Here is a 57,513-nt window from a genome sequence, read left to right as displayed (position 1 = left end):
GAAGGCGATGATGCGCTTGGCTTCGAGCAGTTCGAGGCCCGCCTCCACGGCGGCATGGCGGGCGCGCACGTAGCAACGCTGAGTCGTACCGAGCAGCGCGGCGTCGGACGCAATCAGTCGTTCGAGTCTTCGGCCGAGTGCCGCCGCATCAGGACGAGGCGCGAGCAGATCCTGATACACCTGCACGTAAGGCGAGAACCCGTCGGCTCGATCGGTCGTGGCCGCGTCGGCGCGGTGGTGGTACAGAGCCGGATCGATGAAGCCGTGAATGAACTCCTGCAGCTCGGCCGCCGGCGCGCAAAATCCCAGTTGTGTCAACAATGCGCCGAGGCTCGTCGAGGGATCGTCGATCAAGGCGGCATGGCTGGCGCAGAGGAAGGGTCTGTCCGCCAAGAAGCGGAGTGCGGCCTCCATGTAGCTCGCCCACAGCAGGACCCCTTCGGTGATGCTGCCTCCGACGAAGTGAAATCGCGGGTCGGCGACATGACGCCTGCGCTGCGACTCGGCGCACTCGACCGGATGGCGGATGACCAGCACGTACTGGCGTCGATAACCGGCCTCGTCCAGTACACCATCCCAGAACGGCGCGAGCAGGCACAGCCGTGGATCCTTGACGGCGATGTCCGAGTCCGGCCCGAACTGACTGCGGATCAATGTCGCGGCTTCATTTCTCCAATCCGGAGGCAGGTCCGCCAACCGTCCCGCGAGATCGGAATGCCCGAAGGAATCCCAGCACAGCCCGAGATGCTTGAGCAGGCGGTCGTTGAACTCGACGAGCCGGGCGTTCTCGAAGAAGCCCTTCGGATTGTCGGCATTGGCCGCCAGCACGTCCCGGCCCAGATCGATTCCGGCACAGACCAGTCCGCGCGTCAGCGCGCTGGTCCCGGAACGGTGCGGGCCGAGCACCAGCACGGCCGTGCGGCAGCGGGCCGTGTCATGCAGTGGGCCGGACGTGGCGTTCATCGCCCGAGGCGAGCCTTGAGCTCGTCGATCTGCTTCTGCAGCTGCAGGATGCGATGCTGTTGCAAGCTGAACAGCATCGCTGCCATGCGCGCAAAGCGGTCCAGCTCCAGCCCTGCATACGACCGGTCGGCGGCGGCGCTCGCTTCGCGGGGCTGCTCCCGGAACAGCACGCCGTCCGCGTGGCCGAGATATCTGCGCGCGACCTCGGCATTGGACTCCCGGAAGCGTTCCAGCACTGCCTGCCGGATCGCAGCCGGGATGATGGACTTCGCGTCGAACCTTCCGTTCGCGCCCATGTGCTCGGATAACATCAGCAGCGGATCGCGCAGCCGGTATTTCTGTGAGGCGACCGGTACCGGCAGCTCGTTGAGCATGACGATGAAGTCGAGGACGTCGCGGGCGGGGCTCGGATTGAGGCGGGTCCTGGGCTTCGACAGCGCCGCGACATCCGCGCCGATCAGCGCCGCAAAATCGTCGAGCATGCTGCCGCCGGCGAGCTGGCCGGTCTCGTACACGCGGACGAGGATGTTCTCGGTGCCGAACGCCGACGCCCAGCGGTCGAGGACCGCGGCGTAGTCGAGCCAGCGCAGGCGCTCCGGGTCGTCCACATAGTGTTCGACTGCTGGGCTGCCGCTGATCAGGCCGGACTTCAGCTCCTCGACATAACTCGAGGCGAGCACCTCGTCCTGGCGGCGCACGTAGCAGACGATCTTGGTGTCGTAGCGATCGCGCAGATGCGCTGCGGGCAGCGCCGGATCCACGAGGAAGAGATTCTCCGAGGAGGCGACGAGACGACGCAGGCCGGACCGCCGCGCCTCGGCGAGCATCGCGGCATAGATCGCCTCGGCGCTCGTACCGCGGACGGAGCGTGCATCGGGCAGCTCCGGCTGAAACACGAGTGCGAGTTTGTGCGATGCCTTCTGCAGCATCGGTGTCGCCGGGTAGAGGATGCCCTGTTGGGCGAGCCGCTCGCGGTTGTTCCACAGGAAGTGCTGGAGCGCCGTCGATCCGACCTTGGGCCGGCCGATGTGCAGGTACAGGGTTCTTTTCTTTCCCATGTGCGGACTTCAGGTCTCAGACCTGCGCGATCGCATCGAGCAGATTCGACAGTTCGGCGGCCTGCCTGTCGAGCGTCGTGACCGTCGCCTTGTGCGGGTTGCGGTACTCGGCCCAGTCGCTCCGCTTCAGGCAGTCGGCGATCGCTTCGGCCAGAGGGGCGTGACGGCCGTCGAGGGGCAGCAGGCTGGCGTTGTCGCCTGCAACCAGATCCTCCGACACGCCGCCGGCGTCGGTGGCGATCACCCAGACGTCGCGCAGCAGCGCCTCGCGCACGGTCAGGCCGAAGCTTTCTTTCCATTGCGAAGGAAAGAGCAGCACGTCGATCGAGGCGTAGAACGCGTCCATCGTCTCGCGCGTATAGGCGGGGATGTGTTCCACCGTGCACGGCACGTTCCAGTAGCCGTCGCGCTGCCAGCTCGTGCCGACGTTCTGTGCGGCATCGACGACCTTGAGATGGATGTCGTCGCGGCCGAGCAGCTGCAGGGCGCGGACGATGATGTCGCCACCCTTGATGTGGCCCGGACCGCCGATGAATCCGAACACGGGTGCGCCGCCGGCCTGGCGCCGCCGGTACCCGGACGACGGCGGGCGCACACCGTTCTTGTTGACGACGCAGCGCTCGGCGGCAAAGCCGTTGGCGATGTAGAGATCGCGCTGGAACGCGCTCGGGAAGATCAGCCGGTCGGCCTTGCTCAGTTGCTCGTGCAGGTATGCGGCGCGCCTGACGCTGGCCTGATGGTCGTCGACGCAGTAGCGGCAGCGGTCCGGCGAGATCTTCTCCTGGAAGCAGTAATGTCCAAGTGCGTCGATCATGAACTGGCGCTCGCACAGCCACCAGCAGTCGTGCAGCGTGACGGCGAACGGAATGTGGCGCGCGCGGATCTCGTCGATGAGGTCGGCGCCCAGGGTCTGCACGCAGTGCAGATGGACCACGTGCGGCGCGAAGGCATCCAGCATTTCGGCGAAGCGCGTGCGCACGCGCGGGCTCAGGTACTGCTCGGTGTACGTGAACACGCCCGGCAGGCTGACGGCGACGACGTCGGCGGCACGGGCGCGGTAGCGGCGGATCGAGAAGTCCGGCAGGTGACCGGCCTGCATCGAGGTGAAGGCACTGACCGACCAGCCGTGCTGGCCGGCGAGTCGTTCGGCCATTTCCTCGGCGACGATCGTCGCGCCGCCGAAGCTGGTCGGCGCGAAATAGACGTTGACGATCAGGACGCGCCTAGACATGCGCACGCCCCTTGATCGTGTCCAGCAGCGCCGGATCGAGAGTTTCCGCGATCGCGCGCGTGGTCTGCCGCGCCAGCACGTCGGTGCGTGCCGCCTGGCCGATGCGGCGGCGCCGGTCGGCGGATTCGATCAGATCGGCGAGGCAGAACGCCCAGTCCGCTTCGCCTTCCGCGAACAGGGCGGTTTCGCCGTGGCGCGCCACGTTGAGGAAGTCACCGACCGGGCTGATCACGCAGGGGACTTCCAGCAGCGCCGCCTCGAGGTAACGGATGGCGCTCTTGCAGGCATTGAAGGTGTCGGCGAGCAGCGGGATGACGACGATGTCCGTGTCGGCGACGGCGCCCAGGTAGCCGCGGTAGCTGGAGAACGGGCGGACGAAGATGCGTGCCTCGAAGGGTTTGAGTGCGTCTGGAATACCTGCGTGCCCGGCGATGGTCAGCGAGACGTGGGGGAAGCGTCGCAGCGTCGCCGCCAGCGCCCCGGCGATCAGTTCGAAGTCCAGATCGTGCGCCCGCGAGCCCGACATGTAGCCGATGCGCAGGCTGCCGTCGCGCCGTCCGGTCGGCGTGGCACGCAGGTCGGCGCCGATGGACAGCAGTTCCGCATCGATGGCATTGCGCCAGACGTGGACCGGCTTGCCTTCGAGGTAGGTTCGTGCCACGAGGGCGAGGCCGGGCGTGCTCAGGATTGCGGCGTCGCACTGCTGCATCGCCGCCAGGTACCTGCGGCTGTCGTCGAGCAGATGGGCGCGTTCGGCCGGTGCCAGCGTCTTCAGGTTGGCGTTGCTCTCGTAGATCGTGCGGCAGAACACCGGGTCGTCGATGTCGTAGAAGACCGGCAGTCCGAGGCGGCGCGCTTCCTCGACGTAGCCGCGGAACACGTCGCCGTCGGGGACGCGGTAGAAGATGACCGCGGTGGCCAGTTGCAGCACGTCGAACGAGCGCGGCACGTCGAAGTGGCTGGAGACGACGGTGCCGCAGCCATGCGCGGCCAGTTCCTCGATCTTCTGCATGACCCGGTACTTCTTGCACTGGGGGAGATCCAGCGCACCGATGATCGCCACCGACGGTCGCCCGAAGTGCCGCGCATCGGTGGCGACGTTGACGCCTCTTGCCTTGTCCAGCCACTGGTTGGCGGCGGCCACGCTGTCGAGGGCGGACTCGCGGACGAGGACGTCGAGGACGCGCAGCAGGGTCATGCGCAGGCCGTGGCGTTCGAGATAGGCGCGGGCCGCCGGCAGCCGGGCGTAGTAGCTCTTGGCTCGTGCCAGCAGTGGGATCGAGGGCATCGCTGCGGTCAGACCAGGCAAAAGGGGGTTCCGATCGTGTAATAATGGGCGCCGCCGGGAATCGCGCATTCTAGTGGCGCGCCGGTCTCCAGTCATGCACGCCTCCAGCACACCTTGCAAGCGCGGCTGCGCCGCCCGGGCTGCCGATGTCGAGTGAGCAGGCCGGGCAGCCGCCAGGACAACCGCTGATTCCGCCGTTGCCGCCGCGACGCGCCGGACGTTCCCACTGGGAAGTGTTCCTGACCTCCGTGCGCGCCTTTCTCCTGCGCGAGATGAAGGCCCAGTACGGCCGGGCCCGGCTCGGGTACTTCTGGGCACTCGCGGAACCCGCGGCGACGGTGGCGATCCTGACCGCGCTGCACACCTCGGTGACCGGCGGCGGTGGCGTGATCTACCAGGAAAGCCCGGTCGTGTTCTTCGTCTTCGGCGCGGTGCCGTACTTCCTGTTCTCGAACTCGCTGGCGCAGACGCAGGGCGTGTGCATGAACCAGAAGGGTTTGTTCAACTACCGGCAGATCAAGCCGATCGACATCATGCTGGCGCGCAGCGTCATCGACGCGCTGATGATGACCGGCGTGATGCTGGTGTTCCTGCTGGCGTGGTCGTGGCTGGGACTGAAGATGCCGCAGATCCGCTTGCTCGAACTGGCGATGGCCCTGTTCAGCCTGTTCGCGCTGGGGCTGAGCCTGGGGCTGGTGTTCGAGGTGTTCGGCACGGTGTTCCAGGATCTGCGCAAGATCTTCTCGATCGTCACGCGGCCGCTGTTCTTCGTGTCCGGCGCGTTCTTCACGATGGACATGCTGCCGTCCGGGCTGGGTACGGTGCTGTATCTCAATCCCGTGCTGCACGGCGTGGATCTGACACGCGACGCCGTACTGGCGAGCTACGATTCGCCGGCGAGCTGGGTCTATCTGTGGAGCTGCATCCTGGTCCTGCAGTTCATCGGGCTGGCGGCCTACCGGCGCTATCTGTACCAGCTGATCTGAACATGATCCGCATCGAGCAGGTGACGAAGTCCTACCCCTTGCAGGGATTCGCGCGTTACTACGTGTTTCGCGACCTGAGCCTCACGCTGCCGTCGCGCACGCACATCGGCATCGTCGGCCGCAACGGCGCCGGCAAGTCCACGCTGCTGCGCCTGATCGGCGGCATGGAGCTGCCCGAACAGGGGCGGATCACCGCCGACGGGGCGATCTCGCCGCCGCTGGGCCTGAGCGGCGGCTTCGCGGTGCGGCTGTCGGGCCGCGACAACGCGCGCTTCGTCTGCCGCGTCAACGGCGACGACGTGCAGACCATCGACGAGCGTGTCGCCTTCATCGAGCAGTTCGCGGAACTCGGCGAGTTCTTCGACCGTCCGATGGAGACCTATTCCTCGGGCATGCGCGCGCGCGTGGCCTTCGCCATCAGCATGGCCTTCGAGTACGACTACTACCTGATCGACGAGCTGACCGCGGTCGGCGACCAGAAATTCCGCGAGAAGGCGCAGGCGGCCTTCAACGAGAAGAAGGGGCGTGCGAGCGTCGTCATGGTCAGTCACAATCTCGACCAGCTCAAGCGCGACTGCCAGGTGGGGATCTACATGAAGAAGGATGGCCCGGTGTTCTACGACGACATCGGCAAGGCAGTCGCCGACTACCGAAAGGATCAGCAAGCAGCATGAACCTGCCGTTGCGGTTGCCGGAGTCCCGATCCGGCCGTTACGCGTTGCTCGTGTTGGTGCCCAGCCTGCTGGCCTGGCTGTACCTGCTGGTGTTCGCGGCGGACGGCTATGTCAGCCGTGCGCAGGTGATGGTGGAGAAGGAGTCCAGTCCATCGACTGCTGCGGCCGGCGCGGAACTGGCGCTCGGGCTGCTCAACGTTGGCGGCGGCAAGAGCCGGCAGGACGCGCTGCTGGTGCAGGATTTCATGCGTTCGCGCACGATGCTCGAATACCTCGACGCGGAACTGGGCCTGCGTGAGCACTACAGCGCGCCGAAGGTCGATTTCGTCGGCCGGCTCGCGGCGGATGCCGACCAGAAGGAGTTCCTGGAGTACTACCGCAAGAAGCTGACGATCACGATCGACGACGATTCGCTGATCCTCAACGTCGAGTTCGTGGCCTTCGATCCCGAGTACGCGCAGAAGGTCGCGCAGAAGCTCGTCGAGCGCAGCGAGGAGTTCGTCAACGAGGTGAGTCGCCAGGCGGCGCGGCAGCAGCTTTCCTTCGTGCAGGAGCAGGTCGATCAGGCCAACGAGCGTCTCAAGCAGGCGTCGCGCGAGATGATCGACCTGCAACGCCGCAATGCGGTGTTCAGCCCGGAGAAGGAAACCGAGGCGGTCGGGCAGATCCTGGCGGAGCTGGAAGCCGAGCTGGCCAAGCAGCGGACGCAGCTCAAGGCTCTGACCGGTTACCTGAATGAGACGGCGCCGGACGTGGTGGCGGCCAAGCAGCGGATCGCGGCGCTGGAATCGCAGGTCGAGCAGGAGCGCCGGCGCATGGTCGGCAGCAAGGGGGGCGGCCTCAATGACCTGATGATGGCCTACCAGGACGCGGACGTCGGCCTGCGTCTGGCGACCGAGGTGTACAAGACGGCGCTGGCGACGCTGGAGACCACGCGTCTGGACACCGTCCGCAAGGTCAAGTATCTGGTGCTGGTGGACAAGCCCAGCCTGCCCGATGCGGCCGAGCTGCCCCGGGTTCTGTACTGGACGCTGACGATATTCGTGTTTCTGAATCTGGCCTACTTCGTGATGAGCCTGATCATCGCGACGATCGAGGATCACCGGGAATGAGCTTCAAGCGCTTGCATGGCTGGCTGCTGGGCGCGCTGGTTTCGACCGTCGCGTTGGCGCAGGAGCCGGCCTTCCTGTTCCAGCAGACGCCCGACCGGCCGCTGTCGGGCATGAGCACCTCGCTCAGTCCTGCTTCGCCGGCTCCGGCACCCACGCCGCGCACGACCGAGCCGGCGGCGCCGGACCGCACGGTCGATGAATCCGTCTTCGGCGCATCGCTGTTCAAGGGGCGCTTCGCGCAGCAGTCGTTCCGCGGCTTCAATCCGGACTATCTGGTCAGCGCCGGCGACGTGATCGATCTCAAGCTGTGGGGTGCCTACGATCTGGTGCTGCGCCTGGAGGTGGATTCGCAGGGCAACATCTTCGTGCCCAAGGTCGGTCCGATCCACGTCAGCAATACGCGCAACGGCAGCCTCAATGCCGTCGTCACCGAGGCGGTCAAGAAGGTCTTTCGCGACAACGTCGGGGTGTATGCCTCGCTGGCGAATGCCGAGCCGGTCAAGGTGTTTGTCACCGGCAACGTCAATGCGCCGGGCCTGTACGGCGCCTGGGCGTCGGACTCTCTGCTGCATTTCCTCGACCGCGCCGGCGGCATCAACACCGACACCGGCAGCTTCCTCGACATCACCGTGCGGCGCAGTGGGCAGGAAGTGACGCGGGTCAACCTGTACGACTTCCTGGTGCGCGGCGAACTGCCGCTGATCCAGTTCCGCGACGGCGACACCATCGTCGTCGGTCCGCGCAAGGCCACGGCCCGCGTCGCCGGCGCGGTCAATCATCCGGCGCAGTTCGAGTTCGACGGGCGTATTGCACTCGGCGACCTGCTGGCGCTGGCCGGGGTGGATGGCACCGCGACCCATGTGCAGGTGGTCCGCAACCAGACGCCGGAACGGCAAGTCGAGTATCTGCCGCTGACCGCCGATCTGCGCGCGGTCGCGATCGTTTCGGGTGACGAGGTGAGCGTGTACGCGGACCGCCAGGTCGGCAGCATCATCACCAGCGTCGAGGGCGAGTTCCAGGGGGTCGGCCAGTATGTGTTCCCTTACGAATCCACGCTGGCCGATCTGCTCAAGCGCATCACGCCGACGCCGCGATCGGACCTCGGCAGTGTGCAGATCTATCGCCAGAGCATTGCCGAACGGCAGAAGCAGGCACTCGACGAGATGCTGCGCCGGCTGGAACAGTCGGTGCTGACGGCCCGTTCCGGCACGCGCGAGGAGGCCGAGCTGCGTGCGCGCGAGGCGGAGATCGTGCTCAAGTTCATCGACCGTGCACGCCAGATCGTGCCGCAGGGACGGCTGGTGCTGCACAAGGGCTTCGATCCGGCGTCGGTCGATCTGCAGGACCGCGACGTGATCCGCATCCCGCGCAAGACCAATACCGTTGCCGTGCAGGGCGAGGTGTTCTTCCCCAATGCCTTCGTGTACCGCGAGGGCAAGCCGGTCAGTTACTACATCGAGCAGGCCGGTGGCTTGACGCAGAACGGCAGCAAGGACCGGATCTTTCTCGTGCGCCCCAGCGGCGAGATGGTCGAGGCGCGCGACGGCTGGCTGCTCGCGTCCAGCGTACAGCCCGGCGACGAGATCATGGTGCTGCCCAAGGTGGATTCCAAGAATTTCCAGTTCTCCAAGGAACTGGTGCAGGTCATCTATCAGCTGGCGCTGTCCGCCGGCGTGGTCCTGCGGCTCTGAAGACCGTGGATCATCGCAGCGCGCCGCGCGTTCCGCGCGCGGCCCGGTAAGCCGGGGAACGCCACAGCCGCAGCAGGCTCTGCGAGTGCCAGAGGAAGTGGCGCGGACTCCGCAACGAGCCGCGCCTCGCGTCGTGGACGATGCGCAGGCTGCACAGCTGGTCCACCGTCAGGCCCAGCGCGCGTGCGCGCAGGCACAGATCGACATCTTCGCAGTACATGTGGTAACGCTCGTCGAAGCCGCCGAGGCGCTGGAAGGTTTCGGCGCGCAGCGCCAGGAACAGGCCGGCGAGCCAGACGACTTCGCGCTGCGGCGGCGGATCGCGGGGAATGTCGCGGTCGCGGCCGAACAGCCTGCGGCGCAGCAGTGCTGGCAGTGTCGGCAGATCCCGGCCATTGTCCTCGTCGTCTCCGAGCGAGGTCTGCGCCAGCGGCGCGACGATGCCGCACGCCGGGTTGCCGAGCGCGCGTTCGAGGTCCGGGAACACGGTGTCGGACAGCCGCAGGTCGGGATCCGCGACCAGCACGTACCGGGAGCGGCAGCCGCGCAGTGCGGCGTTGTGGTTGGCGGCGAATCCGCGCGGCCGCGCGTTGCGGATCAGATGTAGCCGCGCACGGATGGCGGGTGGCAGCCGGTCCACGAAGCCGGGGTCTTCACGCGCATTGAGGGTGAGTACGAAGCGGTGTTCGACGCCTTCGAGCTGGCCGTGGATGTCCGCCAGGCCGGCTGCGACGCGCTCGCCATGCCCGTGACTGACGACCGAGATGGTCCAGCGTACCGGAGTGCCGTTCATCGGCCGGACTGCCATTGCGGTGAAGGCTGGCTGCGCAAGCCGTCCCAGGTGCCCTTGCACATGCTCAGCAGCTTGCGCCAGCGGCCCTGCTCGAACACGGCGACCTTGACGATCAGCTTGGCTGCGCCGAGCAGCTCGTAGATCAGCCAGTTCGGGAAACGGCGGGCATGCCGCTTCGCCAGCAGGATGCGGTTGCGGCTGATGTAGTAGTGGCGCAGCGCGCTGTGGTGGGTGGGGAACACCGGGATCAGTCCCAGCAGCCGGTTCTTGCGTACTTCGCCGAGCCGGTGGTCGAGGACCGCATCGGGTGTGGCCAGGATCTCGAAGCCCTGGCTGCGCGCGCGCAGGCAGAAGTCGGTGTCCACCAGGTCGATGAACAGCCCCTCGTCGAAACCGCCGAGTTCGCGCCAGACGTCGATGGAGATCAGCATGCCGGAGCCGATGGCGAGATCGACCGGCGTCGGGCGGTCGAGTTGCGCGGCGACGGCGAAGCGGAAACGCAGCCACTGCCCGGCGTCCGACTGGGGCCAGCGACAGCGGATGTCGGGATGGGCGTAGGCGATCGTCGGGACCACTGCCGCGATCGACTGCGGATCGGCGTGACTGCTGCGTGCGGCGAGCAGCGCGCCGACCATGCCGGGCGTCGGGGTGCTGTCGTGGTCGAGAAGCAGCGACGTGGTCGCGCCCAGAGCGGCCGCGGCCTCGATGCCGCGATTCAGCGCCGCGGCGAGTCCCAGATTGCGGCCGAGTTTCAGCAGATGCACGCGCGTGCGCTCGGTGCCGTCGAGCGTATCGAGCGCCGGTTCGGTGCGCGAACCGTTGTCGACGATCACCACACGCGCGGTTTCACGCAGGACGGCGCGCACCCGCTCGGTCAGGCCGGCGGGTGGGTCATAGGTGACGATCACGCCCACGACGTGATCAGTTGCCGTCGAGCTTGTCCGGCGAAGATCCATCGGCGTTGCTTCAGTGCGTGGTGGCCGGAGCGTGTCTCGGCGCCAGATTCTGGTAGGCCCACAGGTAAATCGCCACGAACACCGTGATGCCGGCCAGCAGCAGTTCGGTGCGGTCGCCAACCGATGACGCAATGACGGCGGCGACGGCCACGCAGGCCAGGATCGGCAGCGACGAGTAGTCGCGGCCGGCGGCGCGCACACCGGAAATCCGGTGCCGCAGCCGGTGATGCAGGTGGTCGCGATCGGGCAGGTAGAACGGCCGCGATGCGTGCCAGCGCCGGGCCATCGAGAAGATCGTTTCCCAGATCGGATAGATCAGGACCAGGACCGCGAACCACGGCGATACCGTGCTCGACCCTTGCACGACCATCACGGCGATGGCCCCGGCGACGGCGCCGTTGAAGTAGGCGCCGCCGTCACCGAGGAAGATCCGGCCGAACGGGAAGTTGAACGCGAAAAAACCGAGGTTTGCGGCAGCCATGCCGTAGCTCAGGCTGGCGAGCGGGGCCTGTCCGGTGTGCGCGGCGGTCGTGCCCAGTGCGGTGAAGATCAGGATGCTGGTGCCCGAGCACAGGCCGTTCTGGCCGTCGATCAGATTGAATCCGTGGGAGACGCTGGCGACGGCGAACGCGAACAGACCGATGCGGATCGGCGTCAGGTTGAAAGCATGGTCGAACGGCGAGATGCCGATCGACGAGATGCCATACCCGTCATGGGCCACGCTGAACAGCAGGGCGGCGCCGATCGCGACGGCGTAGCGCAGCGCAGCGGGCACGGCGCGTGTCAGATCCTCCATCAGCCCGGCGACGAAGACGATGGTCAGGCAGCCCCACAGCATCCACAGGATCTTGGCGGTGAGGTCGGGCAGCGTCGGCGACAGCAGCGCCAGCCCGGTCAGGCCCGCTGAATAGACGGCGATACCGCCGACCCGGGGCACCGTCGCGGTGTGGACCTTGTGATGGGACTCGTCGGGCGCATCACCCGTGAGGCGGATGTGCCAGCGCCTGCCCAGGATCAGCGCCGCCGTGCATGCGGCGCTGACGAGAAGCACGATGGACAATTGACTGCCGGTCATGGGCGGTGGCACGATGCCTCGGAATCACGCAGGTGACAGCACTGCGTGGTGTGTGGACGGAACGCCATGATGGAGCGGCGTGCCCAAGAATTCTAACAAGGGATTGTCTGACACCTGCCCGTGCAGAAGGATGCGAACGGTCGGCTCGTGAGAAATGCTCCCCTGATTTCGATGTGTGGGTTCCGGCAAGTGAGCGTGTCGGTGTGCGCGCTCGGTATCGTGGTCGCCGCCTCGATGCAGAAGGTCGGCGCTGCGGACCGGACAGTGGATACGCTCGATGTGACGCAGGTCATTGTTGCTGGCACGGCCATTGCTGACTATAGGCCGGCGACGCCGGCAGAATACGCGGCCGCCGCCGATGCGATCCTGGACGCGGTGAGTGCGCCGACGGTGCGCAGGGGCTCGATCGTCGGGGCCGTGGCGGTGGATCTGCTGAACATGTTTGCGGGTGGAGCCGGCGCGCCGCAGGACGTGGTCAAGGCAAAACCGCTGGACAGCAGGACGGTGGCGCAGTGAACGGGTCGTGCGGTTCGTGTGGACGTGCAGAGTTGACGTGGTATGCTATGTACTCAAATTGGGGTACACAAATAGTGTTCGGGCGATGCGTGTGCTTGCTTGCCCGCGAACTTTAACGGGACTTTTACGGGGTTTTCAGTGAACAAAGCTATCGTGATGTCTTTGGCGGTTTGCCTCGCCGGCGGCCCGATCATTACCGCAGTGACGAGCGCGCCGGCGGTTGCGGCGCAGTCCACCGAGGCTGGCGTGCTGTCTCAGGCCGAGGCGGTTGCTTTCGCGAACAAGCTGGGAATGACGTTGCCCGAGGCGGTCAAGGCAGGCTACCTGAGCCCGGCCAAGGTTCCCGGAACCTACGTGATCACCGAACGCGGTGCGGGTGCCGTCGGTGTGCCGGTCGTCGGCAAGCTGACGCCGCTGCAGATCACCGCGCTGGTCGCCGGCGTGCTGGGCTTGACCTTCGTCGTGGTCGATTTCCTCGACGACAGCGACGGTCCGCGCGCGACGCCGACCGCGACGCCGACCGCGACGCCGACCCCGTCGCCGACGCTGCCGCCGGTGCCGACGCCGACGCCTTCCCCGACCCCGGCGCCGACCGGTGGCAACGGTGGCGGTGGCACGACGACCACCACCACCACCACGACGACGCCGTAAGCGCGGTCCCGGTTGCGCCTGGAAAGGCTAGCTCAAGCTAGCCTTTCTTTTTGGGCACGATCCGTCGCAACTCGGCGCCGGATGCGCGGGCCCTGGAGAATCACGCGTCGATGAGGTCAAGCACGCCCTTCCCGATCCCGGCGGTGGCCGCACGATGGGTCGTGCTGGCCTGTCTGCTCGGCGCGTCGAGCGTCCATGCCGCAGCCATGGCCGGAGATGCCGCACCGATCCGGTCTGGAACGCTGCGCCTGAGCGAGCCGGGCGAAGCCGTGACGATCGCGGTGGAAGTGCTCGGCGCGGTCGGGCAACCGGGCCGCGTGACGCTCTCCCCGCTCGCGGCGACGGTGGACGCCGTCGTGCAGGCCGCCGGTGGATTGCTGCCCGACGCGTATCGATTCGGCACGATCGTGCTGCGCGCCGGTGCGGATGCGGGCGCCGGCGTGGCGGCGTGCGTGTCAGCGGCGGATCTGCAGGCGAGTCTGCTGCTCGGCGACGATGCGGCGCTCGGTGGCCGCCGCGATCTGGTCGAGGCGCTCCGCTCCGGCCGGCTGCACAGGGTCGGCCAGCAGGCCGCAGTGCTCGGCGACGAGCCGCCGCCGCCGCTGTCGCTGCAACAGGGGGATGTCGTCGTGGTGCCGGCGCGCGCTGCGGCCGTTTACGTGCTCACGCCGGGTGCGCGCATCGTCAGGTTGCAGCATGAAGCCGCGCTGCGTGCCGAGGCGTACCTGCGCCGCGCAGATCCGGAAGCGGCTGCGCATCCCGGCCGCCAGGTCCTGCTTTTCCCGAACGGGCGCGAGGTCGAACTGAGCCTGAAGCCGTGGCGCTATGAGCCGACGATGGTGCCACCGGGATCGCTGATCGCTCCCGCGGTCGATTGCCTGCCCAGTGAGTGAACGACTGCGGTCGATGCCCGTCCTGCGGCGCGCGATGGTCGTCGTGTTGCTTGCCGCGGCGACGACAGGTGCGCAAGCAGCAGACGTGCGCTATGGCCCGTCCGGCTATCCGGCGCTGCTGACCAGTCCGACGGCGGCGATGCCGCCGAGCGGGACGCTCGGCGTGGGCCTGTCGCTGGCACCGCCCTACAACACGCTGTACCTGTCGGCGCAGCCGGCGTCCTGGCTGCATGCCGGCGCGCGCTACATCGAGATCACCAACCGCTACTACGACGACAGCCGCGACACCGGGCAGACGTTCAAGGACAAGTCCTTCGACGTTGCGGTGCGTCTGATCGAGGAGTCGGATGCGTGGCCGTCCTTGGTCGTCGGACTCAACGACTTTGGCGGCACCGGCCTGTTCGCCTCGGAGTACATCGTCGTGACGCGGCGCTGGTACGACTGGTCGTTCACCGCGGGTCTGGGCTTCGGCCGCTTCGGCACCTATGGTGACGTGCGCAATCCGTTCGCCGCGCTGTCGCTGCGCTCGAACGAGCGCGAGCTGCTCGCGCCGGCGCGCGCGCGCGGCGGCGTTCCGGACTGGGACAAGTGGTTCTCCGGCGCGCGGGCCAGCCTGATCGGTGGTGTCGAGTGGACCCCGCGCGAGCGGCCGTGGTCGGTGCAGGTCGAACTGGACGGTAACGACTACTCGGCCGATCCCTCGACCAAGCGGTTAGACGTGCGCTCGCGGATCAACGCCGGCCTGCGCTACCACCTCGGTGGCGGCTGGTACGCCGGGCTGGGTCTGATCCGCGGCGATACCCTGGTCGGCCAGATCGGTACCGCGATCCAGGCGGGCAGCGCGCGATCCAGGATCAAGCAGCAGGAGTTGCCCGCGGCCTTTCACCTGCGCCCGCCGGAGTACCGGTGGAACACGGCGACCGTGGACACGCCCGAAGGCATGCAGCAATGGATCGACGATCTGGCCGCGAGGCGCATCGTCGCCCACGCCGCGAACCTCGACGAGGAGACCGGCACGCTGACGCTGTGGCAGAGCAACGGTGTTTCCGACCGCAGCCTCGACGTCCTGCGCACCGCGGGACGCGCGAGCCTCGTGCATCTGCCCGACGACGTCGAGAGGCTGGAGGTCGTGGAAGTCTCCGGCGGCATGGACGCGCTCAGCCTCACGGCGCGGCGCGAGGATCTGGACGCGGAAGCGCGCGGACTGGCGACGACGGACGAGCTGCGCGTGACCACCGAGCTGCGGTCGCAGGCCTCGGTGCCGCGTGCGACCGCGGATTACCCGAACCTGCTGGAATATCCCACCTGGCTGTACGGCTATAGTCCGGCGATCCGCGCCAACATCGGCGGGCTCGAGGGCTTCTTCGTCGGCCAGCTGCTGGTGAAGCCCTTCATGACCCTGCAGCTGACGCCGGGGCTGAGTGTGTCGGCGGTCGGCGCGCTGAGCCTGTACAGCGACCTCGACAAGCTCAAGCAGCGCAACTCCAGTGAATTGCCGCACGTGCGCAGTGATCTGGAGAGCTACCAGTCCACGCACGACCAGTGGTGGCTGGACCGGCTGGAGGTCAATCAGCTGTTCCCGCTCGGGCGCGACTGGTTCGGTCGGCTGTCGGCCGGTATCTTCGAGGAGATGTACGGCGGGGTCGCCGCCGAAGTGCTGTACCGGCCGCTGACCTCACGGCTCGCCTACGGTCTGGACGTCAACTACGTCAAGAAGCGTGGCTACGACCAGCTGTTCACCTTCCTCGACTACCAGGTCGCCACCGGACATTTCACCGTGTACTACGACACGCCTTTCGAGGGGCTGGTGGTCAAGGCCAGTGCCGGGCGTTACCTGGCCCGCGACGTCGGCGTCACGCTGGATCTCTCGCGCCAGTTCCGCAACGGCGTCGTGTTCGGCGCGTTCGCGACCAAGACCAACGTGTCGGCCGCGGAGTTCGGCGAAGGCTCCTTCGACAAGGGCATCTACCTGAGCATCCCGCTGACGTTGTTCTACCCGTCGGCCAATCGCGGCGAGGTCAACTTCAATTACCGATTCCTCACGCGCGACGGTGGTCAGAAGGTGCGCGACGGCCGCGATCTGTGGGGTGTGGTCGGGCGCTACACCGCAGGGCAGGTCTATGAAGATTGAGCGACGCCCGCGGACCGGCGGCATCGCAGGCATCGCTTGCATCGCGGTGGCCGGCTTGCTGGCGGCTTGCAACACCGTGAACACGCTGGTCGAGGAGCGCGCCGGCGGTGAGCAGGCTGGCACGCCGATGACACGGGCCATCACCGGTCTGGCCGATCTGCCTTTTGCTTCCGCCTATGTCCGTTCCGGCGATCGTTTCGAGGGTCTGCTGATCCTCGGCAGCATCGACGCCGGCGGCGCGCAGACCTGGTACGGGCGCGATGGGCTGGTGTTGCAGCTCGACGGCGATCGCGTGACCTACAGTCGTGGCCTGCCGGTGGATGTGCTGGAAACGTATCCCGCCGACGTCGGTGGCGTCGAGCCGACTCAGGACTGCGGCGACGGCGTCAGCCACACCGAGCCGCCGTCCCTGTTCTATACACGTCTGCGCGGCGCGGTCGATTATCTCGCCGAGCAGCGCATCGACCTGCGCTGCCGGATCGAGGCCCTCGTCACGCCCGCCTACGGCGGCGCCGCGATTCGCATCGACGAGACCTATCGGGTGCTCCCTTACCGCCACACGCAGCGGCGCAGCCTGTGGTTGCACCCGCAGACCCGGCAACTGCTGCGTCTCGAATATGGGCCGCATCCGGCGGCGCCGGAACTCTCGATCGTCTGGATCAAGCCCCCGGCGCGGCGCTGAAGGCGAGTCCATCACGATATACCGATAGGGGTATCGGCGGAAGCGGTTGCCCGGCCTGCGCCAAACCCGGACAATACGCGCCCCTTTGTCTGCCGGTGAGCGTGATGCCGACGCGTTTCGAGCTGGCCAATGCCATTCGCGCGCTTGCGATGGATGCGGTCCAGAAGGCCAATTCGGGCCACCCGGGCATGCCGATGGGCATGGCCGACATCGCCGAGGTGCTCTGGAACGACTTCCTGTCGCACAACCCGGGCAATCCGCAGTGGCCGAACCGCGACCGTTTCGTGGTCTCCAACGGTCACGGGTCGATGCTGCTGTACGCGCTGCTGCACCTGACCGGTTATGACCTGCCGATCGAGGAGCTAAAGAACTTCCGTCAGCTGCACTCGAAGACGCCGGGCCATCCCGAACACGGCATCACGCCGGGTGTCGAGACGACGACCGGGCCGCTCGGGCAGGGGCTGGCGAACGCGGTCGGCATGGCGATCGCCGAGCGCGTGCTGGCGACCCAGTTCAACCGCGACGGTTTCCCCGTCGTCGATCACCACACCTACGTGTTCGTCGGCGACGGTTGCCTGATGGAAGGCATTTCGCACGAGGCCTGTTCACTGGCCGGCACGCTCGGCCTGAACAAGCTGATCGTCTTCTACGACGACAACAGCATCTCGATCGACGGTGAAGTGGAAGGCTGGTTCCGCGACGACACGCCGGCGCGCTTCGAAGCCTATGGCTGGCAGGTCGTGCGCAACGTCGATGGCCACAATGCCAACGAGATCCGCAAGGCGATCGAGACCGCGCGCGCGTCGGCCGACAAGCCGACACTGATCTGCTGCAAGACCATCATCGGGTTCGGCGCGCCGACGCTGCAGGGCAAGGAGAAGTGCCACGGCGCGCCGCTGGGCGAGGCCGAGATCCTGCTCGCGCGCGATCAGCTCGGCTGGTCGCACACGCATTTCGAGATTCCGGCCGAGGTGCGCGCGGGCTGGGATGCGCGCGCGGCCGGTCAGGCGCGCGAGCAGCGCTGGCAGGACCTGTTCGATGCCTACGCGGCTGCTTTCCCGCGGGAAGCGGCCGAGCTGCAGCGCCGCCTGCGTGGCGAGCTGCCGGCCGACTGGAAATCGGTGGTCGAGGCGCTGCTGGCCGAGACGCGCGCGGCCGACAAGCCGGTGGCGACGCGCAAGGCATCGAAGAACGTGCTCGACATCGTCGCAGTGAAGCTGCCCGAGCTGTTCGGCGGTTCGGCCGACCTGTCCGAATCCAACTGCACCGACTTCAAGGGGCACAAGCCGCTGCGTGCGGGCCGCTTCGCCGGCAATTACGTCAACTACGGCGTGCGCGAGTTCGGCATGTCGGCGATCATGAACGGCATCGCGCTGCATGGCGGCCTGATTCCGTTCGGCGGCACGTTCCTCGTGTTCTCCGACTACGCGCGCAACGCGCTGCGCATGGCGGCGCTGATGAAGCAGCGCAGCATCTTCGTGCTCACGCACGATTCGATCGGGCTGGGCGAGGACGGGCCGACCCACCAGGCGGTCGAGCACGTCGCCTCGCTGCGCCTGATTCCGGGGCTGCAGGTCTGGCGTCCGGCCGATGCCTTCGAGACGGCGGTGGCCTGGACCTGTGCGATCGAGCGCCACGACGGACCGTCGGCGCTGGCACTGTCGCGCCAGAACCTCAGCCCGCAGGTGCATCCGGACGCGCACCTGTCCGACGCCCGTCGCGGCGGCTATGTGCTGTGGGAGCCGGCGGGTGAGCCCGAGCTGTTGATCATCGCGACCGGGTCCGAGGTGCAGCTCGCCGTCGAAGCCGCGAGGAAGCTGGCCGAGAAGGGCCGGCGCGCGCGGGTCGTGTCGATGCCTTGTGCGGAGCGCTTCATGGCGCAGGACGCCGGTTACCGCGATGCGGTGCTGCCGCCGGCGCTGCGCCGGCGCCTGGCGATCGAGGCCGGCGTGTCGCTGTACTGGCGCGCCTTCGTCGGCTTCGATGGCGACGTCATCGGTGTCGATCGCTTCGGCGAGTCGGCGCCGGCCGCCGCGGTGTTCAAGCTGTTCGGATTCACCGTGGACAACGTCGTCGCCAGGGCCGAACGGCTGTTGGCGTAAAATGTTGCGTCGTCGTTCCCGCGCATGCGGGAATCCAGGCGGCGCGCAGCGCCGTTCGGGTGTGGCGTCACTGGATGCCCGCTTGCGCGGGCATGACGAGGTGAGGACGCCCGACATTCCATGCATCGAGAGGACAGTGAAATGGCAGTCAAGGTAGGCATCAATGGCTTCGGCCGCATCGGCCGCAACGTGCTGCGCGCGGCAGTGCAGAATTTCGGCGACATCGAGATCGTCGGCATCAACGATCTGCTCGAGCCGGACTACCTCGCCTACATGCTGCGCTACGATTCCGTGCACGGCCGCTTCAAGGGCGACGTCGCCGTCGAGGGCCACACGCTGCTCGTCAACGGCCGGAAGATCCGCCTGACCCAGGAGCGCGACCCGGCCAACCTCAAGTGGAACGAAGTCGGCGCGGACATCGTGCTCGAGTCCACCGGCCTGTTCCTCGACAAGGCTTCCGCCGAGAAGCATCTCGCCGCCGGTGCGAAGAAGGTGATCATGTCGGCGCCGTCGAAGGACGACACGCCGATGTTCGTCTTCGGCGTGAACCACCAGACCTACGCCGGCCAGGCCATCGTCTCGAATGCCTCGTGCACCACCAACTGCCTGGCGCCGCTGGCCAAGGTGCTGCACGACAAGTGGGGCATCAAGCGCGGCCTGATGACCACGGTGCATGCCGCCACCGCGACGCAGAAGACCGTCGATGGCCCATCGAACAAGGACTGGCGCGGCGGGCGCGGCATCCTGGAGAACATCATCCCGTCGTCCACCGGCGCGGCCAAGGCCGTCGGTGTCGTCATTCCGGCGCTGAACAAGAAGCTGACCGGCATGTCCTTCCGCGTGCCGACCTCGGACGTCTCGGTGGTCGATCTGACCGCGGAGCTGGAGAAGCCGGCGACCTACGCCGAGATCTGCGCCGAGATGAAGGCGCAGAGCCAGGGCGCGCTCAAGGGGATTCTCGGCTACACCGAGGACAAGGTCGTCGCCACCGACTTCCGCGGCGATGCGCGCACCTCGATCTTCGATGCCGAGGCCGGCATCCAGCTCGACCCGACCTTCGTCAAGCTGGTGGCCTGGTACGACAACGAGTGGGGCTACTCCAACAAGTGCCTCGAAATGGTCCGCGTGGTGGCGGGCAAGTGACGCCGCTTTGCGGCGTCATCCCCGCGTAGGCGGGGATCCAAGCTCCCCGCGCAAGCGGGGAGTACTGTTTCCGGGCACAAATCTGGATTCCCGCTTTCGCAGGAATGACGAAGCTCAAGGAGTTTGCAGATGACCGTCCTCCGCATGTCCGATCTCGACCTGGCCGGCAAGCGCCTGCTGATCCGCCAGGACCTCAACGTGCCGATCCACAACGGCAAGATCACTTCCGACGCGCGCCTGCGCGCGTCGCTGCCGACGCTCAAGCTCGCGCTGGAGAAAGGCGCGTCGGTGCTGGTCGTCTCGCACCTGGGCCGCCCCAAGGCCGGGAAGCTCGATCCCGACGCCTCGCTGACGCCGGTCGCCGGCTGGCTGTCGAATGCGCTGGAGCGCACGGTGCCGCTGGTCAGCAACTGGATCGACGGTGTCGCGCTGGAGCCGGGCCAGATCGCGCTGGGCGAGAACACGCGCTTCCTCAAGGGCGAGAAGGACGACGACGAGGCGCTGGCGAAGAAGATGGCGGCGCTGTGCGACGTCTATGTGATGGACGCCTTCGGCACTGCACATCGCGCCGAGGCCTCGACGCATGGCGTCGCCCGGTTTGCACCGATCGCCTGCGCCGGCCCGTTGCTGGCGGCCGAGCTCGATGCGCTGGGCAAGGCGCTGGCGAATCCGAAGCGCCCCCTGGCGGTCATCGTCGGCGGCAGCAAGGTCTCGACCAAGCTCGACCTGCTCAACAATCTCGCCGACAAGGCCGACCAGCTGATCATCGGCGGCGGCATCGCCAACACCTTCCTCGCCGCGGCCGGGCACAAGGTCGGCAAGTCGCTGTGCGAGATGGAGATGATCGACACCGCCAAGGCGATCCGCGCCAAGATCCAGGCGCGCGGCGGCGACATCCCGCTGCCCGAGGACGTGGTCGTCGCCACCGAGATCTCCGCCGAGGCGCGCGCCGAGGTGCGTGCGGTCGGCGACATCCACGACGACGAGATGATTCTCGACATCGGCCCGAAGGCGCGCGCAAAGCTCGCCGAGCAGCTGAAGAGCGCCGGCACGATCGTATGGAACGGGCCCGTCGGCGTGTTCGAGTACGACGCCTTCGCCGCCGGCACCAAGGCGCTGGCCAGGGCGATCGCCGAGTCGCAGGCGTTCTCGCTCGCCGGTGGCGGCGACACGCTCGCGGCGATCGACAAGTTCGGCGTCGCCGACCGCATCGGTTACATCTCCACCGGCGGCGGCGCGTTCCTGGAGTTTCTCGAAGGCAAGACCCTGCCCGCGGTGGCCGCGCTGCAGGCGCGCGCGCAGCGCTGATCGCGCCCGGGCTTGAAAGAAACGGGGCCGCGCCGCCATAGTGGCGCGGCCCTTTCGCCTGAGGAGTCCGGGTCGATGAAACGCTTCGCCGCGCTGTTCCTCGTCTTCGCGTCCGCACTGCTGTCCGGCTGCGGCTACAACACCCTGCAGAGCCAGGACGAGCAGATCAAGGCGGCCTGGGCCGAGGTGCTGAACCAGTACCAGCGCCGCGCCGACCTCGTGCCCAACCTGGTGAACACCGTGAAGGGCTACGCGGCGCAGGAGGAACGGGTGCTCACCGAGGTCACCAACGCGCGCGCGCGCGTCGGCCAGATCAACGTCTCGCCGGACATGGTCAACGATGCCGCCGCGCTGCAGCGCTTCGGCGCGGCGCAGGGCGAACTGTCCGGCGCGCTGTCGCGCCTGCTGGTCGTCGCCGAGAACTACCCGCAGCTCAAGTCCGACGCCCTGTTCCGCGACCTGCAGGCGCAGCTCGAAGGCACCGAGAACCGCATCACCGTCGCGCGCAACCGCTACATCCAGGCGGTGCAGGCCTACAACACGACGGTGCGCTCGTTTCCGAGCAATCTCACGGCGATGATGTTCGGCATGCAGGTCAAGCCGAGTTTCACCGTCGAGGACGAAAAGACGATCGCGCAGCCGCCGAAGGTGGACTTCGGCGGCTGACGATGCGCGCCGCCGCGCTGCTGGCCGGCTTCCTCGCGCTCGCCGCCGCCGTCTGGGCGGAAGTCGCGATCCCGCCGGTCGCGCGCGTCACCGATCTCACCGGCACGCTCACGGCGGCGCAGCAGCGGGAGCTGACGCAGCGCCTGATCATGTTCGAACAGGCCAAGGGCAGCCAGCTCGCCGTGCTGATCGTGCCGACGACGCAGCCGGAGACCGTCGAGCAGTACGCGCTGCGCGTGGCCGAGGCGTGGAAGCTCGGCCGCAAGGGCATCGACGACGGTGTGCTGCTGCTCGTGGCCAAGGACGATCGCGCGCTGCGCATCGAGGTCGGCTATGGCCTCGAAGGCGCGCTGCCGGACGCCATCGCCAAGCGCATCATCGCCGAGACCATCACGCCCTCTTTCCGCGACGGCGACTTCTACGGCGGGATCGCGGCGGGCGTCGGCCAGATCATCGCCGTGATCAACGGCGAACCGTTACCGGAGCCGGCGGCCGACCATCAGGCCGAGCTGGACCGCGAGGGCAATCTCGTCGCCGGACTGGTGGTGGTCGGCTCCATCGGCCTGCTGCTGCGCGGCGTGCTCGGGCTGTTCCCGGCGGCGCTGCTCGTCGCGGTGATCGTGTTCCTCGGCGGCTGGGCGTACATGGGCGACTACAAGCTGCCGCTGTTCCTGGCCGTCGCCGGCTTCTTCATGACGCTGACCTCGGGACGCGGCGGTGGCGTCGGCGGCATCCGCTCCGGTGGCGGTGGGTTCGGTGGTGGGGGCGGTGGTTTCCGCGGCGGTGGCGGCGGCTTCGGCGGCGGCGGCGCGTCGGGGCGCTGGTGAGCGGGCGATGAAGGCCATGTCGCGGATACTCCGGCACCTGTGCAGCGGCGGCTTCGCGCTGCGGCGACGTTTCGGCGCCGACACGCTGGCGGCGATCGAGCGCGCCGTGCGCGACTGCGAGACACGCCACGCCGGCGAGATCCGCTTCGCCGTCGAGGCAGCGCTGCCGCTGGGCAACCTGTGGCGCGGCCAGGCACCGCGCGAGCGCGCAATCGACGTGTTCGCGCAGCTGCGCGTCTGGGACACCGAGCACAACAACGGCGTGCTCATCTACGTGCTGCTCGCCGACCGCGACGTCGAGATCGTCGCCGACCGTGGCGTCGCCGGCGGCGTGGTCGCCACGGATGAGTGGGAGCGCTGCTGCCGGATCATGGAAGACCATTTCCGCGCAGGCCGCTTCCGCGAAGGCGCGATCGCCGGCATCGAGGCCGTCGCCGATGTGCTCGCGCGCCATCCGCCGGGTCCGCGCTCGCGCGCAAACGAACTGCCCGATCGGCCGGTCGTGCTGTAGGCGCTTGTCCGCTGCGGGGGCGCGGCGCATGATCGGCGCGGGCCGCAGGGGGTGGACATGCGCATCGCGCGTTGGTGGGTCGGCATGGTGCTGGGCGGGATGCTCCACGGTGCGGCCGCGCTCACCCCTCTGCCGGAAGCGCTGGCGCACGTCAGTGACCTGGCCGGTGTCTTCGACGAGGAAACGGCACAGCGCCTGGGCGGCGTGCTGTCCGACTACGCCGCCGGCAGCGGCGTGCGCATCGCGGTGCTGACCGTCGATCGCACCGAGGACGAGACCGCCGAGGCGTACGCCGGCCGGGCACTGCGTGCCTGGCAGACCGGCGATCCGTCGCGCCGCGGCGCGCTGCTGCTGTGGACCGCGCAGGGCCAGGTCGTGGTCCGGGTCGGTGAGGGGCTGCGCACGCGGATCACCGACGCGCAGGCGCGGGCGGTGCTGGACGAGGCGGTGATTCCGCTGTCCGCGCTCGGCAAGTTCGATCAGGCGCTGATGCTCGGCGCATACCGACTGATCCAGGCTGCGAACGACACCGCCGCCGAGTCCGCCGCCGGCGCCGAGCCGGCGTCCGAACCGGGGCAGCCGCCGCCAGCGGAACCGCCGGCCGATTCCGCTGCGCGCGACGATGCACCGTTTCCGCTGCTCGCCGGGGCCGACCTGGCGCTGCGGCAGGATCTGCAGCGCATCGCCGGGGCGTTCACCGAGGATCCTGCGGCGGCCCTGGCCTGGGTCTTGTCCCGCGCGCAGGCGCAGGCCGCGGCCTTGCCCACGGTGCTGCCGGACGCGCTGACGCGGATGCTGCAGGCGCCCGAGGAACTGATCGCGCTGGCGGTCGCGTTCGTCGCCTGGCTGTTCATCGTCAAGGCCGCGTGGCGTCTGACCGGTGTCGTCGCGGTGCCGGTCTGCGTGCTGCCGATGGGCCTGGCCGTCCTGCTGTGGCCGCTGACGCGCTTCACCGAGCTGTGCCTGCTGGTGCTGCTCGCCCCTCCGCTGGCCGGCATTGCCTGGCTGCTGTGGCGCAGGCGCGTGCGCCGCGGTGCGCAGGCGGCGGCGGCGCCCAACGCCTACGCAGCGTGGCTGGCGGCGCAGCAGCAGAAGCAGAGGCACGAGCCGCCGCAGTCGCCGACCGACGCCGCAGCACGTCCGCCGGGCGTTCGCCACGCAGGCGCGCTGCGCCCGATGCACGGCGCCGCGCCGCCGGCCGCCGGCGCGCAGCGGCTGGCGGACCTGCTCGATCGTCTGCACGCCGCAGGTACGGCCACGCCCGCGCTGGACCGCGTGCTGGTTCGCTGGCGCAGCCTCGCGTCGCCACAGTACCGGCAGCAGCGCACCGCACTGCTCGTGACCTTCCTCGTGCTCGCGGTGTTCTTCCTGCCGGTGGCGCTCGTCGCGGCACTGGCGTGGACGGTCTCGGAGCTCAACGCGCTCAAGTCACCCGGCCAGACGCTGTCCGGATTCTTCCAGCAGCTGTCCCGCGAGGCGCAGGCGCTGCAGCGTTTCCAGGGGCATCGCTGAGCGGTGCTATGCTCTCGCGCTGTCGAAGGGGCCTCCACCGCGGGGTCGAACACGGAGAATCCGCTTGCGCTTCCAGGGCACCGAAAACTACGTCGCCACCGACGATCTGATGATGGCGGTCAACGCCGCGGTGACCCTGCAGCGTCCGCTGCTGGTCAAGGGCGAGCCCGGCACCGGCAAGACCCAGCTGGCGCGTGAGGTGGCGCGCGCACTGAACCGCCCGTTCTACGACTGGGCGATCAAGTCCACGACCAAGGCGCAGCACGGCCTCTACGAGTACGATGCGGTGTCGCGCCTGCGCGACTCGCAGCTCGGCAACGAGGCGGTCAAGGACATCCGCAACTACATCGTGCGCGGCAAGCTCTGGGAAGCCTTCGAATCCGACGTGCAGCCGGTGCTGCTGATCGACGAGATCGACAAGGCTGACATCGAGTTTCCCAACGACCTGTTGCGCGAACTCGACCAGATGGAGTTCTACGTCTACGAGACGCGCGAGACGGTGCGCGCGCGGCATCGGCCGATCATCGTCATCACCTCGAACAACGAGAAGGAGCTGCCGGACGCGTTCCTGCGCCGCTGCTTCTTCCACTACATCCGCTTCCCCGACAAGGACACGATGCAGAAGATCGTCGATGTCCACTTCCCGGACCTGAAGAAGAACCTGGTCAAGGACGCGATGGAGGTGTTCTTCGGCCTGCGCGAGCTGCCGGGCTTGAAGAAGAAGCCTTCGACATCGGAACTCCTGGACTGGCTCAAGCTGCTGCTGGCCGAGGACATCGAGCCGGCCGTGCTGCGCGAGGCCAGCTCGAAGAAGACCCTGCCGCCGCTCTACGGTGCCTTGCTCAAGAACGAGGCCGACGTGCATTTGTTCGAGCGCGTGGCGTTCATGGCCCGACGTTCGAACTAGCGCGAGGTCGGTCAAGCCCGGGTTCCGCGTTGCGGGCCAGACGTTCGCACCGGCCTGCGCCGGATCCGTCGGGATCCTAGGCCAGCGCGAACGCGAGATCGCGGATCAGTTCCGTGGCGATGGTTTGCGCGCTGTCCACGCAACGGTCGCGCTCGCCGGTGCGGATCAGCCAGATCCCCTTGGAGGGCTGGCCGCGGTAGTCCGGGTGTTCGAGCGCCACGGTGATCATCTGCTGGGGGCCGCCGGCGTGACGCTGGAGGCGGATGATGACGTCGTTGGCGCGTCGGTCGATGCCGAAATACTTGACGCGCGGGTCGGCGCCGACCTTGGCCTTGATCTGCTCGGCCAGCAGCAGCCACTTGTCCCATTCCTGGCGGATGCGCTGCGCGAGTTCCTCGCGCTCGCGCTGCTCGCGGTCGCGGTGCGAGCGGATCGAGCCCATCAGCTCGTCGAGCATCGCCGTGTCGGCCACCGCAGCGGGCTCGCCTTCGGCGCGTGGTTCGGCGGCGGGCGGTGGCGGGGGCGCCGGCGCCGGTATCAGCCGGACCGGCTCGTCGATGAAGTGCAGTTCCAGCGTGCCGATGCGGATGCAGTCGCCGTGCTGGAGCGCCGCGCGCTGCACCGGCTGGCCGTTGAGCAGGGTGCCGTTGCTGCTCTTCAGGTCCTCGACGTAGTAGCGGCCCTGCTCGTGGCCGACCACGGCGTGGCGGCCCGAGACGAAGCGCTCGTCCAGCACCAGACTGTTGTCCGGGCGCCGGCCGATCGTCAGCGCGAACGAGCCCAGCGCCCATTCGCGCACCTCCCCGTTGAGCTGGATCAGCAGCTTGGCCATCTCTTGTGTCGCGGATGCATCGATGCCCGTGCATTGTCGATGGCCGGCGCCGTGCTCACAAGGGCGGCGGCCCGTAGGGTTTCCCCGGATTGAGCCGGCGGCGGCGTTGTGAGATAAGGCTGACCACGTGTAATCCATTACAGGCGCCGGTCGGACGGTGCCGCCATTCCGGGTGAGATCATGTTGTCGAATCAGCGTTGGGTGCGGGCTGCGGCTCTGGGCGTGCTGTTCTGTGGTGGCGTGCATGCGGCCGATCCGGCCAGCGGCACGCTGACGCCGGACAGTCCCGAGCTCAGCTATACCTCCGGTCCGTTCATCGTTTCCAACCCGTCCGGCACGGCGACAGGCGAGCCGGCCTGCGCCGCCCCGGTGCAGCCCTGCGACGACTACAGTCTCACCGTGACGCTGCCGGCCGGCTTCGTGGCGGCGCACCCGAACGCCGAGGTCAAGGTCACGGTGGCCTGGGACATGCCGGCGGACGACATCGACGCCTACATGTATGCCGACGGGGTCGAGGTCGGCCACTCGGCGTCGAGCGCCAACCCCGAGGTGATGGTGATTCCCGCCGCCGACGGCACGCACACCTACACGATCCGCCTGGTGCCCTACCTGGTCACCGGTAGCACCGCGACGACGACGGTCCAGCTGGTCACGCCGTCATCCGGCGGCGGCTCGACGCCGACCCCGACACCGCCGCCGGCCTCCGGCCTGCCGCCGCGCTACCAGGTGCTGGTGTCGCCGCCGGAACTGGGCAACGACTCCGGCGAGCCGACGCTGGGCTTCAACCCGTTCACGCAGCGCGTGATGTTCATCGACTACGTCAACGCGCTGCGCGTGACCATGCCGGAAGACCGCACGCCGGCCCTGCCGGTCGCCTGCGACGCGCTGTGGGAGGATAAGTCCGGCACGATCACGCAGCTCAACACGCTCGATCCGATCCTGACGACGGACCAGGCCACCGGCCGCACCTTCAACTCGCAGCTGTCGGGCGCCAACAGCCTGTTCGAGTACAGCGACGACGACGGCGAGACCTGGACGCCCGGCCAGATCGGCATTCCCAACGGCGGCGCCGACCACCAGGGCGTGGTCGCCGGTCCGTATCCGGCCGGCTTCCCGACGGCCGGGCTGCTGTATCCGAACGCGGTGTACTACTGCTCGCAGTCGGTCGGCGCGGCGTTCTGCTCGCGCAGCGACGACGGCGGCCAGACCTTCGGTCCGGGCATGCCGTTCAAGAACCTCGACTGCGCGGCCGGCGCGCTGCACGGCCATCCCAAGGTCGCACCGGACGGCACGTTGTACATCCCGGACAGCTCGCAGTGCGTGCTCGGCAACGGCCTCGACGGGTCGTCCGAACACGTCGTCGCCTTCGTCAGCGAGGACGCCGGCATGACCTACGAGGTGCGCCCGATTCCGCAGAGCGCCGGCGGCGCCGGCTCCGATCCGTCGATCGGCATCGCCACTGACGGCACGGTGTACATGTGCTACGAGAACGCCGACGGCACGACCCATGTCGCCGTCTCGCACGACAAGGGCCAGACCTGGATCAACGACACGGATGTCGGCGCCGCCGCGGGCCTCGTGGCGACGCGCTTCCAGGCGATGGTCGCCGGCGATCCGGACCGCGCCGCCTGCGCCTTCCTCGGCACGTCCACGAAGGGGCCGTCGGAATCGCTGGACTTCAAGGGCGTGTGGTACCCGTACATCGCCACGACCTACGACGGCGGCGCGACCTGGCATCTGGTCAACGTCGCGCCCAATGACCCGGTGCAGGGCTACGGCGGCGTCGGCCCGAGCGGCACCAACCGCAACCTGCTCGACTTCAACGACGCCGAGATCGACGACGAGGGGCGCGTGCTGTTCGCCTACGCCGACGGCTGCATCGACGCCTGCGTGATCGATCCGGCCGCCAACAGCTTCGCTGCCAAGGGCACGATCGTGCGCCAGACCGGCGGCCGCACCCTGTACGCGGCCTTCGACGAGCAGATGCGCTTCAATGCCGCGAACCCGATGGCGCCGGATGCTGCCTGCGCGGTCGCCGCGCGCAGCAAGCGCACCCAGCTGCAGACGCGTGTCGCCTGGAACGCGCCGGACAGCGGCGGCAGTGACATCACGCGCTACGACGTGTACCGCGCGCCGGCGGCTTCCGGTCCGTTCACGCTGGTCGGCAACACCGACGGCAAGACCGACTTCGTCGATGGTACGGCCGACCCGGCGGTCGAGAAGTATTACTACAAGGTCGTCGCGCAGAACGCGCGCGGCACCGCGCCGGAGAGCAACGTCATCGAACTGCCGCTGACCCAGGAGGCGGTGGTCGATACCTGCTCGCTGCCCGGCGAGATCGTCGCCAGCGACGCGCTGGGCGACGGTCTGGGCGACGACTTCGACTTCGAGTATCTCGCGGTCGCCGAGCCGCAGGCCTTCGACGGCAATCTGGTCATCACGATGAAGCTCGCCGGCTTCACCGCGACCACGCCGCCGCCGGGTTCGTTCTATACGGTGCTGTTCCCGCTCAACGGGGCGCGCTACATCGCGCTCAACAGCGCCGATGGCCCGACCGCCTTCGAGTACGGCACCTACTCCGAGCTGCCGCAGGGCCTGCTCGCGTTCACGCCGGAGGGCAGCCTCGACGAGCGCAGCAGCTACGCGGCCGACGGCACGGTGGTCATGGTGGTGCCCAAGTCGCTGTTCGGCGATCTCGCGCCCGGCACGATCATCTCCGGTTTCGACGCCCGTGCGCGCGCCGGTTCGTCGTCGGCTCCGAGCCGTGATACCGCCGGACCGGGCAGCTACGTGATCCGCGGCAGCGCGGGCTGCGGCGCGGTCGGCACGCTGCTGGCGAACATCCAGGCTTCGACGCAGCGCGGCGCTGCGCCGCTGACCGTGCGCTTCACCATCAGCGGCCAGTCGGCCGACGGCAAGGCGCTGCAGAGCTGGTCGGTCGATTTCGGCGACGGCGAGAAGCTGGAAGACCAGCCCTTCGGCGCCGGCCAGACCAGCGCGCAGGTCAGCCACACCTACCGCGAAGCCGGCGTCTATGCCGCGCGCGCCAAGGTCAAGGACGTCGATGGCCGCGTCAACAGCAACACGCCCGAGCAGTTCATCACGGTCACCGCGCCCGGCACTGGCGGCGGCACGCAGGACGCCGGCCGCTTCGGCGGTGCGCTGGGCCTGGGCCTGCTGCTGCCGCTCGCAGGGCTGGCGTTGAGCCGCCGGCGGCGGATGAAATAAAGCACGGCTCAAATCCCCTCTCCCCCACGACTGTGGGGGAGAGAGAGAATTCCGCGATCCCGAACACGCGACAAAAAACGGGCCGGTACGAAACCGGCCCGCGAGGTGCTGCCGCGTTGGGGGGAGGGTGCGGCAGCGGGGGAGCCCGTTACAGCCCGGGCGGTGCACGCGACGACCTTCGGTCGGGTCGTCCACCATCGATACGGTGGTCCGGCACCGGCGGATGCACCCAGTGTCGCGGATCGAACGTCATCGTCGCGTCAACGCCTGTGTCAGAACAGGTACTTGGCCGAGAGCTGCAGGCGGTCGAGGCTGCCGTCGGCCCCGGACTCGACCTCGCGCTGCGCGTGGCGGTACTCGGCCCCGACGGTGAGCTTCTTCGCCGGGGAATAGAGCAGGTTCACGCTGCCGCTGACCACACTCTTGGTCGCGCCGCCGCCGGTCAACGCGACATCGTTGTCGGCGCGGAAGCTGGACAGCGTCGCCGTCGAGCGCAGCTGCGAGGTCCAGGCGTGGCGATAGGCGACATAGCCGGCCATCACGCCGATCGCTTCGAGATCGCCGCCATCGACGGCCGCGTCCGCGGAGATGCCCAGCCCCAGGTAGCGGCCGATGCCGTCGCCGGCGCTGAGCATGAAGCGGAGGTCGTCGCTCGGCGTCAGCACGATCTTACCGGACGCGCTGACGCCGAAACCCAGCGTGTTGGCCGACAGGCGCTCGTTGGCCGGCGTCGCCGGATTGTCGGTGTCGTCGGCGCGCAGCTGGCGCAGCAGGGCCGCGACGGCGAAGTTGCCGTCCTCGCCGAGCTTCATGCCCCAGCGGCCGACCAGGTCGGGCAGCAGGCTGTCGTTCTTGGCGCTGACGCTGCCGCCGGCATTGACGGTGGTTTCGGGATTCTCCGCGGCGAAGGCGAAGTCGCCGAGCGTGTAGCGCAGCTGCGGTTGGCGGATGAACACCGTGCCGTCGGTGGGGAAGGCGACGAAGTCCAGCGTCTCCGGGATCGCGCCGAGGTTCTGGAACGTGCTCCATTCCTGGCCGGCCAGCCAGTTGCCGTAGGTCAGGAAGGCGCGGCGCAGTCCGGGGTTGTAGGCATTGGTGACGACTTCGGTGCCGGCGCCCTGGTTGACGATGAAGTCGAACTCGACGTGCGAGCCGAGCTTCATGCCGTTGTCGAGCGGCGTCTCGGTCTTGACGAACAGGCGCGTCTCCTTGGCGTGGAAGTCGAGCGCGCTGTAGCGGTCGCCGCCGCCGCTGGAGACCGGAATCGTCGCCGGCACGTACAGGTCGCGTGACGTGCTCTGCGCGACCTCCGCCTCGGAAAAGCTGCTGTAGAGCACATCGAGCTTGACGTAGCCGCCCCAGCTCAGCGCGGTGTCGCCGACCCGGGTCTCGCCGGCCTGTGCGGTGCCGGTCAGCGCGGCGACGCCGAGGGCCAGCGCCGTGCGCAGCAGCGGCCGTTGCGTTGCGGTTATCCTGCGGTTGTTCCTGTCCATGCCGTCTCCTCGTGGGTGCTGAGCGTTCAGCGGGTGACGGCACTGTGCGAGCGCCACAGCGGACCCGCCATTCGCCCTTGGTCGAATGCGCCGGCCGTTTCGACCATGGTCGAATGGGGTGCCGCACCGGCCGGGGCGACAATGACCACACGAGGTCCTGCGATGGAGTCGAACAGATGAGCGAAGTCAAGGTCTATCCGGTCCCCGCCGACTGGGCGCGCCGCGCCTGGATCGATGCCGAAGGCTACGAGCGCATGTACCGCCGCTCGATCGAGGACAGCGAGGACTTCTGGCGCGAGCAGGGCCAGACCTTGCAGTGGATCCGTCCGTTCACCAAGGTCAAGAACACCTCCTTCGCGCGCGACGCGGTGTCGATCAAGTGGTTCGAGGACGGCGCGCTCAATGTGTCGGCGAACTGTCTCGACCGGCATCTGGCGACGCGCGGCGACCAGACCGCGATCCTCTGGGAAGGCGACGATCCCAAGGAGTCGCGCCGCGTGAGCTACCGCGAACTGCACGGCGAGGTGTGCAAGCTCGCCAATGCGCTGCGCGCGCTGGGCATCAAGCGCGGCGACCGCGTGACCATCTACCTGCCGATGATTCCGGAAGCGGCGGTGGCGATGCTGGCCTGCGCGCGCATCGGCGCGATGCACTCGGTGGTGTTCGGCGGCTTCTCGCCAGATGCCATCGCCGGCCGCATCGAGGACTGCAAATCCAAACTGGTCATCACCGCCGACGAGGGCCTGCGCGGTGGACGCAAGGTGCCGCTCAAGGCCAACGTCGATGAGGCACTGACGCGCCCGGGCACCGAGACCGTCAAGCAGGTCGTCGTCGTCAAGCGCACTGGCGGCTGGATCGACTGGAACACCAGCCGCGATGTCTGGTACCACGACCAGATCAACGCCCAGCCGGCGCGCTGCGAACCGGAGGAGATGAATGCGGAGGACCCGCTGTTCATCCTCTACACCTCGGGCTCGACCGGCAAACCGAAGGGGGTCATGCATACCTCGGCGGGCTATCTGCTCTATGCGTCGATGACGCACAAGTACGTCTTCGACTACCACGACGGTGACATCTACTGGTGCACCGCCGACGTCGGCTGGGTCACCGGCCACAGCTACGTCGTCTATGGTCCGCTGGCCAACGGCGCGACGACACTGATGTTCGAGGGCGTGCCGAACTATCCGGATTCGTCGCGCTTCTGGCAGGTCGTGGACAAGCACCAGGTCAACATCATCTACACCGCGCCGACGGCGATCCGCGCGCTGATGCGCGAGGGAGAGGCACCGGTGAAGCGCACCCGCCGCGCGAGCCTGCGCCTGCTCGGCACCGTCGGCGAGCCGATCAATCCGGAAGCCTGGGAGTGGTACTACCGCGTCGTCGGTGATTCGCGCTGCCCGATCGTCGATACCTGGTGGCAGACCGAGACCGGCGGCGCGCTGATCACGCCGCTGCCGGGCGCCACGCCCCTCAAGCCCGGTTCCGCGACCAAGCCCTTCTTCGGCGTGCAGCCTGCGATCGTCGATGCCAGCGGCAAGATCCTCGAAGGCGCCTGCGAGGGCAACCTCGTGCTCCTCGATTCCTGGCCGGGACAGATGCGCACGGTGTACGGCGACCACAAGCGTTTCGAGCAGACCTACTTCTCGACCTACGACAACATGTACTTCACCGGCGACGGTGCGCGCCGCGATGCCGACGGGGACTACTGGATCACCGGCCGCGTCGATGACGTCATCAACGTCTCCGGTCACCGCCTGGGCACCGCCGAGGTCGAGTCGGCGCTGGTGCTGCATCCGGCGGTCGCCGAGGCTGCCGTCGTCGGCTGTCCGCACGAGATCAAGGGCCAGGGCATCTTCGCCTACGTCACCCTCAAGCTCGGCGTCGAGCCCAGGGAGGCGCTGCGTAAGGAACTGGTCGCGCACGTGCGCAAGGAGATCGGTCCGATCGCTGCCCCCGACGTGATCCAGTGGGCGCCGAGCCTGCCGAAGACGCGCTCCGGCAAGATCATGCGCCGCATCCTGCGCAAGATCGCCGCCAACGAGTTCGATGCGCTCGGCGATACCTCGACACTGGCCGATCCGGGCGTGGTCGATCACCTGATCGGGACGCGCAAGGCGGAGTCGAAGTAAGACGCCAAGAGGGTCTGCGCTAGACTCGGGGCATGTCCGCGCAGACCCTCATCGTCGCCGATGATCATCCGCTGTTCCGCGGTGCGCTGGTGCAGGCGCTGCGCCGGATCCTGCCGGATGCACGGGTAGTCGAGGTCGATGCCTTCGCGTCGCTTCAGCAGGCGGTGCTCGAGCATCCGGCCGCGGACCTCGTGCTGCTCGACCTGCACATGCCCGGCACGCAGGGCTTCTCGTCGCTGCTGTATCTGCGCAACGAACACCCGGAGCTGCCGGTCGTGGTCGTCTCCGGACACGAGGAGCCGGCGATCATGCAGCGCGCGCTGGACTTCGGCGCATCCGGCTACATCGCCAAGTCGGCGTCGTTCGACGAGCTGACGCGTGCGCTGCGCCACGTCATCGACGGCGGCGTGTGGGCACCGCCGCAGCTCGCCGCTGCGCCGGCGGCGGATGCGCAGGAACGCGAGCTGGCGCAGCGCATCGCCAGCCTGACGCCGCAGCAGTTCAAGGTCTTCATGATGCTGGCCGACGGCCGCCTCAACAAGCAGATCGCCTTCGAACTCGACGTGATGGAGGCGACGGTCAAGGCGCACGTCACCGCGATCCTGCGCAAGCTCGGCCTGATCCGCCGCACGCAGGCGGCGCTGCTGGCGCAGCGCCTGCTGCAGGCCGAGAACCCCTCGCTGGACGTGCCGCCGGCCGAACCGGGCGAGGACGAGGAGTAGCGCGCTACGCCGATTCCGCGACGCGCTCGCCGAGGATGCGGTTGACCAGCGCGCGCAGCTTGGCGATGGCGACCGGCTTGGGCAGGAAGGCGTAGCCGCGGTCGATCGCGGCCTGACGCGCCTGCGGCGTGTGGTCGGCGGTGACGACGATGCCGGGCACTTCGCGTTGCCAGGTCCGGCGAAGGGTATCGAGCGCATCGATGCCGGAGACGCCGTCGTCGAGGTGGTAATCGACCAGCGCGAGATCCGGTGCACGCGCGCCGCCGCGCCAGTGCGCCTCGGCCTCGGCGAGGCTGGCGCAGGCGACGACGCGGCAGCCCCAGCTTTCGAGCAGCGCCTTCATGCCGGCGAGCACCGCGGCCTCGTTCTCGATGCACAGCACCCGCGGCTGGTCGAAGGCCGGTGCGCTGCGTGCCGGCGGCTCGCCGGGGACGCTCAGCGCGGCGGGATTGCCCAGCGGCACGCGCACCCAGAACAGGCTGCCGCGTCCCTCGGTCGAGCGCATGCCGATGTCGTGGCCGAGCAGGCGCGCGGTGCGCTCGGCGATCGCCAGGCCCAAGCCCAGCCCGCTTTCGCCGCGCGTGTCGTGGCTGCGCAGGCGTCGGAACTCCTCGAAGATCTCCTGCTGGCGCGACGCCGGGATGCCCGGCCCGGTGTCCCAGACCTCGATGCGCACGCCACCGCGCGTGCGGCGGCAGCCGAGCAGCACGCGGCCGGAAGGCGTGTAGCGCAGCGCGTTGGACAGAAAATTCTGCAGGATGCGGCGCAGCAGGCCCGGATCGGTGAACACCACGGCCGCGCAGCTGCGTGCACGCAGTTCCAGGCCGCGTTCCTTCGCCAGCACCGAGAACTCGGCTGCCAGTGGCGCGAGCACCGCGGACAGGCGCAGGTGCTCGCGGCGCACCGGCAGCGCACCGGCGTCCAGGCGCGAGATGTCGAGCAGGGCCGACAGCAGGCGCTCCGCGGCGGCCAGTGCGCCTTCGACGTTGTGCACCAGCGTGCGCAGCTCCGGCGCCGCGCGTTCGCGATCGACTGCGGCGAGGAACAGGCGTGCGGCGCTGATCGGCTGCACCAGGTCGTGCGAGGCGGCGGCGAGGAAGCGCGTCTTCGCCGCATTGGCGCGGTCGGCGCTGGCCTTGGCCGTCGCCAGCTCGCCGGCCAGCCGCGACAGTTCCTCGGTGCGCTCGCGCACGCGCTGCTCCAGCGTGTCGGCCAGTTCCTGCAGGTGCGCCTGCTGGCGCTTGTATTCGGTCACGTCGGTGTAGCTGGTGACGAAGCCGCCGCCGGGCATCGGGTTGCCGCGGATCTGGATCACCGTGCCATCGGGCATCGCGCGCTCGTGCTCGTGCGCGCGGCCGGCGCGCATGTGCTCGAGGCGGCGCGCGACCAGCGCCTCGACGTCCTGCGCCGGCGCGACGCCGGTCCGGCCGCCGATCAGGCCCTGCCCGGCGTTGTGACGGATCAGATCCTCGATCGGTCGCCCCTGCACGATCAGCTCGTCCGGGTAGCCGAACAGCTGCACGTAGCGTCGGTTCCACGCGACCAGGCGCAGCTCGTGATCGACCACGCTGACACCCTGCGGCAGATGTTCCAGCGTCGCCTGCAGCAGCTCGCGCGAGAACTGCAGCGCGTGCGAGGTCTCGTCGAGCAGCTGGATGACGTCCTCGACCTGCATGTCGCGGCCGCGCAGCATCGCGGCCATGACCACGCGCGCCGACGAGGCGCCGAGCGCGCCGGCCAGCGAGCGCTCGCTCGCACGCACCAGCTCGGGTGTGGCGCGGTCGCGGTCGTGCAGCACGACGCCGATGCGCGCGCCGTAGTCGTGCAGATGCTGAGCCGCGCGCGGCGCGCCGAAGAAGCGTTCCAGCAGGGCACGCAGATCGCCGACGGTGGCGTTGCCGGTGGCGATCTCGCGCGGTCGCGCATCGGGCTCGGCCTCGCCGATGAAGCGCACCGCGTGCAGGTGGTCGCGTAACCCGGCGACGAACCAGCGCGAGCCGAGCACATAGCCGAGCAGATTGCAGGCGAGGCTCCACACCGTGCCGTGCGTGACGGCGTCGAGCCAGTCGATGCCCAGCAGCCCCTGCGGACGCAGCCACGACAGGCCCAGCGGCCCATCCCGCACCAGCGGTGCTTCACTGCCGAGCAGCGTCGGCAGCATCAGGGTGTAGCCCCACATCGCAAAGCCGACGACCAGTCCCGCGAGCACGCCCTGATGCGTGCCGCGCTTCCAGTACAGGCCGCCGAGCAGCGCCGGCGCAAACTGCAGCACCGCGGCGAACGACAGCAGGCCGATCGAGGTCAGCGTGCCGCCGGCGGCGAAGAAGCGCGTGTAGAGATAGGCGAGGATCAGCAGCGCGACGATGGCGACGCGGCGCACTGTCTTGATCAGCCCGGACAGGTCGCTGCCGCGCGCCAGGCCCAGCGGCTGCCAGCGCAGCAGCAGTGGCATCACCAGCTCGTTGCTGAGCATCGTCGATAGCGCGATGGTGGAGACGATCACCATGCTGGTCGCCGCGGAGAAGCCGCCGATGTAGGCCAGCAGCGCGAGTCCGCCGTCGCCGCGCTGCAGTGGCAGGTTCAGCACATAGGTGTCGGGCGCGACGCCGCTGCCGAGCAGCAGCGCGCCGGCGCCGGCGATCGGCAGCACGAACAGCGAGATCAGGGCCAGATAGCCGGGAAAGACCCAGCGCGCGGTGCGCAGGTCGCCCGGATCGCTGTTCTCGACGACCATGATGTGGAACTGGCGCGGCAGGCACAGGATCGCCGCCATCGCCAGCACGGTCTGCGCGAGGAACCCGGCCATCCAGTCCGGACGCGCCATCGCCGCCGCGACTCTGGGCTGACTCAGTGCGGCGGTGATCGCGTCGCCGGCGCCGCCGAAGACGCTGTAGGTGGCGTACAGGCCGACCGCTAGAAACGCGACCAGCTTGACCACGGACTCGAAGGCGACGGCCAGCACCAGGCCGTGATGGTTCTCGCGCGACGACACCTGGCGCGTGCCGAACAGGATCGCGAACACCGCGAGCAGAAACGCCGTCACCAGCGCGCCGTCGCTGAACCAGCCCGCCGAGCGCGAGTCCGGCGCGATCAGCACGTCCATCGACACGGCGACCGCCTTCAGCTGCAGCGCCAGGTACGGCAGGATGCCGATCACGGCGATGACCGTGACCAGCGCCGCGAGCAGCTGGCGGCGGCCGTAGCGTGCGCCGATGAAGTCGGCCAGCGAGGTGATGTTGTGGCGCCGGCACAGCTGCAGCAGCCGTTCCAGCAGCGGCGCGCCGAACAGGAACACCAGCATCGGCCCGAGGTAGATCGGCAGATAGTCCCAGCCGCTCTCCGCCGCGCGGCCGACGGCGCCGTAGAAGGTCCACGAGGTGCAGTACACCGCCAGCGCGAGGCTGTAAGTCAGCGGCCGGGGCCGGCCTTCCGAAGTACGCGCGGCATTGCGGTCACCCCACCAGGCGAGCGCGAATAGCAGGCCGACATAGGCGGCCGACAGCAGGAACAGCAGCCACTGCGGAAGCATGCGTGCGGATCCTCCATGCCGGCACCGTGCGCCTGCGCCGGCTCGCTGCCGCAGTGTAAGGCGCAGACCGCCGCAGCATGGAGCTGTATCAGCAGCCGGCTCCTCGGGGTTCCGCCTGACGGGGGAGGTTACGGGGGTAGCCCAGCAGCTTGTTGATAAAACCCATGTGCTAAATCTCCTGTGACGCCCAACGCTTGATCAGGTTAAACGACGTGTCTGATAACCCGATCAAAGTGTCCAATAAGACGGGGCCTGTCTTGCAGCCCACGGATTGACAATGGACTGCCATCGGGTCTGCCGGGTTATGGCGCAATGGACGGCACAAAACAGTCTCCCCCCGGTTGCTGGATCAGGTGCGTGACCGGCTGCGTGCCCGGCACTGCAGCTTGCGTCCCGAGACATCCTGTGCGGATCGGATTTAACGCTTCATCTTTCTTCATCGCAAACCGCGTCCTTCGACCATTGGCGAATGGACGCCCCGGCCGCGATCGGCGATGGTTGGGCGGCGGGCGCGCAGCCCGCAGAACGGAGCGGGCATGCAGCAGCCGTCGCGACGCAGCCTGAGCCTGGCCGTGCTGGGTCTGGTCGGCTTCGGCCTGTTCAACTATCCATTGCTGTCGGTCGTCGACGGCGCCAGCGGTCCGTTGGGGGCGCCCGCGCTGCTGATCTACCTGTTCGCCGTTTGGGCGGCGCTGATCGGTCTGACACTGTGGCTGCGACGCTGACCACGCTGCCTGCTGCGCAGGTTCTCGGCGTTTCGCTGCTCTATCTGGGCCTGCTGTTCGTGATCGCGCTGGTGGTCGACCGCCGCGCGGCCCGGGGCCGCAGCCTGATCGCCTCACCGACGGTCTATGCGCTGTCGCTGGCGGTGTACTGCACCTCGTGGACCTTCTTCGGCAGCGTCGGCCTCGCGGCGACGCAGGGCATCGCCTTCCTGCCGACCTATCTCGGTCCGGCACTGATGGCGCTGCTGTGGCCGGTCCTGCTGGTCAAGTGCCTGCGTATCGCCAAGCGCGAGCGCATCACGACGATCGCCGACTTCATCGCCTCGCGCTACGGCAAGCGCCGGGGTCTGGCCGCGCTGGTGGCGCTGATCTGTGTCGTCGGCGTGTTGCCCTACCTCGCACTGCAGCTCAAGGCGGTCGCGGCCAGTTTCACGTTGCTGACGACCGGCAGGGCGGAGGCGCACGGCGGCCTGTTCGGCGACACCGCACTGGTGATCGCGCTGGTGATGGCCGTGTTCACGATGATCTTCGGCACGCGCCATCTCGACGCGACCGAGCGCCACGAGGGGCTGGTCGCAGCGATCGCGTTCGAGTCCGTGGTCAAACTCTGCGCCTTCCTCGCCGCCGGACTGTTCGTCGTCTATGCCCTGTTTGACGGCGCCGCCGCACTGTTCGCGCAGGCGGCGCAGGATGCGCGTCTGCAGCGCCTGTGGTCCTTCGAAGCATCCGTCGGCGGCTGGTTCGACTGGAGTCTCCTGATCCTGCTGTCGATGGCGGCGATCACGCTGCTGCCGCGCCAGTTCCAGGTCGCGGTGGTCGAGAACATCGACGAATCCCAGCTCGCGCGCGCGAGCTGGCTGTTCCCTCTATACCTGCTGCTGATCAACCTGTTCGTGTTGCCGCTGGCCTGTGCCGGCGTGCTGCTGCTGGGCGACGCGGTCCCTGCCGACAACTACGTGCTGGCGCTGCCGATGCAGGCCGGCGCTTCCTGGCTGGCGCTGCTCGTGTTCATCGGCGGCACCTCGGCAGCGACCGGCATGATCATCGTCGAGACCACTGCGCTGGCGACGATGATCTCCAACGACCTCGTGCTGCCGGGCCTGCTGCACCGTGCGCCGACCGCGGACCTGGGCCGCTGGCTGCTGCGCATCCGCCGCGCGGCGATCCTGATCGTGGTGCTGCTCGGCTACCTGTACTTCCGCGTCGCCGGAGAGGCGCGCAGCCTCGTGTCGATCGGGCTGATTTCGTTCGCCGCCGTCGCGCAGCTGGGGCCGGCCTTCCTTGGCGGTCTGTACTGGCGGGCGGGCACGCGCGCCGGCGCCTACGCAGGCCTGGCGCTCGGGACGCTGATCTGGGCGTGGACGCTGCTGGTGCCGTCGGCGGCGGCGACAGGGTGGCTGCCGGCTCAATGGCTCAGCGAAGGTCCGCTCGGCATCGGCCTGCTGCGTCCGCAGGCGCTGTTCGGGCTCGACCAGTTGTCCGGCATCGCTCACGGCGTGTTCTGGAGCTTGCTGCTGAATACGGCCGCCTACGTTTTCGTCTCGCTGGCGACGCGCGCCGACGCGCAGGAGTCGGCGCAGGCGGCGCTGTTCGTGGACGCGCTGCGGCGTGGCGCCGGCGAGCCCGCGGTGGCGCTGTGGCGCGGCGGCGTCGCGTTGCCCGAACTGCGCGCGCTGCTCGACCGCATCCTCGGCGCTGAGCGTGGCGAGGCGGTGCTGCAGGATTACCGCCGGCGCCGCGGCGGCACGGTGGACGACAACGATCCCGGCCTGCTGCAGCACGTCGAGTCGGCGCTGGCCGGCGCGATCGGCAGTGCGTCGGCGCGCGTCCTCGTCGCGTCGATCGCGCGCGAGGCGCCGCTGGGCGTCGAGGACGTCATGCACATCCTCGACGAGACCTCGCAGGTGATGCACTACAGCCGCGAGCTGGCGGCGCGCACCGAGGAGCTGCGTCAGGCCAACCAGCGCCTGCGCGAGCTCGACCGTCTCAAGGACGACTTCATTTCCACGGTCACCCACGAGCTGCGCACGCCGCTGACCTCGATCCGCGCGTTCTCGGAGATCCTCACCGACAATCCCGACCTCGACGCGGCCGAGCGCCAGCGCTACCTGGGCATCATCACGCGCGAAACCGAGCGCCTGACCCGGCTGATCAACGAGGTGCTCGACTTCGCCAAGCTGGAGCAGGGCGGCGGCGAATGGCGGCTGGAGCCGGTCGCGCTGGCGGAGGTGGTCCGCGACGCGGCCAATGCCACCGCGCAGCTCTACGTCGAGGCCGGCATCGCGCTCGATCTCGAACCGATCGACGCCCGCATCCGCGTCCGTGCCGACCGCGATCGCCTGCAGCAGGTGCTGCTCAACCTGCTCGGCAACGCGGTCAAGTTCGCGCCGCGCGGCCTGGGCCGCGTGCAGGTCTCGGTGACCGCCGACGCGCGCGACGCCTGCATCAGCGTGCGCGACAATGGACCCGGCATCGCCGAGGAGGACCAAGCCTTGATCTTCGAGAAATTTCGTCAGGGTGGCCGCCAGAGCGGCGGCCCGCTGACCGGCAAGCCGCAGGGCACCGGTCTGGGCCTGCCGATCAGCCGGCACATCGTCGAACGCCTCGGCGGGCGCATCTGGGTCGAGAGCCGTCCGGGCGGCGGTGCGACCTTCCGCTTCACCGTGTCGCTGGAGACGGGTGCATGACGACCAAGCGTGTGCTGATCGCCGACGACGAGGAGAACATCGTCGTCTCGCTCGAATTCCTGCTGCGCCGGCTCGGCTGCGACGTGAGTGTGGCGCGCGATGGTGCCGAGGCGCTGCGCCAGGCGCAGGCGACGGTGCCCGACCTGATCCTGCTCGACGTGATGATGCCGGGTGTCAGCGGCTACGACGTCTGCCAGCAGCTGCGCGCCGACGCGCGCTTCGCGGGCACCCGCATCGTGCTGCTGACCGCGAAGGGGCGCGAAGCGGAGATCGCACGCGGGCGTGCGCTCGGTGCCGACGATTACATCGTCAAGCCGTTCTCGACGCGCGAGCTGTCGGCGCGCATCCGCGCGTTGCTGGGACTGGGTACGGTGTGAACCGTCGGCTGCGCTGCCCTCTCCCCCAGCCCCTCCCCCAGAGAGGGAGGGGAGTTTCCCTTTTCCCTCTCCCCCCGCAGCGCGGAGGGGAAGGGCAGGGTGAGGGGGGCGCTTCGTGAGCCGCAATGACCTTCGCTTGACCACGCTCGCCGTGGCGCTGTTCGCTGCCGCCACCGCGCTCGTCGTGGCTGCACTGCTGCTCGTTGCGATATGGCCGGTTGAGTTGCGACCGCAGCTGCGCGACTGGGTAATGCAGCGAGGAATCCTGATCGTGCTCGCGATGTTGCTGGGTCTCGCCGCCGCCATGGCGGCGGCGTGGCCGTCGTTCACGCGCTTGCTCGGCTTCGTGCCGCGCCTGGCGCACGATCTCGACCTGCTCGCCGGCAGCCGGCCGGACCTGCGGGTGAGCGCCGAACAGGGCGTGCCCGTGGAGTTGGCGGCCGCGGTGAACCGGCTCGCCGAGCAGCACGCGCGGCGCCGGCGCGAACAGCAGGCCGAGATCGAGCTGACGACACAGCGGCTGGCCGAGGAACGCGACCTGCTCAGCGCCGTGCTCGCCGATGTCCCGGCCGCGGTGCTGGCCTGTTCGCGTGAAGGGCGTGTGCTGCTGTACACGCCGCGCGCCGCGGAACTGGTGCGCAGCGTCGCGCCGGATGCGTTCCTCGGCCTCGGGCGCACGGTGTTCGCGCTGTTCCGGCGCAGCGCGGTCGTCCACGGCCTCGAACGTATGGATCTCGCCGTCGCGCGCGGCGACGCGCGCCCGGCCTCTGCCGCGCTGTTGCCCACGCGCAACGGCGCGCTGCTGCACGCGCGCTTCACGCCGCTGTCCGGGCGCAGCCTCAACGGCTTCTTCGTTCATCTGCGCGCGGTCGAGGCGGCCACGCCGGCAGTGGCGGAGACCGGCGACAGCCGCCGTCCGCTCGCCAACCTGCGCGCGGCAGTGGAGATGCTGCGCGACTTTCCGTCGATGGCGGACGCCGAGCGCGCGCGCTTCGTCGAGATCCTCGAACAGGAGTCGCTGCGGCTGATCGACGTGATCGGTTCGGCCGACGCCGGCGTGGAACGCTGGCCGCTGGAAGACATCGCCGCGGACACCCTGCTGGTGCTGCTGCAGTCGGCGCTGCGCGACGCCGGAACGGTCGCAACCGTGGTGCCGGCCGAGTCGCCGCCGTTGTGGGTGGCGGTCGAGAGTTTCTCGCTGTCGGCCCTGCTGCGCGATTTCGCCGCGCAGCTCGCGCCGGACCGCCTGACGCTGGCGCTGCGCGAGCAGGAGCGGCATGCGCGCCTGGAGCTGCGCTGGCGGCCGGCGCGGCTGCTCGACGGCGAGTCCTGGCGGCGCTGGGAACAGGCGCCGCTGGCCGCACACGCGGAGCGCCTGCCGCTGTCGCCGGCGCTGATCGTGCGCGGCCACGGCGGCGAGTTGTGGCAGCAGCTCGACGGCGACGAGGCGGTGCTGTGCGTGCTGCTGGCGCGTGCCGAGACGCCGGCCGGACACGAGGTCGTCGAGGCGGTGCGTGTGGAGTACGCGCCCGCTGGGGTCGAGGTGGCCGGCGGCGAGCCGCCGCTGTCGCGCCTGATCTACACCGCCTTCGACACCGAAACCACCGGCCTCGATCCGGCCGGCGGCGATCGCATCATCGCCATCGGCGGCATCCGCATCGTCGAGAACCGCATCCTGTCGCGCGAGGTGTTCGAGACCCTGGTGGCCACGGAGCGGCGCATCGACCCCGCGGCGCAGCGTGTGCACGGCATCGACGCGGCGATGCTCGCCGGCCAGCCGCCGCCGGAAGAGGCGCTGCCGCTCTTCCGCCGCTACTGTGAGGACACCGTGCTGCTCGGGCACAACGCCGCCTTCGACCTGCGCTTCTTCGAGCTGCAGGGGCAGGCGGCTGGTGTTCGCTTCGACCTGCCGGTACTCGACACGCTGCTGCTGTCGCAGCTGGTCTATCCGCAGCGCGACGCGCACCGGCTGGAAGCGATCGCCGAGCGCCTGGGCATCTCCGTGCTCGGCCGACACACGGCGCTGGGCGACGCGATCCTGACCGCGGAAGTGTTCCTGCGCCTGCTGCCGCTGCTGGCGGCGCGCGGCATCCACACGCTGTCCGCTGCGCTCGAAGCGAGCCGGCGCACCGAGTTCGCGAGGCTGAAGTACTGATGAGCACGCACGGCCTGCTCGTCGCCAGCCGCGATGCACGCGTCGCGCAGCTTCTCGATCGCCTCGAATCCTGCGCCGGCATCGAGTCGCTCGTCGGTCTGAGCGGCGAGCTGCGCGAGCTCGCCTTCGAGCTGCTCGAAGCTGCCGAGTCCGCGGCGCGGCTGACGCGCACGATCGCCGATCTCAACGACGCGCTGACCATCCGCATCCTCGACCTCGCGCGGCAGCGCCACGACCTCGGCGGCATCCGCCTGGCCTGGCTCGCGCTCGGCAGCGAAGGGCGGCGCGAACAGACGGTGCACACCGACCAGGACAACGCGCTGATCTTCGAGGCCGACGACGCGGCGACGGCGCGTCCGCGCCTGCTCGCCTTCGCCGATGAGGTCAACCGGGTCCTCGACCGCTGCGGCTTCCCGCTGTGCCGCGGCGACATCATGGCGCGCAATCCGCGCTGGTGCCTGAGCGCCGAGGAGTGGCGCGAGCGCTTCGCCGGCTGGATCGACACCGGCGACCCGCAGGCGCTGCTGCATGGCGCGATCTTCTTCGACTTCCGCGGCCTGTGGGGTGAGCTGCGCATGGCCGCCGATCTGCGCGACTGGCTGTCCGAGTACATCGCGCCGCGACCGCTGTTCCTGCGCCAGATGACCGAGAACGCGCTGGCCTCGAATCCGCCGCTCGACTGGCGCGGGCGGCTGAAGTTCCGCGTGCATGCCGAGGCCGGCGCCGCCTTCGACGTCAAGGTGCAGGGTGCCGGTCTGTTCACCGACGCCGCGCGCATCCTCGCACTGGCGCGCGGTGTGGCCGACACCGGCACCGCGGCGCGCCTGCGCGCCTGGCCGCAGACGCCGGAGGAACAGCGCCGCGCGGAATCGTGGATCGAGGCCTTCCACACGCTGCAGCGCTTCCGCCTGCGCCGCCAGCTCGACTGCCACCGCCGCGGCCGGCCGCTCGACAACCGGCTGCCCGCCGACAGCCTCAGCGGTTTCGACCACCGCCTGCTGCTGGCCTGCTTCGACGAGGCCAAGGACCTGCGCAAGCTGATCGCGGTGGAATATGGTCTGGCCTTCTGAACCGTTGGTCCGGATCGCGGGCACCGAAAGGCGCCGTCGCGTTGACAATGCGCACCGACCCGACCACCATCGGCCCATGCTTCTCCTGCGCCCCTTTCCTCGCTCGCAGCATCACGCGGGTTCCATCATCGCAGGCTCCTGAGCCCCGGAGCCCACTGCGGGCGGCTTGCCGCCTCAGGTTCCGGGGTCGCTTCCAGAAGCGCATTCACGATTGCCGTCCGTTCCAGGCCCGGTGCCTGGCCTGACGGCGGTCGAGTGTTCCCCCTGATGACTTGAAGCAGGCCCTGAGCTCGGGCCGCGGAGCTTTGCAATGAAGATGAATTCCCCGATGTCCGGCCATGCCGGGCTGACTCCGCCGTTGCTGATCGATGTGGCGTACTACGAACGGCTGCGTGGATTCGCGCGGCTGGCGATGCGCGATGCCCCCGAGGTGGCGGAGCGGCTGCTCGAAGAGGTCGAACGCGCCGAGGTCGTGCCATCCGGTCTGATGCCGGCCGACGTCGTCACGATCGGTGCGAGCGTCACCTACCAGGACGTCGAGACCGGCAGCATCCGCACGGTGCGGCTGGTGCTGCCGGCGGATGCCGATCCGGCGGCGCAGCGCGTGTCCGTGGTCAGCCCGATCGGCGCCGCGCTGATCGGACTGTCGATCGGACAGGTGATCGACTGGCAGGTTGGTGACCGGGTGCGGCGGCTGAGGGTCCTGGGCGTCCGTCACTGATCGGTGCGAGTGACTCCCATGCGACCAAAGTCGCAGCATCGCTGCATGCCTGCTTAGACCAAAGTCGGGCTGTCAGCCGGTGGTGCCGGCGCTAGATTGCCCATCGACGCATTTGTGCGTGCATCGGAGGAGCGGTCATGGCTGACAAGCAGTCGTCAAGCGCCGAAGCCTACTGGAAGGCCAACGTCCGGTTGGTGCTCTGGCTTCTGGCAGTGTGGTTCGCGGTGTCCTACGGCGCCGGCATCCTGCTGGCCGACTGGCTCGACCAGTTCCGGCTGTTCGGCTTCAAGCTCGGGTTCTGGTTCGCGCAGCAGGGCTCGATCTACGTCTTCGTCGGCCTGATCTTCTTCTACGTCTGGAAGATGAACCGGCTCGACCGCGAACACGACGTCCACGAGGACTAGGAGATCACCATGGATGTCATGACCTGGACTTACCTGCTGGTCGGCGCCAGCTTCGCGCTCTACATCGGCATTGCCATCTGGTCGCGCGCCGGCTCGACCTCGGAGTACTACGTCGCCGGCGGCGGCGTGCCGCCGGTGGTCAACGGCATGGCGACCGCGGCCGACTGGATGAGCGCCGCGTCGTTCATCTCGATGGCCGGCCTGATCGCCTTCATGGGCCGCGACGGCGGTGTCTATCTGATGGGCTGGACCGGCGGCTACGTGCTGCTGGCCCTGCTGCTGGCGCCGTACCTGCGCAAGTTCGGCAAGTTCACCGTGCCGGACTTCGTCGGCGACCGCTACTACTCGCAGACGGCGCGCCTGGTCGCGGTGGTGTGCGCGATCTTCGTGTCGTTCACCTACGTCGCCGGGCAGATGCGCGGCGTCGGCATCGTGTTCTCGCGCTTCCTCGAGGTGGACATCACCACCGGCGTGATCATCGGCATGGCGATCGTGTTCTTCTATGCCGTGCTCGGCGGCATGAAGGGCATCACCTACACGCAGGTCGCGCAGTACTGCGTGCTGATCTTCGCGTACATGGTGCCGGCGATCTTCATCTCGCTGATGCTGACCGGCAATCCGATCCCGCAGCTGGGCTTCGGCTCGACGCTGGCCGACGGCAGCCACCTGATCGACAAGCTCGATGGCCTCGTGACCCAGCTCGGCTTCACCGCCTACACCAGCGGCGTCAAGCCGACCATCGACGTGTTCTGCATCACGCTGGCGCTGATGGTCGGCACGGCGGGCCTGCCGCACGTGATCGTGCGCTTCTTCACCGTGCCGCGCGTCAAGGACGCGCGCAAGTCGGCCGGCTGGGCGCTGCTGTTCATCGCCATCCTGTACACGACGGCGCCGGCGATCGCCGCGTTCGCCCGCACCAACCTGATCGAAACGGTCGCCGACAAGCCGTACGCCGAAGCGCCAGCCTGGGTCAAGAACTGGGAGAAGACCGGACTGATCAAGTGGGAGGACAAGAACGGTGACGGCACCATGCAGTACGTCGCGGCCAAGGACCGCAACGAGATGACCATCGACCGCGACATCATGGTGCTGGCCAACCCGGAGATCGCGAAACTACCGAACTGGGTCATCGCGCTGGTCGCGGCCGGTGGCCTGGCGGCGGCGCTGTCCACCGCGGCCGGCCTGCTGCTGGTGATCTCGACGTCGATCTCGCACGACCTGTTGAAGAAGACGCTGATGCCGCGCATCACCGAGAAACAGGAGCTGCTGTTCGCGCGCATCGGTGCGGCCGCGGCGGTCTGCGTCGCCGGCTACCTGGGCATCAATCCGCCCGGCTTCGTCGCCCAGGTGGTCGCCTTCGCCTTCGGCCTCGCCGCAGCGTCGTTCTTCCCGGCGATCATCCTCGGCATCTTCTCCAAGCGCATGAACAAGGAAGGCGCCATCGCCGGCATGGTCACCGGAATCTCGATCACCGCCGCCTACATCGTCTATTTCAAGTTCATCAACGCCGGCGCCGGCGTCGATCAGTGGTTCCTCGGCATCTCGCCAGAGGGCTTCGGCGCGGTCGGCATGGTGGTCAACTTCGTCGTCGCGGTGACGGTTGCCGCGCTGACCCAGGCGCCACCGAAGTCGGTGCAGGACATGGTCGAGCACATCCGCGTACCGCGCGGCGCGGGCGCGGCGCACGCGCACTGATCGCGTCGTTCGGCGGCTGGCAGGGCTCCGCAGGCGCGGGGCTTTGCTCGCCAACGAGGTCATCGTCGGCGGGCGCTGTCCACGGATACGCCGGCGAGGTATCGAAAAAATTGGCGATCTGGTGTAAAAAGCGAACGTCCGGTCACTTTCCCTCCCTTAGGCCGGACAAATCTTGACCGCGACAGCGGCCTCCCCTTGGGGATGCGTCTGTCGCGGTCTTTTTTTACGCGCATCGCAATGCGGATAATCCCCGCGTGCATTACCAACACCGCTATCACGCCGGCAACTTCGCCGACGTCTTCAAGCACGCCCTGCTGGTCGAGCTGCTCAGCGCGCTCAACGCCAAGGATGCCCCGTGGTGCTATGTCGAAACCCATGGCGGCGCCGGTCTCTACCCGCTCGACGATGCCGGTGCGCAGCGCACGGGCGAGGCGCGCGACGGTATCGTCCGCGTCGGCGATGCGGCAACCGCGCCGCCGCCGCTGCAGCCATATCTGCAGCTCGTGCGCCGTGCCAACGACGGCGGTGCCATCCGCCACTATCCGGGTTCGCCGCTGTTCGCGCTGATGCTGGCGCGGCCGCAGGACCGCGTGATCGTCTGCGAGAAGGTCACCGCGGTCGCTGCCGAGTTGCGCGCGCTGCTGGCCGGCGATGCGCGCGCGGCGGTGCATGTGCGCGACGGCTACGAGAGCGCATCGCTGTTGCCGCCGAAGGAGCGACGCGGGCTGGTGTTCGTCGATCCGCCGTTCGAGCGTCCGGACGAGTTCGATGCCGCGGCGGACTTTCTGGCATCGGCGCTCAAGCGTTTCGGCAACGGCGTCTATGCGCTGTGGTATCCGTACAAGAACCGCTACCAGACCGAACGCTGGCTGCGCCGCCTGCGCAGCGGTCTCACGCACGAGGCGCTGAATCTGCAGATCGATACCGGCGCGCCCAGTGAGGGCCAGATGCATGCCTGCGGCCTGCTGGTCGTCCATCCGCCGTATGCGTTCGCGCAGAATGCACCGGCGGTTGCGGCGGCGCTGCGGCCGCTGCTGGCGCTGAGCGAGCGCGCACGCACCACCTGCGAACACTGGCCAGGAAAATGAACGACGTTGAATCCTTGTACCGCGGCCGGTTCCTCGAACTTCAACGCGACGGCCGCTGGGAGTTCGTTTCACGCACCAACAGCGTCGGCGCGGTCTTCGTGCTCGCGGTCACCGACGACGACGAGATCGTGCTGGTCGAGCAGTACCGCGTGCCGCTGCGTGCGCACTGCATCGAACTGCCGGCCGGCATGATCGGCGACGAGCACGACTTCCGCAGCGAGACGGTGTTCGAGTCGGCGCTGCGCGAACTCGAGGAGGAGACCGGTTTCCGCGGGCGCGAGGTCGATCCGCTGATGTCCGGTCCCGTCGCCGCCGGCCTGACCTCGGAGATGCTGCACCTGGTGCGCGTGCGCGGGTTGCAGCGCGTCCACGCCGGCGGCGGTGTGGACGGCGAGAATATCCGCGTGCATGTCGTGCCGCTGCGCGAGATCGATTGCTGGCTGCAGAATCAGCACGCCGCCGGGCGGCTGATCGAGCCGCGCATCTACGCCGCGCTGTATTTCGCGCGCCGACCGGTCGCGGACCGCTGAGCGCGGCGTTTCATCTCGCCGGCTGCCACCGTCCGTCGCCGGTGCCGGCCTTGCGGTGACATGTCGAAAAACTTCCTGATAGCGTTGCAGGCGTTCACGAAACGGTCATGCAAACGCCATCGTTCGGCAATGAAACTGTGCTGGTCCGCCGGCAGCGCCTGCGTCAATGGCCTGCACCTGAGTTATGAGATTTGCGGGCCGGAGCAGGGCGAACCCCTGCTGCTGGTGATGGGACTCGGCGGCCAGCTGATCCACTGGCCGGATGCGCTGTGCGAGGCCCTGGTCGAACGGGGCTTCCGGGTCATCCGCTTCGACAACCGCGACGCCGGATTGTCGGCGGAATCCGATCGGGGACGGCCGATCCATCTGCCGCGCGACTGGCTGCGCGCACGCTGGGGTCTGCCGCTGTCCGCGAACTACGCGCTCCACGACATGGCCGAGGATGCGGTCGGTCTGCTCGACGCGCTCGGCATCGGCCGCGTGCACCTCGCCGGCGCTTCGATGGGTGGCATGATCGCGCAGATCGTCGCAGGCCGGTTTCCGCGGCGCGTGCGCAGCCTGACGTCGATCATGTCGAGCACCAATCATCCGCGCTTGCCCGCGGCGCGCCTCGACGTGCTCTGGCAGATGGCCGGAATCGGACCGCGCCCGCGCACGCGCGAGCAGGTGATCCGCCGCTCGCTGGCGATGCTGCGCCGCGTTGGCAGTCCGGGTTTTCCGACGCCGGTGGATTACCGCCGCCAGCTCGCCGGCCGCGCCTATGACCGCGCCTTTCGTCCGCGCGGCGTGCTGCGTCAGACCCACGCGATCCTCGCCACGGGCAGTTTCGAGGAGCTGCTGCCGGCGATCACCGCGCCGACACAGATCGTGCACGGCCTCGCCGATCCGCTGCTGCGGCCGGCCTGCGGCCAGCGCAGTGCGCAGCTGATCCGTCACGCGAAGCTGGAGCTGATCCCGGGCATGGGTCACGACCTCGCACCGGGCTTGATGCCGCGCTGGGCCGAGCTGATCGCGGCCAACGCCGCGCGCGCCTAGGCCGACCTTCAGCCGGCGAGATCGCGATTGCCCGATTCCAGCAGATAGGCGCGGATCTCGGTGGCGGTGTCCGGCGCCGGCAGACGCTCGGGATGCGCGAGCAGGGTTCGCACTTCGGCAGGATCGACCTGTCCGCGTTCGGCGCCGACGACGATCGCGGCGACTTCCGCCGCGGTCAGCGGCTGGCCGGCGTGCAGCAGGCTCAGTGCCGCGCGCAGGTGATGACCGCTGTCCATGACCATGATCTTGGCGTAGCGGCGATGGGCGAAGCGCGCTTCCTCGCTGTCGCGCTCGGCGGCGGGCGAGAAGCGGGCGATCAGGCGCGTGTAGTTTTCGCGGATCGCGTACTGCTGCGCACGGGCGGCCGCCGCATCGGGGATGTCGCCGATGCGGAACTGTTGAGATGTCGTCGTGCGCCCCGCCATCGCGGACCTCCGTGCCGGCCAGACTCCGGCCGTCATTGAACAGGGACATTGGGCGCCGGCGCGGCTGGCCCGCGCCTGAACGGGGCAAACGAGACGCCGGACGGCAGGCCGGCATCCCGAGGCCGCGCTTCGGGCGCGCGACGGCAAGCGCGCGTTGCGCGGCGCGGGGGTGCGGCCGATACTGCCGCACCAGAATTCCAGTCCGGGGACCTCCATGCCACGCCAGATACTCGACGAAGCCCGCATCCATCCCTCGATCCGCGACGTGATCGCCCGTCATCACCGCGACATCGTCGAGGAGGTCGCCAAGGCGGTCGATCAGCACGACATCGTCGTCGTCGGCATGGCACAGAACCCGAATCCCAAACGTGCGCGCAAGCTGCTCGACGCCGCCGGACTGCAGCATCACTACCTCGAATACGGCAGCTACTTCAACAACTGGCGGCGGCGCAACGCGCTGAAGATGTGGACCGGCTGGCCGACCTTCCCGATGGTCTTCGTCAAGCGCCAGCTGATCGGCGGTGCCGACGATCTGGAAAAGCTGCTGGCATCCGGCGAGCTCAAGAAGCTGCTCGGAGGCTGAACGCCTTGCGCGGCGCGGGCCTGCTGCTGGCGCTGGCACTCGTGGCCTGCGGCGCCGACCATGCGGGGCCGGCTGCGCCCGCGAGCGGGCGCGTGCTGATCCTGGGGCTCGACGGCACGCGCAGCGAAGGCATCGAGCTGGCGCAGGCGCCGCACCTCGACGCGCTGCGTGCCGAAGGCTTCACCGATCTCGACGCGATCGCCGGCGATGTCTCGCTGTCCGGACCGGGCTGGGCGTCGATGCTCAGCGGCGTTTGGTGCGACCGGCACAAGGTGGTGGACAACGACGTCAGCTGGGCCAATTCGAACTTCGACGCCTACCCGCATTTCCTCGCGCGCGCCGAGCAGGCACGGCCGGCCCTGCGCACTGCATCGGTGGTGCACTGGGCGCCGATCAACGACGAGATCCTCTGCGCCGACGAGCGCGCCGACGACTGCGGCGGCGTGGACGCGGTGATCACGCGCGACAGCGATGCGGGCGTGCGCGACGCGGTCGTCGATCTGCTGCGCGACGGTGACCCGGATGCCGTGTTCGTGCAGTTCGACGACATCGACCACGCCGGTCACGGCACCGCGCCGTCGTCGCCGCCCGGCGGTTTCTGCCCGAAGCCGTCCGGTGCCGTGGATGGCAACTGCCTGCTGCGGGGACTCAACGCCGAGTACCTGGCCGAGATCGAGCGCATCGACGGCTACATCGGCGACATCCTCGCCGCCCTGCGTGCGCGTCCGCGCTACGCGCTGGAGAACTGGCTGATCCTGGTGTCGCCGGACCACGGCGGCGGCGGGCTGGTGTTCAACCAGCACGGCTTCGATGTCGCGCAGGACCGCCGCACGTTCCTGATCGTCGCCGGCCCCGCGGCGCGGCCGCTGCCCGGTACGCCGGTCACGCGCCTGGCCGACCTGCCGCCGGCAGAGAACAACGGCCTGCCGCCCGCCGATACGCGCGGTGCGAAGCTGGTCGATATCGCGGCCACCGCGCTGTTCCATCTCGGCATCCCGATCGATCCGGACTGGCAGCTCGCAGGCCAGCCGCTCGGCGTGGCCGGCGCGCCGGATTACGAGGAGCGCGCGATCCCGAGCTGCTATTCCGCAGCACCGTTCACGCCCTGAGATCAGGTGCCGAAACGGAACGCCGAGGTCAGCACGCCCATCACCGGCTCGCTGAAGACGCAGCGGCCCGGCTCGTCGCCGGCCGCGGCGGCGGCGACCATCAGCGGCAGCAGGTGTTCTTCGCGCGGATGCGCCTGACGCGCGGCCGGCGCGGTTTCCCAGTGCAGGAGGCGTGTTTCCCGTTCCGTGCCCGCATGCGCGCACAGACTGTCCTGCAGCCAGGCGTCGAAGCGTGTCGCGGCGTCGTGCGCGGCGGGTCCGAACACGCGCAGGTTGTGATAGCTGTAGCCGCTGCCGACGATCAGCACACCCTCGTCGCGCAGGGCCGCGAGCGCGCGGCCGCAGGCCAGGTGCGCGGCGGGATCGAGTCCGGCACGCAGCGACAGCTGCACCATCGGCACGTCGGCGTCGGGAAAGATCAGCTTGAACGGCACGAACAGGCCGTGGTCGTAGCCGCGCGTCGCGTCACCGTGCGCCGGCAGGCCGGCAGCGTCCAGCCGTTCGATGATCCGCTGCGCCAGCGCCGGATCGCCGGGCGCCGGATACGTGAGCCGGTAGGTGTGCTCGGGAAAGCCGTAGTAGTCGAACAGCAGCGGCGGCCGCGACTGCGTCGTCACCGTGAAGGCCGGCGCTTCCCAGTGCGCGGAGATCACCAGCACCGCGCGCGGCCGCGCGGGCAGCTGCCGCGGCAGCGCGCGCAGCGAATCGCCCAGCCGCGTCCAGGTGTCCGGCGGATCCCAGTCCATGAAGAAGCAGGGACCGCCGCCATGCGAGATGAAGAAGCTCGGCTGGCGCATCGCCGGTCAGTCGCGGAAGTTCTCGAACTGCAGCGGCACTTCGACATCCGCCTTGCGCAGCAGCGCGATCGCCGCCTGCAGGTCGTCGCGCTTCTTGCCGGAGACTTTGAGCTTGTCGCCGTGGATCTGCGCCTCGACCTTGAGCTTGGACTCCTTGATCTTCGTGATGATCTTCTTCGCGACCGCCTGCTCGATGCCCTGCTTGACGGTGATCTTCTGCCGGGCGCGCGACAGGTTGATTTCCGGCTCGGCGGCGTCGAGGCAGCGCAGGTCGATGCCGCGCGCGGCCAGGCGCGGATGCAGGATGTCCTGCATCTGCTTGAGCTGGAAATCGTTGGGCGCACTGAGCGTGATCACCGAATCGTCGAGCTCGAAGGCGGCATCGACGCCGCGGAAATCGAAACGGTTGCCGAGTTCGCGGCGCGCCTGATCGACCGCATTGCTGAGCTCGTGCTTGTCCACCTTGGAGACGATGTCGAAGGAAGGCATGTGCAGTTGTCTGGAGGAACCGGTCGCCAGCTTACGCCGGCGCGACGCCGGGCTGCGGTAGTTCGTCCAGGCAGGCCGCGCTATGCTCCGGCCGGTCTCGGACGAGGAGATCGGGCATGGCAGTCAGAAAGGCGAAGAAGGTGAAGGCAAAATCAGCGGCGCCGAAGAAACCGAGCGCCAGGGCCAAGGCGATGCCGAAGAAGGTGGCGAAGAAGGCCGCCGCAGCCCGGAGGCCCGCCAAGTCCATCAAGGCCGCCAGGTCCGCCAGGTCCGCCAGGGCCGCCAGGGCCGCCGCCAAGGCCCGTCCGGCGAAGAAGAAGGACGGCCGTCCGCAGGGACGCGACTGGCCGGCGCTGGCGCCGTACCTGACCGTGCGCGATGCCTCGCTGAGCCTGGAGTTCTACCGCGACGCCTTCGGCTTCGAGGTCGAGGGCATGGTGATGCGCGACGCCGACGGCCGCGTCACACATGCCGGCATGCGCCTGGGCGATGCCTGCATCATGTTCGCGCCCCAGGGCATGTCCGATCAGATGCAGGCGCCGGCCGTCAGCGGCGCACCGGACAGCCTGTCGCTCTACGTCTATGTCCCGGACGTCGATGCACACGCCGAGCGCGCGCAGGACGCCGGCGCGGCCATGCTGCAGGGGCCGGCGGACCAGTTCTGGGGCGACCGCACCGCCATCTTCAAGGACCCGGACGGCTATCACTGGACCTTCGCGACGAACGTCGGCGCGTTCGACGCGTCGAAGGCGCCGGACTGATCCGCGGCGCCGCCGCGCGTTCAGCCGGTCGCGGCGGTCTCGCGATTGCGCAGCGCGTCGGCGAAGCGGTACATCGGCACGCGCAGCAGCGCGCGCAGCGCCTCGCTGGCGCCGACATCGTCGAGCGCGTGCTTCATGCACAGCAGCCACTGGTCGCGTTCCGCCGGACCGATCGCGTAGGGGCTGTGCGGTCCGTGCATGCAGACGCTGCCGTACTTCTCGAAGTACAGCCGCGGTCCGCCGAACCAGCCGGACAGGAACTCGTAGAGCTTGAGCTTCATCGGCCCGAGATCGTCCTGGTGCATCGCGCGGATCGTCGCCGCTTCCGGCAGACGGTCCATCGCGTCGTAGAAGGCGTCGGCAAGCGCGCGCACGCCGGCGTCGCCGCCGATCAGTTGGTAGGGAGTGAGCGGTGATTCCATGTCGGGGCAGCGCAGAGCAGGTCCGCGGCCCGATTCTGGCGATCGCCCCGCGTGCCGCCTTGACCCGGATCATTGTCGGCCGCGCGGCGCCCGCCGAGCCGCAGCAACGGCCACCTGCGTACACTGTTGACTGCGGTCCGCCATCCGGCCGGGCCGCCGACCCATCCGGAGCGTCGCCATGCGTCACCTGCTCGTCGTGGTCGCCGCGGCCTGCGCGCTCGCGGCCTGTGCGGATCGCGATCGCAACCGCGACCGCGACGGCGCGGGGATCACGCCGACCACGCGCTATGCCTTCGCCAACCAGTGCTGGGCGCTGCGCGTCGGTCCCGGCGGCCGTTATGTGGCGCGCAGCGGCGACACCTACGCCGCGACCGCGGCACGCCCCGACGATGCCGAAGCCTTCTTCCTGAAGCCGTCCGCGCTCGGCACCTATCTGCTCTACGGGCACGATGCGCGGCTGCTCGCCGCCGCGGCGCCGGTCACGTCGCTGGCGCTGGCCGATGCCGAGCCCGCGGCCGAATGGACGGTGGTCGGGCGCGGCGACGCCACCGTGTATCCGGCGGCGCCGGCCGTGGACGTCGATCCGGACGCGGCCGCGGTCGCCGCCTACCGCGCCTTCGTCGATCCCGGCCACCTCGATGCAGTCTTCACGCTGCGCGCGCAGGGTGATCAGTCCTATCTGGCCCTCGACGCGGGCGAGCGGTTGACCACCGACGCGCAGGCCGCGGCAGCCGCTGACGTCTCGTTCGCGCCGCTGCCGCTGCAGCGCTGTGCGGCGTTTCCTGAAGCGCAGGACGACGTGCGCGGCTCGACCTTCAGCGGCACGCGCGGCGACGGGCGCGTGCTCGGCTTCGCCGACTCCCACCTGCACGCCACTTCGACGAGTTTCCTCGGCGGCGCCAAGCCGGGCTGGACCTTCCACAAGTACGGTGTCACGCACGCGCTCGCCGACTGCGCCGCGCAGCACGGCCCGAACGGCATGCGCGATCTGATCGGCAGCCTGTTCACCGGCGACTTCGACGGCCACGACACGCGCGGCTGGCCGTACTTCCCGGACTGGCCGTCGCGCACCGCGACCACCCACGAGGCGGTGTACTGGAAATGGATGGAGCGCGCCTGGAAGGCCGGGCTGCGCCTGGTCCTCAACTACGCGGTGGACAACGAGACGCTGTGCGAGATCCAGCGCAACGCCGCCGGCACGCCACTGCGCAACTGCAACGAGATGGTCAACGCCGGGCGGCAGATCGCCACGGCCTATGCGCTGCAGGATTACATCGACGCGCAGTACGGCGGCCGCGGCGCCGGCTGGTACCGCATCGTCACGACGCCGGCGCAGGCGCGCAGCGTGATCGGTCAGGGCAAGGTCGCGGTGCTGCTCGGCATCGAGGTCTCGAATCTGCTCGACTGCAGCGTGACCTTCAATCCGCTGAGCACGCAGGAGGCCTTCGAGGAGACCGGCGATCCGGCGGGCGGCGGCCAGCTCTACGGCTGCGCGATGACCGAGACCGGTGCGGGCAACGAGATCCTCACGCAGCTGCAGCGCCTCAAGGATCTGGGTGTCAGTGGGCTGTTCACCGTGCACGAGTTCGACAATGCCTTCGGCGGCAGCGACATCTTCGACGGACTGGTCCTCAACCTCGGCACCCGGGAAAACTCCGGTGGCCTGGGCAGCGCCGACCGGCTGGCGGCGATGGCGCAGTTCGACGTGCCGGCGCAGCTGGAGGCGATCTCGCACCTCGAAGCCAGCGGCGCCGCGACCGGCGAGTTCTGGTCCACCTACGACTGCCCGGCCGCGGAGTCCGACGAAGCCGGCGGCGGCTTCGTGTTCCCGGTGGGCGCGGTGATGACCAATCTCGGCCCGCCGCCGCCGCTGTGCCCGTATCTGGGCCAGGGCGGCCGGCCAGGCGGCGCGACCGCCTGCTATCCGGCCGCGCCGCAGTGCAATGCCCGCCTGCTGACGCCGATCGGCCTGTACACCTACGGCAAGATCATGGAGCTGGGCTTCATCTTCGAGATCGACCACCTGGCTTTCGCACTCAAGGACCAGTTGCTCGATCTGGCGGCCGCGCAGACGCCGAACTATCCCCTGGTGTCGGGACACGCCTGGAGCGGGCTGTCGTGGCGGCAGGCGCGGCGCATCTTCGCCGGCGGCGGCATCGTCTATCCCAGCCTCAACAGCACCGCGGACTACACGAGCCTGTGGCGCACGATCAAGCCGCTGTGGCACGAGGCCGGTGCTCCCTACGAGTTCGGCTTCGGTTTCGGCTCCGACACCAACGGCATGTCGCCGCAGATGGCGCCGCGCGCGACGATCGCCGACGGCAAGGCGCTGCGCTATCCGTTCACGCTGTTCGACGGGCCGGTGTTCGACGCGCTGCCGGAGTTCCGCTCGGTCGCCGGCGTGGTCTTCGACCAGCCGGGCGCCTTCGACGCCGACGGCAACGGCCGCCACTGGCACGAGGACATCGACGGCAACGCGCACTACGGCATGGCCGCGGACTTCGTCGAGGAACTGCGCCTCGAAGGCACGCCCGAACAGATGCGTGACCTGTACAACTCCGCCGAGGTGTACCTGCAGTTCTGGGAGCGCACCCAGGCCGCCAGCGCCGCGGTGCGTGCGAAAGGACTGGTGGTGCCGGATGGCCTGCTACGCGCGGCGCCGGTCACGCCCTGATGCCTGCGATGGCGGCGCTGCGGCGGCCGGGTTGAGCAATTTTTAGGTTCTTCACCCAATTCCGGGGAACGCTGCGCGGATTTTGAGGAAGAAGTAGTGGTCGTCGCGGAAGCCGTAGGCCATGCGCTTGATGACCTTGATCTTGTTGTTGATGCCC

General features: G+C 68.7%; 50 protein-coding genes (1 of these 50 only partly in view). 35 read left to right on the top strand and 15 right to left on the bottom strand.

From position 1 onward, the window contains the following. The 4 genes in view from AAG565_RS03280 to AAG565_RS03265 are tightly spaced (at most 16 nt apart) and all read right to left on the bottom strand, a layout consistent with a single transcriptional unit that may run on beyond the window. Positions 1 to 963 carry the 5' portion of a hypothetical protein gene (locus tag AAG565_RS03280; protein WP_348818122.1) on the bottom strand. It extends 198 nt beyond the left edge of the window, so only the first 963 of its 1,161 coding nucleotides appear in the window; its start codon is at positions 961 to 963; its stop codon lies off the left edge, out of view. Beyond that, positions 960 to 2,021 carry a hypothetical protein gene (locus AAG565_RS03275; protein ID WP_348818121.1) on the bottom strand — a complete coding sequence of 354 codons (1,062 nt, stop codon included), beginning with the start codon at positions 2,019 to 2,021 and terminating at the stop codon, positions 960 to 962. Before AAG565_RS03275 ends, AAG565_RS03280 begins: the two co-directional genes overlap by 4 nt. A 16-nt stretch (positions 2,022 to 2,037) precedes the next feature. Next, positions 2,038 to 3,252 carry a glycosyltransferase family 4 protein gene (locus AAG565_RS03270; protein WP_348818120.1) on the bottom strand — a complete coding sequence of 405 codons (1,215 nt, stop codon included), beginning with the start codon at positions 3,250 to 3,252 and terminating at the stop codon, positions 2,038 to 2,040. After that, positions 3,245 to 4,540: a glycosyltransferase gene (locus AAG565_RS03265; protein WP_348818119.1), complete on the bottom strand. Its 1,296-nt coding sequence runs from the start codon at positions 4,538 to 4,540 to the stop codon at positions 3,245 to 3,247. The genes AAG565_RS03270 and AAG565_RS03265 overlap by 8 nt, the downstream gene beginning before the upstream one ends. Before the next feature lie 248 nt (positions 4,541 to 4,788). Between AAG565_RS03265 and AAG565_RS03260 the strand changes: the two genes are divergently transcribed. The 4 genes from AAG565_RS03260 to AAG565_RS03245 are packed head-to-tail and all read left to right on the top strand — an operon-like array spanning position 4,789 to position 9,003. Beyond that, positions 4,789 to 5,526 carry an ABC transporter permease gene (locus AAG565_RS03260; RefSeq protein WP_348818118.1) on the top strand — a complete coding sequence of 246 codons (738 nt, stop codon included), beginning with the start codon at positions 4,789 to 4,791 and terminating at the stop codon, positions 5,524 to 5,526. Between the two features lie 2 nt (positions 5,527 to 5,528). After that, the gene (locus tag AAG565_RS03255; protein WP_348818117.1) at positions 5,529 to 6,200 is read left to right on the top strand and encodes an ABC transporter ATP-binding protein; all 672 of its coding nucleotides are present in this window, start codon (positions 5,529 to 5,531) and stop codon (positions 6,198 to 6,200) included. Then, the gene (locus tag AAG565_RS03250) at positions 6,197 to 7,312 is read left to right on the top strand and encodes a sugar transporter (protein WP_348818116.1); all 1,116 of its coding nucleotides are present in this window, start codon (positions 6,197 to 6,199) and stop codon (positions 7,310 to 7,312) included. Before AAG565_RS03255 ends, AAG565_RS03250 begins: the two co-directional genes overlap by 4 nt. Continuing rightward, positions 7,309 to 9,003 carry an SLBB domain-containing protein gene (locus AAG565_RS03245; RefSeq protein ID WP_348818115.1) on the top strand — a complete coding sequence of 565 codons (1,695 nt, stop codon included), beginning with the start codon at positions 7,309 to 7,311 and terminating at the stop codon, positions 9,001 to 9,003. The genes AAG565_RS03250 and AAG565_RS03245 overlap by 4 nt, the downstream gene beginning before the upstream one ends. Before the next feature lie 10 nt (positions 9,004 to 9,013). Here AAG565_RS03245 and AAG565_RS03240 read toward each other — a convergent pair whose 3' ends face one another. The 3 genes from AAG565_RS03240 to AAG565_RS03230 are packed head-to-tail and all read right to left on the bottom strand — an operon-like array spanning position 9,014 to position 11,803. Continuing rightward, on the bottom strand, positions 9,014 to 9,796 hold the full coding sequence (locus AAG565_RS03240; RefSeq protein ID WP_348818114.1) for a glycosyltransferase: 783 nt from the start codon (positions 9,794 to 9,796) through the stop codon (positions 9,014 to 9,016). Beyond that, positions 9,793 to 10,710, bottom strand: a complete 918-nt coding sequence (locus tag AAG565_RS03235; protein WP_348818113.1) for a glycosyltransferase family 2 protein — start codon at positions 10,708 to 10,710, stop codon at positions 9,793 to 9,795. The genes AAG565_RS03240 and AAG565_RS03235 overlap by 4 nt, the downstream gene beginning before the upstream one ends. A gap of 52 nt (positions 10,711 to 10,762) precedes the next feature. Further along, on the bottom strand, positions 10,763 to 11,803 hold the full coding sequence (locus AAG565_RS03230; protein WP_348818139.1) for an MraY family glycosyltransferase: 1,041 nt from the start codon (positions 11,801 to 11,803) through the stop codon (positions 10,763 to 10,765). A gap of 144 nt (positions 11,804 to 11,947) precedes the next feature. Here AAG565_RS03230 and AAG565_RS03225 point away from each other — a divergent pair, with 144 nt between their 5' ends. The 13 genes from AAG565_RS03225 (at position 11,948) to AAG565_RS03165 (ending at position 25,676) form a co-directional block, all read left to right on the top strand. Further along, positions 11,948 to 12,343, top strand: a complete 396-nt coding sequence (locus tag AAG565_RS03225; protein ID WP_348818112.1) for a hypothetical protein — start codon at positions 11,948 to 11,950, stop codon at positions 12,341 to 12,343. Between the two features lie 201 nt (positions 12,344 to 12,544). Next, positions 12,545 to 12,994, top strand: a complete 450-nt coding sequence (locus AAG565_RS03220) for a hypothetical protein (protein WP_348818111.1) — start codon at positions 12,545 to 12,547, stop codon at positions 12,992 to 12,994. A 110-nt stretch (positions 12,995 to 13,104) separates the two neighbouring features. Beyond that, complete coding sequence (locus AAG565_RS03215) at positions 13,105 to 13,887, top strand: hypothetical protein (protein WP_348818110.1); 783 nt, start codon at positions 13,105 to 13,107, stop codon at positions 13,885 to 13,887. A gap of 13 nt (positions 13,888 to 13,900) precedes the next feature. Further along, positions 13,901 to 16,018 carry a YjbH domain-containing protein gene (locus tag AAG565_RS03210; protein WP_348818109.1) on the top strand — a complete coding sequence of 706 codons (2,118 nt, stop codon included), beginning with the start codon at positions 13,901 to 13,903 and terminating at the stop codon, positions 16,016 to 16,018. Continuing rightward, complete coding sequence (locus AAG565_RS03205; RefSeq protein ID WP_348818108.1) at positions 16,008 to 16,700, top strand: hypothetical protein; 693 nt, start codon at positions 16,008 to 16,010, stop codon at positions 16,698 to 16,700. Before AAG565_RS03210 ends, AAG565_RS03205 begins: the two co-directional genes overlap by 11 nt. Positions 16,701 to 16,804: 104 nt before the next feature. Then, positions 16,805 to 18,802 carry a transketolase gene (gene tkt / locus AAG565_RS03200; protein WP_348818107.1) on the top strand — a complete coding sequence of 666 codons (1,998 nt, stop codon included), beginning with the start codon at positions 16,805 to 16,807 and terminating at the stop codon, positions 18,800 to 18,802. A 141-nt stretch (positions 18,803 to 18,943) separates the two neighbouring features. Continuing rightward, positions 18,944 to 19,945 (top strand): type I glyceraldehyde-3-phosphate dehydrogenase, encoded by a 1,002-nt coding sequence (gene gap, locus AAG565_RS03195; protein ID WP_348818106.1) that lies wholly within the window; start codon positions 18,944 to 18,946, stop codon positions 19,943 to 19,945. A gap of 129 nt (positions 19,946 to 20,074) precedes the next feature. Next, the gene (locus tag AAG565_RS03190) at positions 20,075 to 21,253 is read left to right on the top strand and encodes a phosphoglycerate kinase (RefSeq protein WP_348818105.1); all 1,179 of its coding nucleotides are present in this window, start codon (positions 20,075 to 20,077) and stop codon (positions 21,251 to 21,253) included. Positions 21,254 to 21,328: 75 nt separating this feature from the next. Further along, positions 21,329 to 21,919 (top strand): LemA family protein, encoded by a 591-nt coding sequence (locus tag AAG565_RS03185; RefSeq protein WP_348818104.1) that lies wholly within the window; start codon positions 21,329 to 21,331, stop codon positions 21,917 to 21,919. A 2-nt stretch (positions 21,920 to 21,921) separates the two neighbouring features. Next, complete coding sequence (locus AAG565_RS03180; protein ID WP_348818103.1) at positions 21,922 to 22,746, top strand: YgcG family protein; 825 nt, start codon at positions 21,922 to 21,924, stop codon at positions 22,744 to 22,746. A gap of 7 nt (positions 22,747 to 22,753) precedes the next feature. After that, complete coding sequence (locus AAG565_RS03175; RefSeq protein ID WP_348818102.1) at positions 22,754 to 23,257, top strand: TPM domain-containing protein; 504 nt, start codon at positions 22,754 to 22,756, stop codon at positions 23,255 to 23,257. Between the two features lie 57 nt (positions 23,258 to 23,314). Next, a complete protein-coding gene (locus tag AAG565_RS03170; RefSeq protein ID WP_348818101.1) occupies positions 23,315 to 24,769 on the top strand; it encodes a TPM domain-containing protein in 1,455 nt (484 codons plus the stop codon). Positions 24,770 to 24,833: 64 nt separating this feature from the next. Then, on the top strand, positions 24,834 to 25,676 hold the full coding sequence (locus AAG565_RS03165; protein WP_348818100.1) for a MoxR family ATPase: 843 nt from the start codon (positions 24,834 to 24,836) through the stop codon (positions 25,674 to 25,676). A 76-nt stretch (positions 25,677 to 25,752) separates the two neighbouring features. On the opposite strand, the gene AAG565_RS03160 is transcribed toward AAG565_RS03165, so the two are convergent. After that, positions 25,753 to 26,508: an FHA domain-containing protein gene (locus AAG565_RS03160; RefSeq protein ID WP_348818099.1), complete on the bottom strand. Its 756-nt coding sequence runs from the start codon at positions 26,506 to 26,508 to the stop codon at positions 25,753 to 25,755. Between the two features lie 180 nt (positions 26,509 to 26,688). Here AAG565_RS03160 and AAG565_RS03155 point away from each other — a divergent pair, with 180 nt between their 5' ends. Next, entirely contained in the window at positions 26,689 to 29,736 is a 3,048-nt protein-coding gene (locus AAG565_RS03155; RefSeq protein WP_348818098.1) for a PKD domain-containing protein, read from the top strand. Positions 29,737 to 30,008: 272 nt separating this feature from the next. On the opposite strand, the gene AAG565_RS03150 is transcribed toward AAG565_RS03155, so the two are convergent. Continuing rightward, on the bottom strand, positions 30,009 to 31,229 hold the full coding sequence (locus tag AAG565_RS03150) for a DcaP family trimeric outer membrane transporter (protein ID WP_348818097.1): 1,221 nt from the start codon (positions 31,227 to 31,229) through the stop codon (positions 30,009 to 30,011). 176 nt (positions 31,230 to 31,405) lie between these two features. Between AAG565_RS03150 and acs the strand changes: the two genes are divergently transcribed. Beyond that, a complete protein-coding gene (gene acs, locus AAG565_RS03145; RefSeq protein WP_348818096.1) occupies positions 31,406 to 33,358 on the top strand; it encodes an acetate--CoA ligase in 1,953 nt (650 codons plus the stop codon). 32 nt (positions 33,359 to 33,390) lie between these two features. Then, positions 33,391 to 34,080, top strand: a complete 690-nt coding sequence (locus AAG565_RS03140) for a response regulator transcription factor (protein WP_348818095.1) — start codon at positions 33,391 to 33,393, stop codon at positions 34,078 to 34,080. Positions 34,081 to 34,084: 4 nt separating this feature from the next. On the opposite strand, the gene AAG565_RS03135 is transcribed toward AAG565_RS03140, so the two are convergent. Beyond that, on the bottom strand, positions 34,085 to 37,609 hold the full coding sequence (locus tag AAG565_RS03135) for a PAS domain-containing hybrid sensor histidine kinase/response regulator (protein ID WP_348818094.1): 3,525 nt from the start codon (positions 37,607 to 37,609) through the stop codon (positions 34,085 to 34,087). A gap of 536 nt (positions 37,610 to 38,145) precedes the next feature. On the opposite strand from AAG565_RS03135, the gene AAG565_RS03130 reads away from it, so the two are divergent. From AAG565_RS03130 to AAG565_RS03080, 11 genes are all read left to right on the top strand, one after another. After that, a complete protein-coding gene (locus AAG565_RS03130; RefSeq protein ID WP_348818093.1) occupies positions 38,146 to 38,334 on the top strand; it encodes a hypothetical protein in 189 nt (62 codons plus the stop codon). Beyond that, a complete protein-coding gene (locus AAG565_RS03125) occupies positions 38,319 to 41,021 on the top strand; it encodes a sensor histidine kinase (RefSeq protein ID WP_348818092.1) in 2,703 nt (900 codons plus the stop codon). The genes AAG565_RS03130 and AAG565_RS03125 overlap by 16 nt, the downstream gene beginning before the upstream one ends. After that, positions 41,018 to 41,398, top strand: coding sequence for a response regulator (locus AAG565_RS03120; RefSeq protein ID WP_348818091.1), 381 nt, complete (start codon positions 41,018 to 41,020; stop codon positions 41,396 to 41,398). Before AAG565_RS03125 ends, AAG565_RS03120 begins: the two co-directional genes overlap by 4 nt. A gap of 136 nt (positions 41,399 to 41,534) precedes the next feature. Beyond that, a complete protein-coding gene (locus tag AAG565_RS03115) occupies positions 41,535 to 43,553 on the top strand; it encodes an exonuclease domain-containing protein (RefSeq protein ID WP_348818090.1) in 2,019 nt (672 codons plus the stop codon). After that, entirely contained in the window at positions 43,553 to 44,623 is a 1,071-nt protein-coding gene (locus AAG565_RS03110) for a DUF294 nucleotidyltransferase-like domain-containing protein (protein ID WP_348818089.1), read from the top strand. The genes AAG565_RS03115 and AAG565_RS03110 overlap by 1 nt, the downstream gene beginning before the upstream one ends. A 310-nt stretch (positions 44,624 to 44,933) precedes the next feature. After that, positions 44,934 to 45,344: a nucleoside diphosphate kinase regulator gene (rnk, locus tag AAG565_RS03105; RefSeq protein WP_348818088.1), complete on the top strand. Its 411-nt coding sequence runs from the start codon at positions 44,934 to 44,936 to the stop codon at positions 45,342 to 45,344. 137 nt (positions 45,345 to 45,481) lie between these two features. Further along, positions 45,482 to 45,748 (top strand): DUF4212 domain-containing protein, encoded by a 267-nt coding sequence (locus AAG565_RS03100; protein ID WP_348818087.1) that lies wholly within the window; start codon positions 45,482 to 45,484, stop codon positions 45,746 to 45,748. A gap of 9 nt (positions 45,749 to 45,757) precedes the next feature. After that, entirely contained in the window at positions 45,758 to 47,443 is a 1,686-nt protein-coding gene (locus AAG565_RS03095) for a sodium:solute symporter family protein (protein ID WP_348818086.1), read from the top strand. 254 nt (positions 47,444 to 47,697) lie between these two features. Continuing rightward, positions 47,698 to 48,531: a 23S rRNA (adenine(2030)-N(6))-methyltransferase RlmJ gene (gene rlmJ / locus AAG565_RS03090; RefSeq protein ID WP_348818085.1), complete on the top strand. Its 834-nt coding sequence runs from the start codon at positions 47,698 to 47,700 to the stop codon at positions 48,529 to 48,531. After that, positions 48,528 to 49,061, top strand: a complete 534-nt coding sequence (locus AAG565_RS03085; RefSeq protein ID WP_348818084.1) for an NUDIX hydrolase — start codon at positions 48,528 to 48,530, stop codon at positions 49,059 to 49,061. The genes rlmJ and AAG565_RS03085 overlap by 4 nt, the downstream gene beginning before the upstream one ends. A 129-nt stretch (positions 49,062 to 49,190) precedes the next feature. After that, entirely contained in the window at positions 49,191 to 50,096 is a 906-nt protein-coding gene (locus AAG565_RS03080; protein WP_348818083.1) for an alpha/beta hydrolase, read from the top strand. Positions 50,097 to 50,104: 8 nt separating this feature from the next. Here AAG565_RS03080 and AAG565_RS03075 read toward each other — a convergent pair whose 3' ends face one another. Next, the gene (locus AAG565_RS03075; RefSeq protein ID WP_348818082.1) at positions 50,105 to 50,521 is read right to left on the bottom strand and encodes a hypothetical protein; all 417 of its coding nucleotides are present in this window, start codon (positions 50,519 to 50,521) and stop codon (positions 50,105 to 50,107) included. Between the two features lie 214 nt (positions 50,522 to 50,735). Here AAG565_RS03075 and AAG565_RS03070 point away from each other — a divergent pair, with 214 nt between their 5' ends. Further along, positions 50,736 to 51,104, top strand: coding sequence for a glutaredoxin domain-containing protein (locus tag AAG565_RS03070; RefSeq protein ID WP_348818081.1), 369 nt, complete (start codon positions 50,736 to 50,738; stop codon positions 51,102 to 51,104). Between the two features lie 5 nt (positions 51,105 to 51,109). Further along, on the top strand, positions 51,110 to 52,213 hold the full coding sequence (locus AAG565_RS03065; RefSeq protein WP_348818080.1) for an alkaline phosphatase family protein: 1,104 nt from the start codon (positions 51,110 to 51,112) through the stop codon (positions 52,211 to 52,213). A 2-nt stretch (positions 52,214 to 52,215) separates the two neighbouring features. Here the strand turns inward: AAG565_RS03065 and AAG565_RS03060 are convergent, their stop codons facing one another. Next, positions 52,216 to 53,010 carry a class III extradiol ring-cleavage dioxygenase gene (locus AAG565_RS03060; RefSeq protein WP_348818079.1) on the bottom strand — a complete coding sequence of 265 codons (795 nt, stop codon included), beginning with the start codon at positions 53,008 to 53,010 and terminating at the stop codon, positions 52,216 to 52,218. Between the two features lie 6 nt (positions 53,011 to 53,016). Continuing rightward, positions 53,017 to 53,499, bottom strand: coding sequence for a YajQ family cyclic di-GMP-binding protein (locus tag AAG565_RS03055; RefSeq protein WP_348818078.1), 483 nt, complete (start codon positions 53,497 to 53,499; stop codon positions 53,017 to 53,019). A gap of 116 nt (positions 53,500 to 53,615) precedes the next feature. Between AAG565_RS03055 and AAG565_RS03050 the strand changes: the two genes are divergently transcribed. Continuing rightward, on the top strand, positions 53,616 to 54,260 hold the full coding sequence (locus tag AAG565_RS03050; RefSeq protein WP_348818077.1) for a VOC family protein: 645 nt from the start codon (positions 53,616 to 53,618) through the stop codon (positions 54,258 to 54,260). Between the two features lie 20 nt (positions 54,261 to 54,280). On the opposite strand, the gene AAG565_RS03045 is transcribed toward AAG565_RS03050, so the two are convergent. Next, entirely contained in the window at positions 54,281 to 54,682 is a 402-nt protein-coding gene (locus AAG565_RS03045) for a group II truncated hemoglobin (protein WP_348818076.1), read from the bottom strand. A 178-nt stretch (positions 54,683 to 54,860) separates the two neighbouring features. Here AAG565_RS03045 and AAG565_RS03040 point away from each other — a divergent pair, with 178 nt between their 5' ends. After that, positions 54,861 to 57,356 (top strand): hypothetical protein, encoded by a 2,496-nt coding sequence (locus AAG565_RS03040; RefSeq protein WP_348818075.1) that lies wholly within the window; start codon positions 54,861 to 54,863, stop codon positions 57,354 to 57,356. Positions 57,357 to 57,407: 51 nt separating this feature from the next. Here AAG565_RS03040 and AAG565_RS03035 read toward each other — a convergent pair. Then, a partial coding sequence (locus AAG565_RS03035; protein WP_348818138.1) for a transposase occupies positions 57,408 to 57,513 on the bottom strand: 106 nt, incomplete at its 5' end.

Origin of the sequence: Fontimonas sp. SYSU GA230001, from assembly GCF_040066175.1 — a bacterium.
Classification (GTDB): Bacteria; Pseudomonadota; Gammaproteobacteria; order Nevskiales; family Nevskiaceae; genus Solimonas.
This window is presented reverse-complemented; position numbering and strand designations above follow the sequence as displayed.

Bases quoted from the DNA above. Each gene is read 5' to 3' on its own strand.
- AAG565_RS03275 (WP_348818121.1), bottom strand. From the start codon at position 2,021: ATGGGAAAGAAAAGAACCCTGTACCTGCACATCGGCCGGCCCAAGGTC.
- AAG565_RS03270 (WP_348818120.1), bottom strand. From the start codon at position 3,252: ATGTCTAGGCGCGTCCTGATCGTCAACGTCTATTTCGCGCCGACCAGC.
- AAG565_RS03265 (WP_348818119.1), bottom strand. From the start codon at position 4,540: ATGCCCTCGATCCCACTGCTGGCACGAGCCAAGAGCTACTACGCCCGG.
- AAG565_RS03255 (WP_348818117.1), top strand. From the start codon at position 5,529: ATGATCCGCATCGAGCAGGTGACGAAGTCCTACCCCTTGCAGGGATTC.
- AAG565_RS03250 (WP_348818116.1), top strand. From the start codon at position 6,197: ATGAACCTGCCGTTGCGGTTGCCGGAGTCCCGATCCGGCCGTTACGCG.
- AAG565_RS03245 (WP_348818115.1), top strand. From the start codon at position 7,309: ATGAGCTTCAAGCGCTTGCATGGCTGGCTGCTGGGCGCGCTGGTTTCG.
- AAG565_RS03240 (WP_348818114.1), bottom strand. From the start codon at position 9,796: ATGAACGGCACTCCGGTACGCTGGACCATCTCGGTCGTCAGTCACGGG.
- AAG565_RS03215 (WP_348818110.1), top strand. From the start codon at position 13,105: ATGAGGTCAAGCACGCCCTTCCCGATCCCGGCGGTGGCCGCACGATGG.
- AAG565_RS03210 (WP_348818109.1), top strand. From the start codon at position 13,901: ATGCCCGTCCTGCGGCGCGCGATGGTCGTCGTGTTGCTTGCCGCGGCG.
- AAG565_RS03205 (WP_348818108.1), top strand. From the start codon at position 16,008: ATGAAGATTGAGCGACGCCCGCGGACCGGCGGCATCGCAGGCATCGCT.
- tkt (WP_348818107.1), top strand. From the start codon at position 16,805: ATGCCGACGCGTTTCGAGCTGGCCAATGCCATTCGCGCGCTTGCGATG.
- gap (WP_348818106.1), top strand. From the start codon at position 18,944: ATGGCAGTCAAGGTAGGCATCAATGGCTTCGGCCGCATCGGCCGCAAC.
- AAG565_RS03190 (WP_348818105.1), top strand. From the start codon at position 20,075: ATGACCGTCCTCCGCATGTCCGATCTCGACCTGGCCGGCAAGCGCCTG.
- AAG565_RS03185 (WP_348818104.1), top strand. From the start codon at position 21,329: ATGAAACGCTTCGCCGCGCTGTTCCTCGTCTTCGCGTCCGCACTGCTG.
- AAG565_RS03180 (WP_348818103.1), top strand. From the start codon at position 21,922: ATGCGCGCCGCCGCGCTGCTGGCCGGCTTCCTCGCGCTCGCCGCCGCC.
- AAG565_RS03175 (WP_348818102.1), top strand. From the start codon at position 22,754: ATGAAGGCCATGTCGCGGATACTCCGGCACCTGTGCAGCGGCGGCTTC.
- AAG565_RS03170 (WP_348818101.1), top strand. From the start codon at position 23,315: ATGCGCATCGCGCGTTGGTGGGTCGGCATGGTGCTGGGCGGGATGCTC.
- AAG565_RS03160 (WP_348818099.1), bottom strand. From the start codon at position 26,508: ATGGCCAAGCTGCTGATCCAGCTCAACGGGGAGGTGCGCGAATGGGCG.
- AAG565_RS03155 (WP_348818098.1), top strand. From the start codon at position 26,689: ATGTTGTCGAATCAGCGTTGGGTGCGGGCTGCGGCTCTGGGCGTGCTG.
- AAG565_RS03150 (WP_348818097.1), bottom strand. From the start codon at position 31,229: ATGGACAGGAACAACCGCAGGATAACCGCAACGCAACGGCCGCTGCTG.
- acs (WP_348818096.1), top strand. From the start codon at position 31,406: ATGAGCGAAGTCAAGGTCTATCCGGTCCCCGCCGACTGGGCGCGCCGC.
- AAG565_RS03140 (WP_348818095.1), top strand. From the start codon at position 33,391: ATGTCCGCGCAGACCCTCATCGTCGCCGATGATCATCCGCTGTTCCGC.
- AAG565_RS03135 (WP_348818094.1), bottom strand. From the start codon at position 37,609: ATGCTTCCGCAGTGGCTGCTGTTCCTGCTGTCGGCCGCCTATGTCGGC.
- AAG565_RS03130 (WP_348818093.1), top strand. From the start codon at position 38,146: ATGCAGCAGCCGTCGCGACGCAGCCTGAGCCTGGCCGTGCTGGGTCTG.
- AAG565_RS03120 (WP_348818091.1), top strand. From the start codon at position 41,018: ATGACGACCAAGCGTGTGCTGATCGCCGACGACGAGGAGAACATCGTC.
- AAG565_RS03110 (WP_348818089.1), top strand. From the start codon at position 43,553: ATGAGCACGCACGGCCTGCTCGTCGCCAGCCGCGATGCACGCGTCGCG.
- rnk (WP_348818088.1), top strand. From the start codon at position 44,934: ATGAAGATGAATTCCCCGATGTCCGGCCATGCCGGGCTGACTCCGCCG.
- AAG565_RS03100 (WP_348818087.1), top strand. From the start codon at position 45,482: ATGGCTGACAAGCAGTCGTCAAGCGCCGAAGCCTACTGGAAGGCCAAC.
- AAG565_RS03095 (WP_348818086.1), top strand. From the start codon at position 45,758: ATGGATGTCATGACCTGGACTTACCTGCTGGTCGGCGCCAGCTTCGCG.
- AAG565_RS03085 (WP_348818084.1), top strand. From the start codon at position 48,528: ATGAACGACGTTGAATCCTTGTACCGCGGCCGGTTCCTCGAACTTCAA.
- AAG565_RS03080 (WP_348818083.1), top strand. From the start codon at position 49,191: ATGAAACTGTGCTGGTCCGCCGGCAGCGCCTGCGTCAATGGCCTGCAC.
- AAG565_RS03075 (WP_348818082.1), bottom strand. From the start codon at position 50,521: ATGGCGGGGCGCACGACGACATCTCAACAGTTCCGCATCGGCGACATC.
- AAG565_RS03070 (WP_348818081.1), top strand. From the start codon at position 50,736: ATGCCACGCCAGATACTCGACGAAGCCCGCATCCATCCCTCGATCCGC.
- AAG565_RS03060 (WP_348818079.1), bottom strand. From the start codon at position 53,010: ATGCGCCAGCCGAGCTTCTTCATCTCGCATGGCGGCGGTCCCTGCTTC.
- AAG565_RS03055 (WP_348818078.1), bottom strand. From the start codon at position 53,499: ATGCCTTCCTTCGACATCGTCTCCAAGGTGGACAAGCACGAGCTCAGC.
- AAG565_RS03050 (WP_348818077.1), top strand. From the start codon at position 53,616: ATGGCAGTCAGAAAGGCGAAGAAGGTGAAGGCAAAATCAGCGGCGCCG.
- AAG565_RS03045 (WP_348818076.1), bottom strand. From the start codon at position 54,682: ATGGAATCACCGCTCACTCCCTACCAACTGATCGGCGGCGACGCCGGC.
- AAG565_RS03040 (WP_348818075.1), top strand. From the start codon at position 54,861: ATGCGTCACCTGCTCGTCGTGGTCGCCGCGGCCTGCGCGCTCGCGGCC.